A 57,671-nucleotide genomic window follows, 5' to 3' on the forward strand; every position below is an offset into this window, starting at 1 on the left:
AGGAGCCCGGTGCCCGAATTGGGCACGCCGGGATCTGTGCGGGGGGTGTTCAGTAATGGGCATTCCTACCGCGATTCTGGGGGAGCGATGCGCGGTGCGCGACGGACGGCGCGGCGTGTCGCGCGCGGCCGTCGCCGCTTCGTGTCGTCGACGGGATCGATGCAGTCGATGCGGTCGATGCGGTCGATGCGGTCGATGCGGTCGATGCGGTCGATGCGGTCGATGCGGTCGATGCAGTCGATGCAGTCGATGCAGTCGATGCAGTCGATGCAGTCGATGCAGTCGATGCAGTCGATGCAGTCGATGCAGTCGATATGCCGATCGTAATTCTCGCGACCATCGCGAACGGAATAAGTTGCGATGACGTCGATTCCGTCCATCGCCGCAGCCGTCGCGGCTGCCCGGGCTGTCGCGATGCAGCTCGGGCGTCGCCGATCTTCGCGCAAGCGACATGCCGGCCGTCGCGCCGCGCGACGCGCTCCGCATCGCACTTTCCCCGCGCGCATGAAGGTCTCCCGTCGCGCCCGCAATTGTTTCTATACTTCGTACGATTGCGTCGTAAAAGAACGGAGCGCGTGGCCGACGCGCTCGAACGTCAACCCGATGCGGGCCGCGACGAAGATGCCGAACCAATGCGGCGCCGCCCCCAACCGGACTCTCATCGATGAAAACCGCGATTCGAAAGCTGACGGCGTCGCTACTTTTTGCCGCCGCGACCGCCTGCTTTGCCGCCGGCGCGCCGCATGCGCCCGAGCATCTGCCGCCCGGCATCGCGTGGCGGCAAGGCGACGTCGACGCCGCGTTCGCCGAGGCGAAGCGCACGAACAAGCCGCTGTTTCTTTACTGGGGCGCCGTCTGGTGCCCGTCATGCAATCAGGTGAAGTCGACGATCTTCAGCCAGCAGGCGTTCAAGTCGCGCTCGTCGTTCTTCGTGCCGGTCTATCTCGACGGCGACACGGAGAACGCGCAGAAGATCGGCGACCGCTTCAAGGTGCGCGGCTATCCGACGATGATCCTGTTCCGGCCGGACGGCGCCGAAGTCACGCGGCTGCCGGGCGAAGTCGATCTCGACCGCTACATGCAGGCGCTGTCGATCGGCCTGAACGCCGCGCATCCGTTCAAGCAGACGCTCGCGGCCGCGCTGAAGGACGGCGCGCGCGTGACGCCCGACGACTGGCGCGTGCTCGCCGATTACTCGTGGGATACCGACGGCGATCTGCCGGTGCCGAACGAGCGCGTCGCGACGACGCTGCAGACGCTCGCGAGCCATGCGCGCGCGGATCATGCGAACGCCGAAGCGCCGCGGCTCGAATTGAAGGCGGTCGTGTCGGCGGCGGTCGGCGATCCGCCGCAGCAAGGCGACATCGACAAGACAGCGGGCGCCGCCGCCGTGCGCGACGCGCTGCGCGATCCGAAGCGCGCGCGCGCCGATTACGACGTGCTCGTCGCGGCGCCGGCCGACGTCGTCAAGTATCTGGCCGGCGGCGACGCGGCGGCGCGCGCGACGCTCGCGAAGCAGTTCGATGCGGCGCTCGCGCGGCTGTCGGCCGACACGTCGCTCGCCGCGATCGACCGGACGATGGCGCTGCACGGCCGCGTGCGCGTCGCGCGGCTCGACGCGAAGCCGGGCGCGCCGCTGCCGGCCCCGCTTGCGGAGGCGGTGCGCCGGCAGACCGCGTCGGCGGTCGCCGAATCGACGAACGTCTATGCGCGGCAGGCGGTCGTGAGCGAAGCGGCCGACACGCTGACCGACGCCGGCCAGTTCGACGCGGCTGACGCGCTGCTGAAGGCGGAGCTCGCGCGCTCGCCGACGCCGTATTACTTCATGTCGGGGCTCGCGGCGAACGCGAAGGCGCGCGGCGATCGATCGGCCGCGCTCGACTGGTACCGGAAGGCGTATGAGGCGGCGAGCGGTCCGGCGACGCGGCTGCGCTGGGGCGCGGCGTATTTCGCGAACGCGGTCGACCTCGCGCCGGACGACGCCGCGCGAATCCGGCAGATTGCAAACGACGTGCTGACGCAGGCGGGCCAGACGCGCAACGCATTCTACGGCGCGAACCGGCGCGCGCTGACGCGGGTCGTCACGCAGCTCGCGCATTGGCGGCAGGGCGGCGCGCACGACGCGACCGTGCGGGCGGTCGTCAAGCAGTTCGAAGGCGTGTGCGGGAAACTGCCGGCGGGCGATCCGCAGGTCGGGACCTGCGAGAGCCTGATCAAGACGGCGAAGGCGTGACGGCGTCAGGCGACGTCCTGCGTGCATTCGCAAGCGCGCGGGGCCGGGAAGCGCGCTCGCGAGCGGGCGCTTCGTGCGAGCGCGCATCGCCGCCGGGCGCACAGGTTGTCGTCGCCCGTCCGGTCCCGCTCGTCGTGCGAACCGGCGGCGCGCGCCCGCACCAGTCGAAGCAAAACGAAGCCTCCGCTCCGAAGCCGTTTGCGCGACAGGCCGGCAAACCTTCGAACGGCAAACCTTCGGAGTCGAAAACGAAACAAACGAGCGGTTTTTGAAAGAGTGACGCGCCGGACTGCCTAAGATTGGCGACCTACGATCAACCCAGAGCCAATCGATGGAAATGACGAACACGTTGCTGAGCGCGTTCGGTGCGCAGATCGGGCTGTCCGATCTGAAATTCGATGCGACCGGCGTGTGCCAGTTGAGGATAGACGGTCTGAAGCTGGCGCTCTACGACAACCGCGCGCTGAACTGCCTGACGCTGCTCGGCGAATTGCCGATGCCCGTGGCCGACACGCTGCAGCACGACGTCTGGATTCGCTTCGTGCTCGCCGGCCAATTCGGCGCGTTGCACGAACACGTGCCGATCGTCGGCCTGAATCCGCAGACGGATGCGCTGGTGGCGATGCGGCATTTGCCGCCCGAGAACCTGTCGCTCGAGCGCCTGACGGACGCGTTCGCCGGGCTCGTCGAATGGCTGGCGGCCTGGAGCTGCGAATCTTCCGCAATCGAGCAGTCGGCATCCGCCGCACCGCACGATGCGCGCCACTCAACTCGCCGATACGATCCACTTGCCCATGCTTGATCTCCGCTCAGTCTCGTCCGTTCCCACTCAAGCCGGCGTCGGCCAGGTTGCGGCGGCAGAGCGCAACGCCGGCCGTCTCGACGTCGCTGGCACGCCGCGCACCGTCGCACGCGGCGGCGAAGGCGACATCGCCGTGCCGCATCCGTCGGACCGGTCGGGCGCCGCCGGCGCGCGCGACGCAACGCTCACCGAAGACGTCGCGTCGCGCCAGATCGTCAACGCGTTTCGTCAGTTCATCACCGGCAAGTCGCACGGCCGGATGATCGAAAGCGGCGAAATCTGGAAGGACGTGCCCGCGCAAAACGCGCGAGACCATGTGCGCGATCTGTCGAAGGCCAATCTTCGCGGGCTCTATCGCGAACTCGGTGCGCTGAGCGGCCAGGAAAAGCAGTTCGTCGAGCGCTTTCTCGCGACGCCTTTCTTCGCGACGCACAGCACCGCAGCACCGGTGAAGAGCGGCAACGACACGGTCAGCCTCTTCTCGCGGCAGAAGCTGATCGACCGCCACATCATCTTCAATCAGGCGAATTCGCCGCAAGAAGACATCAAGCTGCTCGGCAACGACGATTTCGTGTTCTTCTCGCTGGAAGCCGGCGCCGACCCGAAAAAGCCCAGCAGCCGGTTCGGCGGCACGACGTACCGCTTCGATTTCGACGATCCGCATTTCCGCGACACCGCGTGGCTCAGCCTCGTCGAAATGCGCTTCGCGCGCACGCCGAATCTCGATCGGCACATCGAAGGCTTGAGTCCCGACGAGTACAGCCGCTTGTCCAAGCGCACGTTGCAACCGTTCCAGACGGTGTTTGCCGGCGGCGACATGAAGGCGGGCATCGCGCTGTCCATCGTGCGCGACATGCGCGAGAACCTGTCGCCGGACGCGCAGGCGCGCGTGCTCGGCAACGTCGGCGAAGCGCACGTCAACAAGCTCGTCAACGGCCTTTATCGCCCGGAGATCAAGGTGGCGCGACACTTCTTCTCGAACCAGTACATGGAAGTCGCAGTCAAGAAGGACGACAAGTTTTGACGCCGACGCGGCGGCGCGGATGACGGCCGCCGCCGCTGCCGCGGCGCACGCCAGTCGCCCGGAACGACAGGTGTGAACCGTGGCGTCGCAGGCGGGGCCGCAGGTGCGACGCGTCGGCGTCGGCGTCGATGGCGGCACGGCTCCTTTCCCATCGAAAAGTCCGCCGAAAACTCGCTTACTTGATGGCACTGTTTGCCGGAAGCCGCTCATTCGCAGCAGTTTTGTGACGCCTCGTACACGTAATCGCGTTCGACGCGGCAAACCCGCGTCTTGTACATGCTGTACCAGGCGTCGCGGCCGAGCCGTTGCGCGGCCACGTGCGCGACGTTCTCCTTCCACGCTGCGATCGCCTCAAGGCTCTCCCAATAGGACACCGTAATGCCGAAGTCTTCGCCGGCGGACTCGACGCCGAGATATCCCGGCTGTTTTGCCGCGAGCTCGAACATCGCGTCGGCCATCTTTTGATGGCCATTGTCCTCTTCGGTGCGCACTGACGTGAAAATTACCGCGTAATATGGCGCAGTGCCAGTCTTCGCGATGGACATGCCTCCTCCTGTCCACGTGACGTCGATTGTCGCAGCGCTATGCGCGGCGGAACACATCGGCGAGCGAAAGTGCGGGCCACCTGACCCATGTTGTCAAGCTTCCCTGAGCTGGGCGACCATGTCTTCGACGATGCGGCAGAATTCGTCCGGCTGCTCAAGCATCATCATGTGGCCGACATCCTTCTGCACGACGTAATCGCGCGCGGCTGACTGCGCCCAGTCCGGTAAATCCCATCCGGACGCAGAGCGTTCGCCCGCGAGTAGAAACAGCGGGGTCCCATGTTCGACGACCGAGCGGATCCGCGGCAGATAGCTGGCGTCGCCCGTCTCCGCCACTACCGCGCGCGCCATTGCCCGAATGGTTCCGCGCGGTTGATTCGCTAGAGCGCCACGCGCCCATTCGACGCGTTGCGGCATGATCGCGACATCGCCGTTTGTCAGCCATTCTTTTGGATCAGCGACGAGCCGCTCGTGCTCGGCGTGCCAGTCCTCGTCGGAGAGGGCGGCGATCTTGCGGCACCAGAACGCATCGGCGAGAGTGAAGTTCCCTTCGACGTTGATGATGCCGCGCACACGCTCGGGTGCCGCTACCGCAACGAGCATCGCGATGGCGCCACCGACGCTGTGCCCAAGCAGCATGCACGGCTCGTCGACCTGTTCGTTCAAGTAGCGCACGACGTGCGCGGTCTGGCTCGCAAGAGTGATCTCGGGCTCGCACACGTCCTTCAATTGACCGTAGCCGATCAGGTCCGGTGTATGGATTGCTACGGTGCGGATGCGCTCGCGGGGCGCGTAGAAATTCAATGAACCCATCAGGCCGTGAATCATGACCAACGGCGTGGCTTTTTTCATGTCTCTCACACTTCCATGGTTTGACTGCAGACTCCGCGTCGACGTCCTTTCGCGCTGCGACGCTTGCGCGCCATCCGATGTCGCGCCACCCGATTGACGGCACCGAAAGATCACGATGAAGAAAAGGGTGACCGGGTGGTGGGCTCGCACCGGCTTGTCGGACCGTCATGATCGCTTCCGTTGATAGTTACTTACTCACACATCCCGATCGATTCGGTGAGAACGCCAATTCAGCGGTATTGCGATCTCGTAGAATGACGCAATACGCGAGCACGATCGGTTCGCCATCCGGCAAGCGCACGCGCAAAAACGACTTCAGATGCGCCGCGAGCGCTGCAAGCGGCACTGGCGATGCAAGCATCGTCGCGCACGGCGATGACGGTCCATGTCGTTCCAGCCATGCGCGCGCCGATTCAAAGTGACTTGGGGGGATGTAGACGAGGTGCGGCGAAACGGCCTGCACGTCCGCTCCGCCGTCCATCAGGCACGCGACATGATCCGACCGGACCGACAATGCATCGGGCAAACTGCCGTTCTGCAACGGGTCGACGAGCACATATAGGTGCGCCCCTAACGAATCGGCCTCGCCGAACACGGTTTGCGTATCCATCAGCCCCCCGTCGACACGAACGCCGATCGCCCCGCCGCGCGTTTCATCATGCACGGCACGCACACTGCATCCGGCTGCGTCGGCATCGGATACGGCATGCTGGCCGGGCCTGAGAAGCTGTGCATGCTGCCCTTGATGTCGATCTTGCCCGGCGCGTGGATCTGAATGTCACCGTCCTTCAGGCGGATATACGCCTGCCCCGACGTAATCAGTATCTCCTTGTCCGCCGCGATCTCGATCCGCTCCGTCGCCGACACGATCCGCACCGTCTTCCGGCCGATCAGGTCGATCGTCTCGCGATGCGACTCGATCTGAATCGCGTCCTTCGCGAACAGCTTGATCCCGTCCTGCGCGAACACGCTCACCTTCTCGCCCGCGCTCGTCACGAACGACTTCCCGGTCGCGACGAACGCGCTTTGACCCGCGACGACGTTCACGTGCCGATCCGCCGACGCGTGCAGCGACTGAAGCGTCGTGAGGCCCATCCCGCTCGCGCTGCCGAGCAGCATTGCCGGCACCTTGAAGCCGTTCGCGCTGCCCGTCCCGCCGCCCGGCGTGCGGCCGCCGCTCAAGCCCGGCTCCACCGGCTGCCGCGTCGCGCCGGTCAGTTCCGTGAGCGCGTCGTGACCCGCTTTCAGACTCTCCGCGCGATGCTGCTCGCTTAGCGACGATTGCTGCGCGATCAGCGCGTCGGGATTCAGATCGTCGCGCGTGGTCGCGGCGTCGATTGTCCACGTGTAGTCGCGGCCGAGCTTCGCTTCGCCAAGCGCGCGCAACGGAATGAGCGTGTTCGCCCCAAGCGGCGTGTCGAGCTTCAGCAGCCGCTCGCGCTGCAACAGCCCACGATGAATCGCCTCGAAGATCGGCGCAAACGCCGTCTCCTGCGGCCCGCGCGGCCCCAACGTCATGGTTCAAATCCTTTTTTCTCAGGTTCGCCGGAATGGGGCGCGTCGCGCCCCTTGTTGTCAGGCGATTGAGCGCGGTATCGGAACCGGCGAACCGCCTTCTTTGGCGAATAAGGATACCGAATCCACTGAAGAAAACGGGAAATCGGCCGGCTTACGGCGCGCCGGCCAAGTCCATCTAATCAAAATTGGCAGTGTTCTGCGGACGATCATCCGGCCTTCACGCTGGAAAGACTGATACGTTGGTTTTTTCTGATTTCAGCTACGCAGTAATCGCCCTTGTTGTTGGTCGACCTGCCTCAGCAACGAAAGCAAGTGCTCGTCGCCACTCGAACTGACCGCAGTCTTCGCCGAGTTGCGCGATATTCACGGCCTCAACATCGCGACGATCTGCAAGCGCCTCAACATCACCGACCAGACGATCCGCGACGTCGGCCTGCTCGAACAGGCGCCCGTACAAACTTCCTGTTCCGCCTGCATGACGGCGCGATCAAAAGCGCGCAGATCGTCGAATTCCTCAAAGCGCGGCGCGCGCAACTCAGACGCAAGCTGATGATCGTGCGGGACGGCGCAGCGCAGCACAAGAGCCGCGTCGTGCGCGAATACCTCGACAGCATGGATGGCGCCGTACAGATGGCACTGCTGCCCGGTTACGCGCCCGATCTGAATCCAGTCGAATACCTCTCGGCTTGGCTCAAGCGGCACGCCTTAGTCAACTTCTATCCCAACAACCTGGCCGAACCGAAGCACACCGCTCGATGCAAACTCAAGAGCGGCCAGAAGCGCAAATCGATCATCGCTGCTTGCTGGAAGCAAGCTGAGCTTTGGTGATGTCATGGCTTACGTAATTCTCAATAGACGCGGCAACAAGGTGCTCGAGCGCGCCTTGTTCCTCTCCACCTGCGCTGCCTTACGAGGCCCCGTCTCGCAGACTTATTAACGCACGCAAGATCCAACAGGATGAGCGCCACAACCAAGCACCCATCGCGCTGGCGCGTCGGTACTGCGATGTCCTGTTCGCCATGCTGCGCGACGGCACCATTTACCAACCAAAGTCAGCCTCTGGCGCCCGATGAAAGACATAGGGACACCCCGCGTTTGGTACGATGCACGCTTTCCCACCTGTTCGCGTCACCGCGTGAATCGCCGAATCGTGTCGTCCTTCCTCGACCGCTGCGCGGCCAGGCTCGCCGCCGCGAAGCCGCACGCCGCCGCCGTCCTCCGTCGCCTGCGCCATCCGACGCGACGCGGCGTCGCGCTCGCCATCGCCGCCGTGCCGGCGCTGTTCCTGCTCTACGTGCTCGCGCTGATCCCGTTCACGCCGAGCATTGGCGACATCCGCAAGGCGCGCGTCGACGCGCCCGCGCAGATCCTGTCCGCCGACGGCAAGCTGCTCGCCGAATTCAAGCCGTCGAACCGCGAATGGGTGCCGCTCGCGGGCATCTCGCCGAAGATGGTCGATGCGCTGATCTCGACTGAAGACCACCGCTTCTACGAGCACCACGGCCTCGACTGGCGCCGCACGGCGGGCGCCGCGCTGCGCACGTTCTCGGGCGAGCGGCAGGGCGGCTCGACGATCACGCAGCAGCTCGCGCGCAATCTGTATCCGGACGAGATCGGCCGCGCGCCGACGCTCACGCGCAAGCTGAAGGAAGCGATCACCGCGCTGAAGATCGAGGCGGTCTACAGCAAGGCGCAGATTCTCGAGACGTATCTGAACACGGTCCCGTTCCTGTACAACGCGTACGGTGTCGAGATGGCCGCGCGCACGTACTTCGACAAATCGGCCGATCAGCTCGACGCGCTCGACGCCGCGACGCTCGTCGGCATGCTGAAGGGCAACAGCTACTACAACCCGGTGCTGAACCCGGAGCGCGCGCTCGCGCGGCGCAACACGGTGCTCGCGCAGATGGTGAAGTATGGGAAGTTGTCGCCGGCCGCGTATGCGTCGCTGCAGAAGAAGCCGCTGCGGATCGACTTCGAGCGGCAGAAGGAGCCGCCCGGCCCCGCGCCGCATTTCGCGCAGCAACTGCGCAAGTGGCTGATCGCGTGGGCCGACCGCAACGACTACAACGTCTACTCGGACGGCCTCGTCGTGCGCACGACGATCGATTCGCGGCTGCAGGCGTATGCGACGCAGGCGCTCGCGCGACAGACGAATCAGCTGCAAGGGATCGCGAACGGGATGTGGAACGCCGGCAGCGGCTGCGCGCCGGGCAATCCGCTGTTCCGCGCGTTCGTGCGCGAGACGCCGGCATTCCGCGCGGCGCTCGACGGCGGCGCGACCGAAGACGCGGCGCTCAAGCATCTGCTCGCCGATCGCGGGTTCACGCGCGCGCTGTGCAAGGCGAAGGCCGACGTGCAGGCGGGCTTTCTCGCGATCGATCCGCGCAACGGACAGATCAAGGCGTGGGTCGGCAGCCGCGACTTCACGACCGAGCCGTTCGATCACGTGCAGCAGGCGCGCCGGCAGCCGGGCTCGACGTTCAAGCCGTTCGTCTACGGCGCGGCGTTCGCGGGCGGCGCGACGCCCGACGACACGTTCGTCGATCAGCCGGTCGAGATCCCGCTGAAGGGCGGCGAGATCTGGCGGCCCGACGACGACGCATCGCCGACCGGCAAGCCGATGACGCTGCGCGACGCGATCGCGTATTCGCGCAACCGGATCACCGCGCAACTGATGATGAAGGTCGGCCCGCAGAAGGTCGCGCGGCTCGCGCGCGCGATGGGCGTGCGCGACAGCGAGCTCGACGCGGTGCCGTCGCTCGCGCTCGGCACGAGCCCCGTGACGCTGAAGGAGATGGTGTCCGCATACGCGACGATCGCGAACGTCGGCGAATACGTCGAGCCGCGGATGGTCACGCGCATCGAGGATCGCAATGGCGAAGCGCTCGCCGAGTTCGCGAGCGCGTCGCCCGAGCGTGCGCTCGATGCGGCGCCCGCGCGCACGCTGATCGACGTGATGCGCGGCGTCGTCGAGCGCGGCACCGGCGCGGCGATCCGCTCGCGTTATGGCATTCGCGCGGATGTCGCGGGAAAGACCGGCACGACGCAGGGCGACACAGACGGCTGGTTCATCCTGATGCAGCCGCAGCTCGTCGCGGGCGCATGGGTCGGCTTCGACGATGGTCGCGTGACGCTCGGCAGCGTTTGGGGGCAGGGCGCGAGGAGTGCGCTGCCGATCGTCGGCGATTTCTATCAGCGGGCGATCCGCGCGCGGATCATCGACACGCGCGAGCGCTTCGCGACCGAGGCGCCGCCGAGCGCGTTCGACACGTTCCGCGACAAGCTCAACGACTGGTATCGCTATCTGTTCGAGAAAGCCGAACCGCAGAAGGCCGCGCCGCCGAAGGCGCCGCGCGCGCCGGTGGAAGAGGCGATGCCGGCTTCCGAGGTCGAGGCGGCGTCCGAGGCGGCCGCGGCGGCGGCGTTCGCGTCCGAAGCGTCGTCGGCGGCGGCGGCGTCGGCCGCGAGCGGCGTGCCGTTCGCCGCGCCGGGCGGCGCTTCAGCGGTCACGCCGGAGATGCCGCCGTTGTTGCCGTCGACGCCGCCGCTGTCTCCGCCCGCCGCGCAGCCGGGCAACGGCTTGCCGAACGACAACGCGCCGATGTCGCCGACGCCGACGCCCGATGCGCCGGCCGCGAGCGGAGCGGCCGGCGTCAATTAGCGGCGGAGAGCGGCGACGCGGCGTGACGGGCTGTTCGACTTCGCGCGCGTCGCGCATCGCGCCTTTCCGCTCGATACGGAAACCGCGTGGGGCGCGGGTGGGTCGTGAAGGGCGGTCGGGATAGGCTCGTGTGTCGCAGCCGTAGCCGTAGCCGTAGCCGCAGTCGCAGTCGCAGTCGCCAGTCGCCAGTCGTTGTAGCTGCGGCTGCCGCACTGTCGGGGCGCGCTGAACTTCGCCTTGCTTCCCGGCGTGCTCGGCCTCCGCTCCGGCGAGCCGCGCCGCCGTGTCGCGAAGCCGCGCGGCTATTTCGGCAACTGCTTCGGATCGTAGTGATTCCGCGCATTCCACAGCATCCATCCGTCGGTCTCGACGGTGTCGGCGGCGTCGACCTGCGCGCGGATCTCCGCCGCCTCGAAATCGCGGCGGTCGAACGCGTAGTCGCGGAACGCCTGCCGCCACGGCCGGAACCGCACGCCGGGCAGCCCGGTTCGCGAGCGCGCCTCGGCAAGCGAGCGGCGCACGATCTGCCCCGGATCGGCGGTCGGCTGCGTGCAGCCCGGCAATCCCCACGTGAAGCCGGACGGATAGAGCATCGGCGAGATGTAGTCGAGCGGGCCGCCGAGCGTTTCGATCTGCTGACCGATTGCGGTGTCGTCTTCGTTCCAGCAGACGTAGCCGAAGATGTCGGCGGCGACGAACACGTTGTACGGCGCGAGCCCCGGTCGTGCGCCGCTTGCAGGAAGCCCGTGATCGCCGCGGTGCGGTTCGCACGCGTGTTCGGCACGCCGAAGCGCAGCCCGCGCGCGTCCGGGAAGCGCACGTAGTCGAACTGGATTTCATCGAAGCCGAGCTTCGCCGCTTCTTCGGCGACATCGAGATTGTGCATCCACGCTTCGCGCAACGACGGATCGATCCAGCGCAGCTTTTCCCGGCGACAAACGATTCAACACACGCCGCGGCCGGCGCATTGGCGCACCGATGACGATTCGCACTCGCTTACGCCCATGCGCGATCGGCAGTGCCGGCATCACGCGGGACGGCTCCCGAAAAGCCTCACCTTTGGCGATACCGAACGCCGACGCGATGGCCGGCTCGTCGGTCGCATCGCGGTGCCGCCGCGCGGTTCGCGTCGAATCGGTTCTGATACGGCAAGCATGCTGCTATGGTTTGAGCATCGGCGGTTGATCGTAGTCAAGAACGCCAGCTTTGGCGGGACGGAGTCGCCCGATGCGAACGGCGCCGCCAGCGGCGAAGCGGGAGGGGAATGAAAGGCGCTGACGGTGCGCGGCGTGGCCGCCGTCGCGAATAGACGCGCGGCATCGACGCGCGGCGGACAGACGCCCGGCACGCATGCGCCGCCGGTTACGCGGCACACTGGTCATAGACGTTCTGCGGATGCCGCGCCTCGGCAAAGAAGAACCAGCGCTCCGCGACGAGCCCCGCGTACTGGATCGCGAATGCGCCGCACGCGAGCCTGAACGACGCGACGGCCGGCGCCGCGGCACCGCCGATCGCCAGCAGCGCAAACGGCACCGCAAATGCGCAGATCAGAAACGTCCACTTCATGCGCTGCAGCGTCAGCGGCGTCTTCCCGTGGAAGAACTCGCGCAGGTTGAACGCGCCGGCCGTGAAGCCGCGCGATCGCTGCACGACCCGCCGCGCGTGGATGCCGGTCGCGCTTTGCACCGTCGATCGCGGCCGCAGCCGCGCGTTGCGCACCAATGCCGCGATGCGCGTCGCGCAACCCGCAAGCGTCAGCGCGCACGCGCATCCGGCGAGCGCCGGCACGAGCGGCGGCGCGAACCACGCGGCGCCGGCGGTCGCGAGCGTGAAGCCGGACGCGCAGCCGAGCAGCGCGAAGTTGGTCATCGTCAGCGGCGTCGCCCATTCCTGAAGGAAGCGCAGACAGATGTAGATCATGCCGGTGCAGACGAACAGTACGCCGCTCGCGAGCGTCGCGAGCATGCCGAGCGCGAGCGAATACGGCAATGCGAGCGCGTGCGCGCCGCCGTAAGCCGTCGCGCACGCGAGAAACGCCGGCAGCGCGATGCATTCGCGCGCCAGCCATGACGTGCGCCACATCGCGACCGCGCGCCATGCGCGCTCCGGACGCCCGAGATGGAAGAACGACGCGAACAGGCCGAGCGAGCCGAGCAGCACGGCGAGCGCTGCGCCCGCGACGAAGAACGCCTGCGGCGGCGACGCGATCAGCCCGGGCCGCGCCGCGAGCTCGACGCCGAACAGCGCGATCACGAGCCCCTGGCTCGCGCCGCTCAGCGTCGTCAGGAATATGACCGAAAAAGCGGGTTTCATTCGTATTGCTCCGGATTCGATGTCGGTAGCGCCGGCGCGCGGCGCGTTCAGACGCGCTTCGCGAGCGCGGCGAGTTGCACTTGTGCGTGCGCCAGGTCGTCGCCGGCCGATGCGAGCGCCGGTTCCGCGCCGGCCGATCGGCACGAGCACGCGTCGCCGCTGCTGCAAGCCGTCGTCGTGCGTCGGGGCAGATAGTGATTCGCGGGCCGCGTTCCCCATTCCGGCATCAGCTGATAGCCGCCGCGCTCGCGAATCGCTTGCGATGCGACCGACTCCGGATCGTGAATGTCGCCGAAGAGGCGCGCCGAAGTCGGGCACGCGAGCACGCACGCGGGCTTGCGATCGCGCTCGGGCAGCGCGTCGTCATGAATGCGGTCCGCGCAGAGCGTGCATTTCGTCATCTCCTTGCGCGCCTCGTCGAGCTCGCGCGCGCCGTACGGACACGCCCACGCGCAGTACTTGCAGCCGATGCACTTGTCGTAATCGACGAGCACGAGCCCGTCCTCCTTGCGCTTGTAGCTCGCGCCCGTCGGGCATACGGGCACGCACGGCGGATCTTCGCAATGCAGGCACGACTTCGGGAAATGGATGGTGTCGGCGAGCGGGAATTCTCCCGCCTCGAACGTCTGCACGCGGTTGAAGAACGTGCCGGACGGATCGGCGTCGTAAGGCCGCGTATCCGACAGCGCGCCCGCCGAGCCCGACGTATTCCATTCCTTGCAGCTCGTCACGCACGCGTGGCATCCCACGCACACGTTCAGATCGATTACGAGCGCCATTTGCGTCATCGCATGCTCCTCGTCAACGGCGTTTCGCCGGATTGCGCAGCCGGGCGGCGAATTCGCCTCGGCCTGCGAAATAGCTCTGCACGATGCGCCGAACCGCGCCCGTCACGCCGGGCAGCGCCGGCATCGGCGCGAACTGCGGCAGCGTATGGTCGGCATCCGCTTCGGCCGGATAGATGCGCACGCGCACGTCGTACCACGCGGCCTGGCCGGTGATCGGATCGGAGTTCGAAATGCGCGGCGCGTGGGCGGTGTCGCCGGGCAGCTCGTCGGTGATCACGTGATTCAGCAGGAAGCCGTGCTGAGATTCGTTCGCGCTCGGCCCGAGATTCCACGCGCCCGCCGCCTTGCCGATCGCGTTCCAGGTCCACACGGTGCCCGGCTCGACGACCTCGCTGTAGCGCGCGCGGCAGCGCACCTTGCCCCATTGCGACTCGATGTAGATCCAGCCGCCGTCCGCGATCCCCGCATCGCGCGCGATCTTCGGGTTCACGAACAGATCGTTCTCCCCATGAATCTGCCGCAGCCACGCGTTCTGCGAATCCCACGAGTGGTACATCGCCATCGGCCGCTGCGTGACGGCGGCGAGCGGATAGCGCTGCAAATCGGTCGCACCGAGCTCGAGCGGCTCGTACCAGAACGGCAGCGGATCGAAATAGCGCGCGATGCGCGTGCGCAGATGATCGGGCGGCTGCCGGCCGCTCGTCTTGCCCTGCGCGGCGAGACGGAATCTCTGCATCACGTCCGAATACAGATGGATGACGATCGGCTCGCCGAACTTCCGGAAGCCTTGCTCGACCGCCCATTTCAGATACGGGCCGTTGCAGCCGCGCATGTATTGCCGCGCCGCCGGCAGCGTGTAGTGAAAGACACAGTCGTGCTTCGCGTATTCGTCCCATTGACGCGGATTCGGTTCGCCGACGAGCGCGTCGCCGCCGTCCTCGCCGCGCCAGCCCATCAGGAAGCCGACGCCCGAATCGGGTGCGGTCTGATAGTTGACGATGAAGTCCGGATAGTCGCGGAATCTGCGTGCGCCGTCCGGCGTCGTGAACGCCGGCAGCTTCAGCCGGCTCGCGAGCTCGATCAGCACGTCCTGGAACGGCTTGCATTCGCCGGTCGGCGGCACCACCGGTATGCGCACCGAATCCGCCGGTCCGTCGAATTCGGAGATCGGCCGGTCGAGCATCGACATCGCATCGTGCCGTTCGAGATACGTCGTGTCGGGCAGGATCAGATCGGCGAACGCGGTCATTTCGGACTGGAACGCGTCGCACACGACGATGAACGGAATCTTGTATTCGCCGTGCGCGTGCTTGTCCGCGAGCATCTTGCGGACCTCGACCGTGTTCATCGACGAATTCCACGCCATGTTGGCCATGAAGATCATCAGCGTGTCGATCGGATAGGGATCGCCGCGCCACGCGTTCGTGATCACGCTGTGCATCAGCCCGTGGACCGCGAGCGGGTATTCCCACGAAAACGCCTTGTCGATCCGCACCGGGCCGCCTTGCTCGTCGACGAACAGATCCTCGGGCGCGGCCGGCCAGCCGAGCGGGCCCGCCGCGAGCGGCGTGTCCGGGCGCACCGCGCCGGGGCCGCTCGGCGGCTTCGCCGAAGGCGGCACCGCGCGCGGATACGGCGATTTGTGGCGGAAGCCGCCTGGCCGGTCGATCGTCCCGAGCAGCGACATCAGCACCGCGAGCGCGCGGATCGACTGGAAGCCGTTCGAGTGCGCGGCGAGTCCGCGCATCGCATGGAACGCGATCGGATTGCCTGTGACGGTGTCGTGCGTTTCGCCCCAAGCGTCGGTCCAGCGGATCGGCAGCGTGATTTTGTGGTCGCGCGCGACATCGGCCATTTCGTGCGCGAGCCGGCGGATCGTGCCGGCCGATATGCCCGTGATCCGTTCGGCCCATTCCGGCGTGCATGCGGCGACGCGCTCGCGCAGCAGCGCGAACGACGGCGCGACGGGCGTGCCGTCGGCGAGCGTGTAGCGGCCGTCGAGCGCGGGCGTCGCGCCGCGCGTGTGATGCGGCACGGGCCGGCCGCCGCCGAGATCCCACCACAGGTGATCCTGCGGAAACAGCGGATTGCGCTCGGGCGTGGCCGCATCGCGCACGAAGAGCCCGAACGTATCGGCATCGGCGCGCATGTCGAGCAGCTCGGCCGCGTTCGTGTAGCGCGTGACGAAGTCGCGGTCGTAGCGGTCCGTCTCGATCAGCTCGCGAATCAGCGCCATGAACAGTGCGCCGTCGGTGCCGGGACGAATCGGCACCCATTCGTCGGCGATCGCCGCGTAGCCGGTGCGGATCGGATTGATCGCGACGAACCGGCCGCCCGCGCGCTTGAACTTCGAGATCGCGATTTTCAGCGGATTCGAATGATGGTCCTCGGCGGTGCCGATCATGAAAAACAGCTTCGCGCGATCGAGATCGGGGCCGCCGAATTCCCAGAACGATCCGCCGATCGTGTAGATCATGCCGGCCGCCATGTTCGCCGAGCAGAAGCCGCCGTGCGCCGCGTAATTGGGCGTGCCGTACTGCTTCGCGAAGAGGCCCGTCAGGGCCTGCATCTGGTCGCGGCCGGTGAAGAGCGCGAATCGCTTCGGATCGGTCGCGCGCAGATGCGCGAGCCGCCTTTCGAGCACGGCGAACGCGACGTCCCAAGACACCGGCTCGAACTGCGCGCTGCCGCGCTCGGCGCCCGCCTTGCGCATCAGCGGCTGCGTGAGCCGCGCGGGCGAGTACTGCTTCATGATCCCCGACGCGCCTTTCGCGCAGATCACGCCCTGGTTGAGCGGGTGATCGGGGTTGCCGTCGATATAGCGGACTTCACCGTTTCGCAGATGCACGCGGATTCCGCAGCGGCACGCGCACATGTAGCAGGTCGTCGTCTTGACTTCGAGTGGCTCGTCTCCGGCTCGCACACGATCGTCCATGTTCGCTCTTTGTCGAAGATCCCGTTGAAGCGAGCGCGACGGATGTCGGCTCGCGCTTTGCATGCTAGGTGTGGCGCTCTGGTATGACAAATCGCGATTTCAAACTGAAGTCATCGGCGAGGCTGATGGATCGTCGATTTGCGACGGACGTGCGGACGCGCGCGATGCGACCGGCTTCCGTCGATTGCGGTGCGGCCCGTTTTCACGATACGTGCAAATGAACAGACTTCGGCCATGTCATATCGAGGCCCCGCGCGCGCTCGTGCGCGGCGACGGCGCTTGCGGTGCCGGGCGCGATGCCGAGCCTCGCGGCGCAACGGTAGCGCGCCGACGGCGGTTCTTCCGACCGGCGAGCCGGTCGCGGCTGCTGCGAGGAGCGGCGCATGCGCGCCGCGGAATTTCGCTCGGCGCATCGTCGAATCGAGTCGCGAACGAAATCGATAGAGGCAAAACGTCGACACGCGCGCCGATTGGCGCCGGGTGCATCCGGCGCGCGGCGAGCGTGGCCGCCGATTGACACACGTCAATGTCGGACGGACCTGCGTCGCTACGCTGAAAACCAGCGGTATTGATTCGACCGGCATCAGGTCATTGAGGGGCGTCCGGTGTGTGCAGGACGTCGTCTGCGGTGTCGGCTGCGCATTGTGCGCGGCTGCGAATTCCAGGAGAGAGCAATGAGCAATTTGACGCGTTACGACCCGTTTTCGCTGGAACCGATGTCCGATTTGTTCCAGGGCTTGTTCCGTCCGCTGCGCGGCATGATTGACGTCGAAGAAGAGAAGCTCGCATCGATGAAGATCGACGTGACCGAAAACGACCAGTCCTACCTTGTCAAAGCCGAGCTGCCGGGCGTCGACAAGAACGATATCAACGTGCAGATCGAAGGCAACGCCGTGTCGATCAACGCGAAGGTCGAGCGGAACAAGGAGCTGAAGGAAGGCGAGCGCGTGATTCGGCGCGAACGCTATTCTGGCGAGTTCAGCCGGTCCTTCTCGCTCGCGAGCGAAATCGACCGCGACGCCGCGACCGCGCAGTATCAGGACGGCGTGCTGTCGCTGACGCTGCCGAAGAAGGCGACGGCGGAAAAGAAGAAGCTGACGATAAGCTGAATGCGCGTGCGCGCCGCGGTTCACGCGGCGCTTCGCGTTGCTTTGCGATGCAGGCCGGCGAGCCTTCGGCGGTGCGTCGGCGGTTCTTTTGTCTTGCCTGATGTGACGACGCGGCGCTCGTCGCGCGCCGTGCCGCGCCGCGTTTCTTGCGCCGCGCGCCGTGCAAAGCGCGGCGGTGTTACGTGCGACACGGTGCTCGTTGCGTACGACGCGTCGTACGCAACACGGCACGTACGACGCGCGATACGTCGGTCGCGACGCGCGATACACGGCGACCGCGCACAGCGATCCCGCCCGCATCGGCGCAGCGGGATCGCGCGACGTTCAGGCGTGCGCGCCGCCCGCGTGCGCGACCGGCCTGCCGACCGTCTGCGCGAGGATCGGCAATTCGTCTTCGTTCAGGCTGAGCGCGTCGGAGAGCAGCCGATGGTTGATCCAGCCGCGCACGACGCAGCCGAGTCCCGCCGACGCGCAATACAGCGCGACGTTCTGCGCGATCGCGCCCGCCGCCACCGCGGAGAACGTCTCGCGCAGCGGTTTCGGCATCGACAGCAGCCGCGACGATCGCACGACGTAGACGAGGTCGAGCGGCGCGGCGCCGACGAAGTCCTGATAGCCGGTCAGGTTGCGCGCGTCGATCGAGCGCTTCAGCAGCAGCCGGTGCAGCACTGGATCGTAGCGGTAGACGCCGTCGGGCAGCGCGACGTAGATGTCGATCTCGTTGAGCGCGTGCGCGGACGGCGCGGTGCGGCCGCCCGTCGCCGGACGGTTGACGCCGCCGGCCGCCCACAGCAGTTCGCCGAGCGTCGTCGGCGCGAGCGTCGCGGACGAGAATTCGCGCGTGCTCGCCCGCAGTGACAGCGCGGCCATCAGCGGCAGGCCCGCGCCGAGATCGGGCTGCGGCAGATCGATGATCGCGGGCGCCTCCTCTTCCGCGGGCGCGGGCAATGCCACGGCGATCGGTTGATAGGTCAGCAGTTCGGGGTCGCTCATGTCCGTCTCCAAGACAGTGGAAAACCGCGCCGCACCCGTTCGCGAGTGCGTTCGCTCATCAACGATAGCGAGTGTGTCGCACGTCGAACTGATCCCGATCAAGCGTCGCACGCCGGCGCGCGCATGCCGGCGAAGTTGACGTGCGTCAGAAGGGAAGACGGACGCGCGTGCGACGCTATGTTGCACATTTGTGCGGACGCTGCGTCCCGTCGTGCGCTGCGTTGCCGGAAGGCCGGCGGCCGCGCGCTGCGGCGCGCGCATCCCATCATGCATACGAACGGAGGTCAATCGTGAATGCCGCCGAGATCTGCACCCGCGCCGTCGCCGTGTGTCGCCGCACCGACACCGTGCTCGACGCCGCGCACCTGATGCGCGACCGCCACGTCGGCGACCTGATCGTCGTCGACGACGCGGGCCGCGCGCAAGAGCCGGTCGGCATGCTGACCGACCGCGACATCGTGCTGTCGCTGATCGCGAAGGAGGTCGATCCTGCCGCGCTGTTCGTCGGCGAGATCATGTCCGCGCCGGTGGCCGTCGTTCACGAGCAGGACAGCTTATGGGCGATCGCGCATCGGATGCGGCTGACGGGCGCGCGTCGAATGCCGGTCGTGAACGCCGAGGGCGCGCTCGTCGGGATGGTGTCCCTGGACGACGTGTTGGCGTGCGCGGCGTCGCTGTTCGACGAGATCGCGTCGGTTTCGCGGCGGCAGATTCACTTCGAGGAGAAGGCGCGAAGCTGACGTGCGCTCGCGCGCAGCGTGTGGTGTGCGGCGTCGCGGCTGCGGGTTCGCGCTATCGGTCTCACGCCATCGATTGTGTGCAGGCGGCACTGGGCCGTCGTGCCTTTGTGCCGTTGTTCTTTTGTCCCGTCGAGTTGGCGAGCCGCGTTCGTGCAATCGGTTTCATGTCCGTGGCCCACGGCGGCACGTTGCCGATCGATCCGGCCTTCCGCGTGCGATTGTTGCCATGCGCTTCTCGTCGCGCCGCGCGGCCGCATCGCGGTTGAAGTGCTAACGCCGCGCCCGCCGCGCGGCCGCCGTCTCCTTGCGCGCCTGTGCGAAGTGCAAGACCGCATCCGTCACGGTCGGAAAGAAGTGATCGGCGCCGATTTTGTCGAAGAGCCCGTACGCGCGCAGCCGATCCTTGACCGGTCCCTTCATCTCCGCGAAATACAGCGTGATCCGCCGCGCGGCGAGTTCGTCGCGCAGTGTCGCGAGCATGTCGGCGGCGGTGACGTCGACGTCCGTGATCGGCTCGGCCGCGATCACGACGCAGCGCACCGGCGCGTCGGCGTCGGCGATCGCATCGTGCACGTGATCGCGAAAGATCGTCGCATTCGCATGAAACAGCGGTGCGTCCCAGCGGAACGCGACGAGACCGGGCATCCGCCGCGCGTCCGGATGTCGCGATACGTCGTGATAGCCGTGCACGCCTTCGACGCGGCCAAGCACCGTATCGTATGGATGCCACGCGCGCCAGACGAACGACAGCAGCGACAGCCCGACCGCGAGCAGGATGCCCGGCACGACGCCGAGCAGCACGACGCCCGCGAAGCACAGGATCGACACCGCGCATTCGCCGCGGCGCATATAGAAGAGGCGAACGACCGCGCGCACGTCGACGAGGCCGCTCGCCGAATAGATGACGACCGCCGCGAGCGCTGCGAGCGGCACGCGGGCGAGCAGTGTCGGCGCGACGAGCAGCAGCGCGATGCAGCCTGCTGCGACGACGCTCGTCAACTGCGTGCGCGCGCCGGCCGCGAGCGCGACGGGCGTGCGCGACGAACTGCTGCTGACCGCGCAGCCGCGCAGCGTGCCGGCGAGCAGGTTCGCCGCGCCGAGCGCGATCAGTTCCTGATTGCGGTCGGTTTCGCGGCCGTCGTCCCGCGCGAACACGCGCGACAGCACGCTGATGTCGGCGACCGACACCATGGCGATCGCGAGCGCGCCGGCGATGAGCCGGCTCGCGTCGCCGAGCGATATGGCCGGGAGGCCGGGCAGCGGCATGCTGCCGGCGAGCGGGCCGACGAGTGCGACATGCGCGTTCGCGACATGCGCGTTCGCGACATGCGCGTTCGCGACATGCGCGTTTGCGACATGCGCGTCCGGCACCGTGTCGAGCCACGCGGCGGCAATCGACGCGGCGGCCACCGCGATCAGAATGCCGGGCCACGCCGGCGCAGCGCGCCGCAGCAGCATGATGCCGGCGAGACAGCCGGCGCCGAGCGCAAGCGATGCGGCGTCGATCCGGCCTTGCGCGACGGTCGCGGCGACGCTCGCCACTTCGTCGACGAACGTGCCGCCGCGCGGCGCGGCGCCGAACAGGCTCGGAAGCTGGCTCGCGATCAGCGTCAGCGCGAGGCCGTTCAGATAGCCGTACTGAATCGGTTTGGACAACAGATCGGTGACGAAGCCGAGCTTCAGCAGGCCGGCGAGCACGCAGAAACCGCCCGACATTAGCGCGAGCGCGGCCGACAGCGCGATCGCATGCGCGGGATCGCCATGTGCGAGCGGCGCGATCGCACCGGCGATCAGCGCGGCGAGTGCGGAATCGGGGCCGAGCACGAGGATCCGGCTCGGCCCGAAGATCGCGTAACCGACGAGCGCGGCGATCGTCGCGTTCAATCCGGCGATGACGGGCAGGCCGGCCGCCTGCGCGTAGCTCATGCCGACCGGCACGAGCACCGCGGTCAGCGCGACGCCCGCGAACAGGTCGCGCGCGAGCCACGCGCGCTGGTACGTGCGCAGCGTCGCAACGCCCGGCAGCCACCGGCGCCACGCCGCGCCGTCGTCGCCGCCGCCGCCGCCGCCGCCGCCGCCGCCGCCGCGCCGCGCGGCGTTCCGGTCGCGCGCGGCGCGTTCCCGCTCGATCAAGACACGACGTCCATCAGCGGACGCCGCGGCGCATGCGGAACGACCGGGCCGCGTCCGATGCGCAGCAGCAGTTGCGGATGGGCATCGACGTGCAGCAGCGGGCGCAGTCTTTCGCGCAGCATGTCGATTTCGATCGGCTGATTCAGATACGACGCGGTCAGCCCCGCGGCCGTCGCGACGAGCAGCACGCGCTCGAGCGCCTGGCCCGTCGCGACCCATGCGTCGCGATCGTCGCTTGCGGTCGAGATGCCGACGACGAGCGGCGAGCCGTCGACGAGCTTGTGATGCATCGCCGCCATTCCGCCGCCGAGATCGAACGTGCGGATCACCGACGCGACGACGGGCGTCGCGAAGTCGAGCAGCGCGGGCACGCCGGCCGCGAACGCCGGCATTCCGTCGTCGCGGCGGCGCGGATGCACCCAATTCGCGAGCTCGCGCCGAAAGCGCAGATCGGCGAACTGGAGGTGGTCGGCTTCGGCGATCAGTTCGGCGATCTCCTCGCGCGCGGCGGGTGCGTCGACGCAGGCGATCTCGGCGCCTTCGGCCGCGCCGGCATCGACGAGCGCGCGCTGGATCTCGCACGAAACCGCTTCGTCCGCGAACGGTGCGCGGGTCGTCACGCGCTCGACGATCGCGTCGAACAGCGGCACGAGGCTTTCGTCGTGATAGCCGCGGGGATCGAGCCGCACGAGCGCAATCACGTCGGGATCCGAGCTCGACGGGAACATGTCGATCGAATACGCGAACCCGAAATGGCTCAGCGCGACGCGCAGATTGAAGAGCGCCGCGCCGCAACTGACGAGCAGCTCGCGGTCGTATGGGTCGACGACGGGCAGCGCGCGCAGCCGGTCCGCGCACAGCATCACCGACGCGTCGCCGAGGATGAAGCGCCACGGCTGCGTGTTGTGGCTCGACGGCGCGAGGATCGCGTAGCGGATCGCGAGGCGAAGCTGGTCCTCGACGCTCGCCGACGGATCGAACGGGGGGATGTCGTCATGCGGCGGCGTCTGGAGCTTGGGCGTTTCCATGTTGCTGTTCTCCTGTCGGGAGGCGCGGTCGTGCGCGGGCGGATGTGACGCGCCGGAGTTCGAGGGCGGTGCGGACTGCGTAGGATCGATTCCAGTCTATGGAGCGGCTGCCGGGCGGGGCTTGACCCAGATCAACGGCGGATGGGCGGGGGGCGAGCGGGTATTCCGTTGTAGGGCTAGCGGACGCGTGTCTTTCTGTCCGAATGGACGCCCGTTGCAATCGGAGGACCGGTGCGCTCGCCTCTCATCGAGACCTGTCTGTTTTAATCGAAGTGATAAATATAGAAAGCGCGCCTGTAATGCTTCATATGTGATTGAGGGATTCAATCGAACTTTGATGGGGAGTCAGGTATTTCGGTTGATATGACTCGATATTTCAATTATCTTGCGGCGCACGTATTTCATTTTAGACCATCGAGGTGCGGGCGTGAAGCTTGTCCCGTTTGTCGTTCTCGTTTGTTTTATTCTGTTTAATTAATATATAAATAATAGCGGAAATAAATTTTTCTGGATATTAGATGGAAGAGAAAAAATTCTAGCATTCAGAATCGCGTGATGCAAGTTTCCAGAAAGAGAAGGTCGCTAATACGCACTTCAATTGCATTCCCGGCGGCGATGCTGCTGCCTTCGGTTTGGAGCTGGGCGCAGACGAGAGGACATGGACCAGCCGACGAACTCCCTATGATTTCCGTTACCGCGCCTCGTGAAACCAGTCTGCCGATTCCTTCGGTTGGAGGGCCAGTGGGCGGATATAGTTGGACGACTGGATTCGACAATATACGAGGTGGAATATATCAAATCGGAAAATTCAATCTGGTCAATGGCAGGAAAATTCTATCTGCAGCTGAAGCTGGAAAGTCGCTCGACGTGCTCTCCGAATTTGCGTATGGAATAGAGCTGGCGAGTAATAATCTAGTCAAGGCACAAATTGCAACCTATGGAATTTTTACTCAATGGTTGGCGAACAATGGGTGGCAGGGTGTCGTCGGTGCCGATCAGTATGGACTGTCAAATACACAGCTGAGTGGCTTGACGACAGCGTTCGGTTTGTTCAGTGATTATTATTTTAGCCACCTGCCTGCGCCGCCTATTTCAGAATTCAAATTTTACGCTACACCATTCTTTACTCTCGCCGCCTATGATTATTGGATTCGCGGAAACGGATCTCCCCGGGTGGTCGATCTCAAATCTTTACGGTTGGGCATCGGGGCCAACGAGATTGGCCCCATTCGATCCATTATCGTCAATGATGGCATGGGACCTGGTGCTTATCCCATCGATGCTGAGTTCAGTACGAATCTGCTGAGCGATAAAGAATATATCGTCGGTTCCGCGCTTGGTCGAGTGAGCGGGCATGTCGTTGGTCAGCTCGTTTTGACGGCTGATGGAGATTTTCCATTTGCCGGGGAGTATACGTTGAATCCGGATAAATTCGCTTTTGATGCATCGAACTCAAGGCCGTATATACAGGAGGTGTTGACTACCTTGGTCAGAAAGATGGGTGAAATAACTGGTCATGCAGATTTCATGATTTATTTTAAAGGGTCTCAACCTTTGAATGTTTCGGGGGCTCGTCGGAACATTAAAGCCATGGATGAACACGGGGTGGTTCGCCGGCCGTCCATGGGAGGGTTGCCCAGTCTTGGGATGCGGGACATAGTAAATGGAAATGTTTCCGGGATATAGGTAATGGGCGTTGACATATTCTATCGGGGGTATTCTGTTTAAAATTGTAAAGATGCTCTCGATTGAACGCATCGCTGACTGGATGTGTGTAGTGGCGTGATATTTGAATTATGTTATGGTGGGTGAATTGTTTTAATGAGTGGTAAATTTAATTGGATTTAAATCGATCTCGGAAGGCAGGGGTGGTGATGGGCTCCGCTGTTACTCTTGTTCTGGCGATTGTCGGGTTGGTGATTGCCATGATGTACGTGAGAGTCTATGACGGAGGCGATGGAATTTGCCCCGATATGACGCGACAGGAGATTAAATCTAAAATCGTGAAGTTCGCATATCGAAATAACAAGAATCCAAAAATTGACTTCGATGAAGATTTTTCATATCTGAGCGATGTCGCGAAATGGAGGGTTCCATACAGGGTCAACGGGCACCGGTACGTTGCCAAGATGACCTGCAAAGGTTGGATCGTGGACAACGTCGGCCCGTTTGACTGAGCTGTTGGGCAAGCGTCCGCATCGCACTAGATCGATTCGGCCGAATGCGCTGTATCGCTGTGGCGCGCTTGGTCAGATCGCACGATCCAGTACGACGCATTGCCAATGTGAAATGGGCTGCCGCGGCAGTGCAATTGATCAGACCCAGGCGGTTTATTCGATAGTGGCGAGCGTCTCCGACGCAGGGCCTTTTCGACATCAACTCGTTGTCGCGGCATCAATTGAGGCCGTATCGAGCACGTCGAGCACCGCCCGCCAATACCCGGTCGACCGAATCGTCTCCAGCGGCACATCGGTATCGAAGCCGATCGTGCGCGCGCGCTCGTCGGCGTCGAGCGGATCGGCCGTCGCGAGCTGCGTCGCGAGCACAGCCGCGCCCGCGTCGGAACGATCGCTTTGCGCGGCGGCGCGCGCATCGACGCGCCGTTCGAGACACGCGCGGCTCGCGCGGAAATCGAGAATGAAGACGGGCACCTGCTGCTCCCGCGCGAGCGCGACGAAGCTCGCGCGGCGCGCGCGGGCGAGAAACGTCGCATCGACGAGCGCCGTGTAGCCGGCGCGCAGCACGTCGCGCGCGAGCGCGCGCAGGCGTTCGTATTGCGCGTCGATCTGCTGCGGCGTGTACGCGCTCGCGGGCAGCGGCCGCGCGTCGACCGCCGTGAACGGCCGCGCGCGCTTGCGCTCGCTGTCGCTCGACAGCCGGATCGCGCCCGAGACGTCGGCGAGCGCGCGGCTCGCGACCGACTTGCCCGAGCCCGAATAACCGTGGCACAGCAGCAGGCACGGGCGGCGCGCGCGAGCCGCGTGCGCGGCGACGTCGATGTACGTGCGCGCCCGTTCGAGGTGCGCGTTGCGCGCCGTATGGTCGCTGCCCGCGCGCATCGTCGCGACGAGCGTCCGCACGAGCGCGCGATACGCGACATACAGCGGCAGCGCGGCGAGACCCGCGAAGTCGCCCGTCTCGTCGAGCCAGCGGTTCAGCAGCCGGTGCGCGAGATCGGCGCGATCGTGTGCGCGCAGATCCATCAGCAGAAACGACAAATCGTTGATCACGTCGATCCAGCGCAGCGCGTCGTCGAAATCGATGCAGTCGAACATCAGCGCGTCGCGACCGCGCTTCACGACGTTGTTCAGATGCAAGTCGCCGTGGCACGCGCGGACGTAGCCGTCGGCTCGCCGCGCGTCGAGATGCGGGGCGAGTTCGTCGCAGCGCCGCCCGCACCACGCGCGCAGCGCCGCCGGCAACGCCGCGCCGAGCGCGCGTTCGAGCGGCGCGAACACGTCGTCGATCTGCTTGCGTAGCTCGCGTGCGCTGCCGTACGCGTGTCGCGGGACGTCGCGCGGCGCGTGCAGGTGGTACGCGGCGAGGCGCGTCGCGGCGGCGTCGATGTCCGCCGCGCCGAGTTCGCCGTGCGCGAGCCGTTGCGAGAACAGCATCCGCTCGTCGAAGCGGCGCATCTTGACGACATGATCGACGGCGACGCCCGCGCTGCCGACGCGAAGGCCGCGCGCGCGCCGCACGATCGGATGGACCGCGACATAGATCGGCGCGGCGAGCGGGCGGTTCAGCGCGAGTTCGGCTTCGCACGCGCGGCGGCGCGCGGCGAGGTCGCTGAAATTCGCGAAGCCGAAGTCGAACGGCTGCAGGCGCTTGTATGCGAAACGTCCGACGAGATAGACGACGGAGATGTGCGTTTCGATGCGCACGATGCGACCGGCCGGATGCGGATACGTCGACGCGCGGCGCAGCGTCGCGTCGACTTCGCGCGACAGGCGGCGGGCCGCGCGCTCGCGCACCGCGCGCCGCTGCGGGCCGTTGCCGCGGATGGCGGTAGCGCGCGCGAGGAGGCGCGTGCCGCGCGATTCGTCGGCGGATTTCGCGAGCTTCGACGGGCGCGAACGGCGCATCTGTCACCTCCGGGGATCGTGGCCGCGCGGGATGCGGGCGCCGTCGGCCGTGCGGCTGCCGACGGCCGTCGAGGCCGCCGCGCCGCGGATGCGCCCGCTGTCATTCGACCCGATTGAGGCAGGCGTCGGCTTGACGTGGGTCAAGCAAGCGGGCGTGGGGGCGGCCGTTCGAGGCTTGTGTCGGCGGGGGCGACCATGGCGGGCATGCGTCTGTCGTGCGGCGCTCGACGTTGGACGGCGCTTGCGTGGCTTCGTTGCGCGATGTGCGATGAGTCCGGCGATGCGGGACGGGATAGGGCGTTGTTTGCGTGAAAGCGTGCTCGCCGGCCGCCCGGCTTGAGCGGTCGCATGCTTGGACTCGCCGGGCGGCCGGCGGCGCGCCGACGATTTACGCCGACGATTCGCGAAGACCGATCGCGCAACCCAGTCGTTCACCGCGCCACGCGCCATTTCACCCAACCTTCCAAGCGCAAAGCGACCCCGCCCCTAAGCGCCTTCTTCGCAGCTTCCCCCCGCCTCGCGCGCCACATCCGCCCGCCGGATCGCGACGCTCTTCAGCTTCGCGCGCCACGCGCCGAACAGCAGCGCATTGATCTCTTCGAGCGAGTAATGACCCGCGAGCGTCAGCGTATTCGCGACCCCCGCGTCGACATACGGCTGCAGCGCCGCGCGCATCGCGAGGCGGTCGCTCGGCGCGATGTCGGCGTCGGTCGCGAAATAGTCGGGCAGCGCGACACGCTCGCCGCGCAGCGACCGGAACAGCCGATGCGCGTGGTTCTCCGCACGCATCCCAGGCGCGCCTGTCGCGCCAGGGCTTGCGCGCACCGTCCGGTGCTCGATCCACGCGCGCGCGGGCTCGATGCCGGGCGAGCAGTTGTCGCCGAACGCGAGGCTCACGCCGACGGCGGGCGCGAACGACGTCAGATGGCTGTTGCGCAACCCGTCGCGCTCGATCGCGTGGCAGACCGCGTGCGGCAGCGGCGGCCCCGCGTGCAGCGCGTCGAGATGCGCATGCCGGTCGCACAACGGAAACGCGCCGCGCTCGGCGGCGAGCTCGGCCGACGCCGCATACGCGTGATTGCGCAGATCGGACGCGATGTAGCGCGTCATCTCGCGCGCGGCCGGCGAGTCGTAGCGCAGCCGCATCATCGCGAGCATGTCGGCGAGCCCCGTCACGCCGACGCCGATCCGCCGCTTCTGATACGACTCGCGCGCGTGCGCGGCGAGTGGCCAGCGCGTGACGTCGAGCGCGTTGTCGAGGAAGCGCACTTCGATGCGCACGGCCGCGTCGAACGCGGCGAAGTCGAAGCGCGGCTCGCCGCCGGCGCCGAACGGATTGCGCACGAACCGCGACAGGTCGACCGCGCCTAGCATGCAGCTACCGTACGGCGGCAGCGGCTGCGCGCCGCACGGGCTCGTCGCGTCGATCCGCTCGCGGCCGCGCAGCGGGTCGGCCGCGTCGATCGAGTCGGCGAACACGAGGCCGGGCCCTTCGCCGTCGCGTGTCGTGGCGACGATCTCGCGCCACAGATGGCGCGCGGGCGTCGTCGCATACGTCCACGCGCCGTCGGCCGCGGGCAGCGCGCCGCTCGCCGCGTCGTGCGGCGGCGCCGCATGCCGCAGCGTCCACGGCAGATCCTGCTCGACCGCCTGCATGAACGCATCGGTGACGGCCACCGCGAGCTCGAGCGTCTCCCAGCGCGCGCGCCCGCGCTTCGCGGCGACGAATGCAAGCAGATCCGGATGGTCGCAGCGCAGCACCGCGAGCTGCGCGCGGCGGCGTTCGTCGCGCTCGCCCGCTTGCGCGCCGATGCGATCGAACCGGTCCAACGCCGCGCACACGCCGGGCGATGCCGACTGGTCGGCTTCGGGCCGCGCACGCGCGGGCGGGGTCTCCGAGAAGTCGTAGCCGACGTCGCCGCCCATCGCGAGCGTCAGGCGCGCTTCGTCGATCGCGTGGTCGAGGTTGGGATGAAAGCGCGTAAGCGCGGCGGGCGCGCGGATCGGATGGACAAAGCAGCTCGCCATCGTCTGATCCTGCGCCGCGCCCGCGCGCGCCATGATGCGGCCCGCGCCGAGCGCGCCGTTCAGCAGGTTCCGGTAGAAGCGCCGCGCAGCGCCCGAGCGCGTCGCGACCGGTTCCACGAGCGCGAGCGCGCGCGCGACCCGCGCGCATGCCTGAGCGCGTGACGTCTCGTCCGGTAGTGCATAGCGGTCGGCGAATACGGCGTCGCAGATCGGTTGGTCGTCCATGTTGCCGATCATGCGGACGAACGAATCGGCGTGGCGAGCGATGCGCGTCCGTTTTTTGATCGTCCGCAAGCGGCGTGCGCGCGGGCCGCGCATGGCGGCTCAAAGCGCGGTGCGGCGCGGAGGTCTCGCGTGCTGCGCTTCGGCGCGCGTCCAGAACGCCTCGAGCGCCGGGTAGATCGATTGCCGCCAGTGCGGGCCGAGGAAGAGGTCGTAGTGATCGCAGTCCGGCGCGGTGATTCGTTCGCGCGCAGCGTCGGGCAGCGCGTCGCACAATTGATGCGCGGCATGCGTCTGGCCGGCGCCGGAAATGTCGTCGCGGCCGCCTTCGATCGTGCAGAGCGCGGTGCGCGTAAGCCGTTGCGGCGCGACGCGGCGGCGGCCGATCGACCAGCGGCCGTCCGCTAGCAGGCGCTCGTGAAAGATCACGCGGATCGTGTCGAGGAAATAGCGCTCGGTCATGTCGAGCACCGCGCCGTATTCGTTCATCTCGCGCAGGCAGCGCGCAGCGCCGACGAAGTCGCCCGTCATCCACGCAGCCCAGTAGCGGCTTTCGAGCGCGACGCGCCGCTGCGGATGCGCGACCACGATCGCCGCGTGCTGGACGAAGCCGGGATAGACGCGCCGTCCGGCGCCCGCATACGGCGGCGGCACGACGTCGATCGCCGCGCGGCGGAACCAGTCGAGATCGTGTTCGAGCGCGAAGCGGTCGACGAGCGTCGGGTGTGCGCGCGTGTCGATCGGGCCGCCCAGCAGCGCGACGCTCGCGACGTGGACGCCGCGTGCGGCGAGCAGCGCAGCGGCCGCGAGCGCGGGTACCGTCGCTTGACAGACCGCCATCACGTGCAGCCCGTTCGCATTCGCGCCGGCGATGAAGCGCTCGAGCGTGCGCACGTAGTCGTCGAGGCCGAATGCGCCGGCATCGGGCGGGACGTCGCGTGCGTTGCGCCAATCGGTTACGTAGACGTCGCGCGTCGCGAGCAGCGTCTCGACGGTTTCGCGCAGCATCACCGCGTGGTGCCCGGCGAGCGGCGTGCATAGAAAGACCGCGGGGCGTGCGGCCGCGTCGCCGTCGAGCCGGCGCGCGAACTTGCGCAGCGCGCAGAACGGCGTGTCGTCGACGATGCGCTCGTCGATCGCGACGGCCGCGCCGTCGATCACGACCGCCGCGATCGCGAACGGCGGCGGCATGGGGACCGCGTCGGCCGCGCGCGTCATCGGGCCCCACGTGGGCCAGCCGGCCGGGCGCGCGGTCGCGTCCGCGCGCTGCGCGGCGCCCGTCCACGGCTGACACGCCCGGACGAATTCACGTTGCGCTTCAAGCCACGCGTACAGCATCGAATCTCCTTACCGGCGTTGCGGGAACGGGTTGCCGAAGTCGCGGCGCGCACAAGTCGCGAGAGGCGGGATGCGCGGCTGCGGCCGACCAGCGCACGGGGCCGGCGGCAGGCGGCGGACGGCGGACGGTCGGCAGGCGCTCCAGGCACTGAAGCGGGCGCCGCTGCGAAGCTTGCTGTCGACGGCGGCCATGCGCGATCCGTTTGCTGCAGCGCAACGAAGCCGCATCCATCGCGCATCGGATTGGGACAGAATAGGCCGGCGGACGCCTCATCGCCAGATTAAAAGCCGCATTTGCAGTGCTTTTGACGATCGTCAAGCAGGTGGCGAATGGAAGCGGGCGGCGGTCGATCGTGCGGCGCCGGGGCGACATCGTGACGACGGGGGCGCGCATCGGTTCCGAGCGATCGCGGCCGCCGTTGCGGCGCGGCGTTGCGCGGTGCAATCGCTCGACGGCGAAACGCGTCGTTGCGCAATCGTCCGACGCAAGACGTTGCGGCGGCCCGAGCGTGGTGGCATCGTGATGCTTCGGCGTTTCGGCGTTTCGGCGTTTCGGCGTTTCGGCGTTTCGCCGCACCGCCGCACCGCCGCACCGCCGCACCGCCGCACCGTTGCGGCGGCGCGCGCCGATTGACTCAGGTCAACGGCGGCCGGCCGGCGTGGCATACGCTACGCGACATTCGGCCGGCGGCCGAGTTGCGTCGTAGCGAATCGCGTGAAAACGGAAACGGATCGCTGTCGCCTGAGCGTCGGCGCGACCGCTTGCCGGGCGCAACACAGGCAACACAGGCAACACACGCAACACACGCAACACACGCGACGCAAGCAACAAACGAAGCAGCGCGCATCGCTCCACCGCCACGGCGGCGTGGACCCGATGCGGCAAACGCAGAAATCGGAGGATGGGATGGCAGCGTTCGACGAGCATCAACTCCAGGTTCTGAGCGATCTGTTGAACGCGTGCAAGCAGGCGCTGCAGGCGGACGTGCGCACGTGCGAGCAGCATCGCGCCGACGAGCCGTACGCGAATCTCGCGGGCCAGGCGCCCGACGAAGGCGACGAGGCGAACGCGGATCTGTTCGTCGACGTCGACCACGCGCTGATCGGCATGAAGCTCGCCGAGTTGCGCGACGTCGACGCCGCGCTGCAGCGGATCGCGCGGCGCAGCTACGGCTCCTGCGCGGACTGCGGGCAGCCGATCGAATACGAGCGTCTGCTCGCGCGCCCGACCGCGTTGCGCTGCGCGTCATGCCAGCACGCCCACGAGCGGCAATTCGCGACGCAGCCGAGGTCGTCGCTGTGAGCGGCGCGGTCCGGCCGCGTGCCGCGCTCGCCGCGCGCTTCTCCACGACGGGAGGCGTCGATGCGTGACGTCGACTATCTGCTCGTCGGCGGCGGAATCGCAAGCGTCACCGCCGCGCGGTTGCTGCGCGGCGAGGACGCGTCGGCGAGCATCGCGATCCTGTGCGGCGAACCCGTCCTGCCGTATCAGCGCCCGCCGCTCAGCCAGGAATTCCTGATCGGCGCCGAGCAGGCCGCGACCATCACGCTGCACGACGCGGTGTTCTATGCGTCGCAGTGCATCGATATCGTGCTCGGCGCGCGCGCCGAGCGTCTCGATCTCGCGAAACGGATCGTGCGTGCGTCGAACGGCGCCGCGTTTCGCTATCGCAAGCTGCTGATCGCGACGGGCGCGACCGCGAAGATGCCCGCGCTGCCCGGCGTCGAGCTCGATGGTGTGCACGTGCTGCACACGATCGCGCAAGCGGAGACGCTGAAGGACGCGGCTGCGCACGCACGCCGCGCGACAGTGCTGGGCGGCGGCTTTCTCGGCGTCGAGATCGCCGCGACGTTGCAGACGCTCGGCTTGCAGGTGACGCTTGTCGAGCACGAACCGGAACTGATGCCGACGCTGCGCGCGCCGGCGCTCGCGAGCCATTTCGACGCGCTGTGCAAGGCGCGCGGCATCGACGTGCTGACGCGCCGCGAGGTGCGCCGCGTGCTCGGCGCGCAGCGCGTCGAGGCGGTCGAGACAAGCGACGGTGAGACGCGGCTGTGCGATCTGTTCGTCGCGGCGGTCGGCGTGACGCCGAACTGCGGCTGGCTCGAAGGCAGCGGCCTCGCGCTCGGCGACGGGGTCGAAGTCGACGCGTTCTTGCAGACGACCGATCCGAACGTGTTCGCGGCCGGCGACGTCGCGCATTTCGACGATCCGATCTTCGGCGTGCGGCGGCGGATCGAGCACTGGGACAACGCGATGCGGCAGGGCAAGATCGTCGCGCGCAACATGCTCGGCCACCGGCTGCCGTATCGCGACGTATCGATTTTCTACGGCAGCGTATTCGGGCTGTCGTACAACCTGCTCGGCTATCAGGCCGGCGTGACCGAGACGATCGAGCGCGGCTCGTTCGACGATCGCTCGTACGCGCTTCTCTATCTCGCCGACGACGTGCTGCGCGCCGCGTTCACGATCGACCGGCCGGCCGCCGAGATCGCCGCGCTGAACGACGCGATCAGGCTGCGCGTGAACGTCGCCGCGCAGAAGGCGAAATTGAGCGATCCGAACTTTCCGCTCGACAAGCTGCCGGTGCAGACGATGCTGATCCTGCAAGGCGGCGGCGCGCTCGGCGCGTTCGAATGCGGCGCGGTCAAGGCGCTCGAGCAGCACGGCGTGCGGCCCGACGTGATCTCGGCCGTGTCGATCGGCGCGTTCAACGGCGCGATCGTCGCGAGCCATCCGAAGGGCGCGGTCAAGGCGCTCGAGGCGTTCTGGCGCGACTTGTCGATCGCGCTGCCGTCGCTGTACGGCTCGCCGTGGCACCAGGCGTGGCTGTCCGCGTACGTGCTGTCGTTCGGGGTGCCGAATTTCCTGAAACCGCAATGGTCGCAGTTCGGTTTCGGCATCGATCGGCTGCGTGCGAAATGGACGAGCTTCTTCGACGCGACGCCGATCGAGAAGCTCGTCACGCGCTACGTCGATTTCGATTCGCTCGGCACGAGCCCGACGCGTCTGCTGATCAGCGCGGTCGACGTCGAGACGGGCGAGCCGCGCATCTTCGACAGCTACGTCGATCGCCTGAGCCCCGCGCATCTGCTCGCGAGCGGCAGCTTGCCGCCCGGTATGCCATGGACCGTCGTCGACGGCCGGCCATACTGGGACGGCGGCGTCATCAGCAATTCGCCGCTCGATCTCGTGATCGAGCGCTGCGGGCAGATCGGCGGACATGTGTTCATCATCGATCTGTTCTCGGGCACGAAGACGCTGCCGACGAACCTTGTCGAAGTGATGCTGCGACGCGAGGAAATCACGTACATGGACCGCGTGCGCAACGATCTGCGCTTCGAGGAATACGCGAGCGACTTCGGCGATCTCGTCGACGGCATTCTCGCGCACGTCGACGAGCAGACGGCGAACGAGATCCGCCAGCAGCCGCTGTACATCCGGCTGATGGGCAACCGCGCGGCGCTCGATATCGCTCGGATCACGTTGAATCGCGACGGGCAGTTGTCGTTCATCGAGGATTACGATTTTTCGTCGGACGCGATCGCGCAGTTGCAGAAGCAGGGCTACGACGCGGCGCTCGCCGCGCTCGCGAACGGCCGTGCGAATCATCGGCGCAAGCAACGCGGCGCGTGATGCGCGCCGCGCGCCGCGTTGGATCGCGCGGCGTCACGTTGCGCGACGCCGCGCGTCGTGCTTGCCGCGCGCACCGCACTCACGCGGCAAGCTCTTCCCCGATGCTGTCCCAGCGCTGCGCGCTCGCGGCAGGCACGTGGCTCATCGCATGTTCGGCGAGCGCGGTGATCGTGAGGCTCGGGTTGACGCCGAGATTCGCTCCGAGCATCGAACCGTCGCAGATGTACATGTTGCGATAGCCGAACACGCGGCTGCGGCCGTCGCACACGCCGTCGCGCCGGCTGCGCGCCATCGCCGCGCCGCCCATGCAGTGCGCGGTCATCGGCACGTTCAGCAGGATCTCCGTCAGCGACGTCATCGGCACGCCGCCGAATGCGCGCGCGGCCTTCTCCGCGAAGTCGTTCGCGGCCGGGATGTACGCGGGGATCTTGTCGCCGGCCGTCGCGAGCTGCTTCGAGAACGGCCAGAACCAGCGGCGCTTCAGACGCATCGTCAGGTGTCCTTCGAGCGTCTGCATGCAGAGGAAGATCATCGTATCGTGCGCGAAGCCGCGCGGATCGATCATCCGTATCGCGGTCAGCGGCCGCGTCACCAGCAGCTTCGCGAGCGCGCCGAGCCACATGAGCGGGCGCAGCCCCGCGGGCGCGCCGCGCGTGAGCACGGTCGTCAGCAGTCCCATCGTGTCGGAGCCCGAAGGATAGCGCGTCGCTTCGATGTGCGTGTGCTCGTCGATGTAGATGCCCGAGCCGATCGCGACGCCCTTCGACAGGTCGACGGTCGATTTCGGGAAGCGCACGCCGATCAGCGATTCGGCGTTCGTGCGCACGCGCTCGCCGAGCGCGCCCGACAGATGCGGCAGCGAGCGCTTCTCCTTCAGGCGCATCAGCAGATCCTGCGTGCCGAGCGATGAAGCGGCGAACACGACGCCGCGGCACGTGACGCGGCTTTTCGTGCCGCGCGCGCCGGCCGCGAGCGATATCGCTTCGACCGCGTAGCCCGCCGCGCCGTCGGCGCGCGCGTCGAGCGGGCGCACGTCGACGACCTTCGTTTCCGCGCGCACCTGCGCGCCGCGGCGCTCGGCGAGATACAGATAATTGCGGTCGAGCGTGTTCTTCGCGCCGTGCCGGCAGCCGACCATGCAGCCGCCGCAGCCGATGCACGACGTGCGTTCCGGGCCTTCGCCGCCGAAGTACGGATCGGCGTAGCGCGTACCGGGTGCGTCGGCGTCGTCGCCGAAGAACACGCCGACGTCCGTCGGATAAAAGCTCTTCTCGACGCCGATCAGCTTCGCCATCTCCTTCAGCCGGAAATCGGCCGCGTCCATTCGCCGGTTCGTGACGACGCCGAGCATCCGCTTCGCGGTCGCGTAGTGCCCGGGCATCACGCGCTCCCAATCCGCGAGGCCCGCCCAGCTTCCTTCGCGCCACACTTTGTCGGGCGGCACGAGCAGCGTGTTCGCGTAGGTGATCGACCCGCCGCCGACCGCATTGCCGTTCAGCACGACGACGTGCTTGAAGAAGCGCATGCCGAAAAAGCCGCGCAACCCGAGCGCGGGCCGCCATTGCCAGCGCGACAGATTCCACGTGGTCGCGGGCAGGCTGTCGGGCGTCCAGCGCCGGCCCTGCTCGATCACGAGCACGCGATAGCCTTTCTCGGACAGGCGCAGCGCCGACACGCTGCCGCCGAAGCCGGAGCCGACCACGACGTAGTCGTAATCGTAGGACTGCTGTTTCATTCGGTTTACCTTTTTTGATTGTTCGAGCCGGCCGGCGTGCGCGGCGGCGCGCGAGCGGTTCGTCTCCCTGTTTTCGCGTTTTCGCGTTTGCGCGATGCAGCGACAATGCGCGCCGTACCGCGCGCGCATCGTCGCCCCCGCGATGTTCGTCAGCCGCGCTGAACGCTCTAGTTTCGAGCGCTTGCGGTCGAGTATCAATTCGAAACACGACGCAGGCCTTATCGCATTGAATTCGTGTTCGTTTGCGCTGAGATTCAAACAAGCGGAGTCGAAGCGGTTCGATCGCGCACTTGCCGGCCGAGCCGCATTGATCGAGTTTTCCCGCACGACGCAGAATCAGCCACTACCAGACGAACGACGACGACCGCCATGCCCATCTCGAGGAAAATGCCTTGCGCTGCTTACGGCCTGATCGCGCTTGCCGCGCTGATCGGCACCTGGAGCAACAATCTGCAGTATCTGCCGCTCGGCGCGGCGCTGTTCCTGTGGCTCGTGCTCGATGCGCGGCGCGTGGATCTACATCGTGCTGAGCATCGCGGTCGCGATCAGCGTCGCGTTTCCGGTGTTCCTGATCCATCGGGAACGCGCGCTCGCGGCCGCGAACCGGCCCGTGCCGGAGACGCGCAGCCTGCGCGCCGGCGACGTCGCGGGCCTCGTGCTGATCGCGCTGTTCGCGATCGGCTACGGCGTCGCCGCGTTGCAGCGCGTCTAGCGCAAGACGTGCGCCAACACCGGCGCTAGACGCGCTTCTCACGCCGCTACACCGTCGGCCGCCGCGATGATCGCGCGATGCGTGTGCGCGATCTGCTCGCGCAGCCAGCGAAGGCCGGGCTGTGCATCCTGTTGCCGATGCCAGATGAGGCTCACCTGTATCGGCGGAATGTCGATCGGCAGCGGCGCGATCTGCAGCGCATAGACGTCGGCGAAGCTTTCCGCGAGCCGACGCGGAATCGTGCCGAGCAAGTCCGATTTCGCGACGAGCGCGGGAATCGTCAGATAGTGCGGCACCTGCAAATGCACGACGCGGCGCACGCGCGCGGAGCCGAGCACGATCTCGAGCGGCGAGCCGCGCCGGTCGCGCGGCTGGATCGACACGTGGCCGCTCTCTTCATAGCCGCGCAGCGCGAGCCCGCCCGCGAACGCCGGATGACCGGCGCGCCCGATGACGACGAGCAGCTCCTCGTGCAGCGGCTCGTAGCAGAGCTCGGGATTGTCGAAATGCAGATAGTCGACCGCGAGATCGAGCGTGCCCGTCGTCAGCTGGGCGGGAATCGAGCCTGCATCGTCGCTCTGCACCGACAGCATCACGTTCGGCGCGCGCGCCTTGATGTGCGCGAGCAGATCGGGCAGCAGCACGGTTTGTCCGTAGTCGTTCATCGACAGCCGGAACAGATGATGCGTGTCGAGCTCGAAATCGGTCTGCGGGCCGAGCCCGATCTGCAGCAGGTACAGCGCTTGGCGCACCGGTTCGTACAGCGCGCGCGCCTGCGCGGTCGGCGTCATCCCGCGCGCGGTGCGCGTGAAGAGCGGCTCGCCGAGCTGCTGGCGCAGCCGCGTCAGCGCATTGCTGACGGCCGGCTGGCTCATATGCAGCCGCACCGCGGCGCGCGACAGGTTCTGCTCCTGCATCAGCGCGTCGAAGACGAGCAGCAGGTTCAAGTCCAGTTGTCGCAGATTCTGGATCATTCGTCGGCGCTCCGGAATGTGCGCGCGCCGAGGCAGGAACGCTCGCCGGACGTGCGGCGGCGCGGGCGCATCGTGCGCCGTCGCGTCGGCGCGGGCGATCTCCGTTCGCAATCGAATGCATCGTTCGACATATCGGCGCGGCGCATGATCGAAATCAGATTGATGAATAAATCAAATCACGATTCTCCATTGGAGAAATCGCCGAGGCTACTCTAATCTGCGGTCGAGCCGGCGCGCTTCGGACGCGCCGCGCGCGCCGGACGACAGGAGACCGCGATGACCCAGGACGTGAATGCGTTCCGCGCGCATTACCGCGCGAACGTTCACCCGCGCTACAACGCATGGCTGCACGGCGGTTTCGTGCTCGCATACGGGATCGCGGCGATCGCGTTCTTTCTGAAGGACGTCGCGCACGTGAGCGCGTTTCAATGGGCGACGGTGCCGTTCACGTTCCTGCTGTTCAACTGGCTCGAATTCACGGTTCATCGACACGTCGGTCACTTCAAGCGCCGCTTCGGCGCGATGTTCTATCGGCGTCACACGGGCGATCACCACAGCTTCTTCTCGAGCGAGCGGATGACGTACCGCGACGCGCGCGACTGGCGCGTGATCCTGTTCCCGGCCTGGCTGATCGTCGTGTTCAGTGTCGGCCTGTTCGCCGTGCATGCGGTATCGAGCCGCATCGATGCAAACGTTGCGGGTCTGTTCGCGAGCACGATGCTCGGCGGTTATCTGCTCTACGAATTTCTTCACGCGTGCGAGCATCTGCCCGATACGCATCCGCTCGCGACGTGGCCATGGATTCGGCAGATGCGCACGCTGCACCGGATCCACCATCGCAACGAGCTGATGCGGACATGCAACTTCGACGTCATCCTGCCGTTGATGGATTGGCTGCACGGCACGTTGCGCTGGAACGCAGAGCCGCAGGCCGAATGCTCGACGTTCATGCGGCACGAGATCGACATTGCACGCCGCTCCGCCGACGTGCTCGCCTATGCGAGCAGCGCGGCGTGCTGGCCGGAATGGCATCCGTCGTCGCTGCGCGTCGACGGCCCGGCGGGCCCGCTCGCGGCCGGCAGCCGCTTCGAAGAGGACGTGCGCGCCGCGGGGCGCGTCGACCATCTGCGCTGGGACGTCCTGCGCGACGAGGCCGGCGCGATCTGGCAGGCGCGCGCCGTCAACGCGAAAGGCAATCTTCGCATCCTGCTGACCTACGAATGCCGCGACGGCGCGCAGGGCGCGCGCTTCATTCGCACGCTGCAATATCACTCGCCGAATCCGCTGCTGCGGCTCGCGAACGCGCTCGTGATGCGCAAGCGTGTCGAATGCGAGTCCGCGCAGTCGCTGACGCTCCTGAAGCGGCGGCTCGAAGACGAAGACGCGTGCGACGCCCGACGTTGAGCGCGCCGCGCCCGTTCGTTCGCGGATTTTCATCGGCGCGTCGCGCATCGGCACGCCGCCGTGCGCGTCGTGCGCGCCCAATGCGCCGCGCACGCCGACGCCCGTCGCGCGATCACGCCCAGGACTGCCGCCTCAGCGCCTTCCCGATGCCACGTCGAATGCTGCCTTCGAGCACATGCCGGACGATCGGCGCGACGAGCGGCACCTTGCCTTCGAACGTGATCACGTAATGAAAGTACGTGCGGCGCTCGTCGATCGGATGAAAACGCATCACGCCGAGATGGTCGCGCAGCGGGCTGCCGCGCGTGATCCGGTATTCGATCAGTTCGTTTTCCTGATAAGCGGTCACCGTCTCGACGAACGACGGCGCGCCGGGCACGCGCATCTCGCGCGCGGAGCCGACGCCGTTGCGCGCCGGCTTGCCGTCGCTGATCCGGCGGATCTTGGCGGGCGAGAAGATCGACGCGAGATTCTCGTGCTCGCTGAAGAAGCGGAAAACCTGCTGAACCGGAGCGTCGAACTCTTCGGCGATTTCTATGCGTTGCTGTTTCATGTGGATGTCGCGTGTCGAGGATGGAGGGGCGGCCGGCATGCGGCCGTGCTGCGCAACGTTCTGACGGGTGTCGGTCGATGCTGCGGCGCACCACGAGTGCCGGTCTCGTCGCGCACGTGATGACGATGACATTGATCAATGGCAGCGTCAATCGGGGCGATTGCGTGTGTCGGCGCGGGGCCGTATCGCGGGGCGGCGCGCGCGTGCGTTCGTGCGGCCTCGGAAACCCGCGCATGCGAATGTCGCGGCGTGAGAGATCGAATCCGAAGCCGGGAGCCGCATGGCGCAGCGAACCGCATCGGCGGCGGTGCCGACGCGGCGTTCACGCAGCGCCGCCGAGGCGCCCGTTCCGGACCCATCGGCCGAACGTGAACGCGAGCGGACCGGCGTGCAGATACGCGGCGAACAGCCAGTACGGCACGCGTGCGAATTGCTGCAGCTTGTAGTCGAACAGGCCGAGCCATGACACGAGTCCTTCGGCCAGCGGCCCGGTCGCGGCGACGATGACGGACAGCACGGCGATCCGCATCCGATAGTCGGTCGTGGTGGCGATCCGCACGATCCAGAGCGCGACGAGCGTGATCGACAGCATGAACGGATGCGTGTTGCCGAACAGCCCGGTCGCTCCATAAACGAGGTGCGTGACGGTGACGAGCGACACGAGCTTCGGCAGCGGCGGCGGCGTCGTGCCGCTCGTCAACGGATGCGTCGCAGCGAGGATCGCAGCGCTGCCTGCGACGAAGATTGGCCACACGATCAGCGATTGACCGTCGAGCCGCGGCGCCCAGTTGTACCAGAGGATGCCGTTCCGCACGTGATAGAAGTGATCGCCGACGCTGAAGATTCCGAGGCCTGCGATCAATGCGCCGATGATGATGCGCTGCGCGACCGATGATTGCGCGGCCGGTTGCCGAATGACTGAAGTCTCCATGTTTTTTTCTCCCTGTTGGTGAGGCTGAAACGCCGCCGCTGATGCCGAGCGGCGTACGATCCGGTTCGAACGCGCACTCGCGAGCGCAAGCACAATCGCAAGCTCGGCGCGGTCGATGCGAGACGGCGCATCAGTCGTACGACACTTCGCAGTCGACGTATTCGATGTACCCGCGCCCGCTGTGCGCGCGGCCTTTGACGCTGCCTTCGAAGCGATAGCTGGCGACGTAGCCGCGCCCGTGGCCGAAGCGCCACGGACTGTCGATCGTGCCGCACAGATCGAGCCACGGCCGGCCGGCGTCGTCGCGCGCGGTCCACGACAGACGATGCGGCAGCCGCATGCGCTTGCCGTCCGGCGACGTCGCGAGTTCCTGCCGATACGCGTCAATGACGAACGCGACACCGCGCTCGTGAATCTCGGCCGTGCCGTCGAGCGCGCGCAGGTGAATGCCCTTGAACGCCTGTTCGCCGAGCACGCGGACTTCGGTCAGCAGCAACTGGACGCCGTCGTCGAGATTGACGATCTGGTACGTGAAGAAATCGAGCGGCAGCTTCCAGCGCTCGCTCAGCGGCTGCGCGAACCACGCTTGAGGTGTCGTCATCCGCGCGTATTCGAACGTGCACAGCGTGTCGATCGGCGTCGTGCGATCGCCGTGGCGGATTGTCCCCGAGCACTTCGCGAGCAGGCTCAGATGGTCGTATGCGACGTTGTGGACGAACCACGAGACGATGTCGGTGCAGTCGATCGCGACGTCCATGCCGAAGTGCGCATAGTCGGCTTTCACCGTGTAGCGCGGGTACGCGCCCGCGATCGTCAGGTCGTCGCCGAACGCGACGACCGTGTCCGCGCGCTGCACGACACATTCGCGGCCGATCGAATACGCGCGATAGTGATGCGCGTCGTCCGCCGCCGTCGACGACAGGACCGTCGCGACATCGCGCGGATCGCCGTCGACCAGGTAGTCGTTGTCGAACGCGAGGCTGCCCGTCGCGCCGAGCAGCGTCATCACATTGCAGTACCGGTGCGGCTCCGGCAGGTTCGGAAAGAAGATGCCGTAATGCGTGAGCCCGTAGCGCTTCTCGCGCACGTGCGGCACGAGCATGTCCGGTGCGCCGAACGGACGCGTCGACGCGTCGGCCGCGCGATCGATTTTCGGCAGTAGCGCGGCGACGACGATCCGCGCGAGCGCGGACATGAGCCGGCTGGTGCGCGCGGCGGAGTTGGACGGAACGTTTCCGGGGGCGATGACTGAGTTCATGGCGAGAGCGAGGTCGAGGGGCGAGGCGGGAAGCCGGGGCGATTCGGGATGCGAACGGTATCGCGTGCTCGGGCGGTTTCCGTGTCGTTGATGAATTGGAATATCGCGATGCCGTGCCGCGTGCGCGATCGACGCGCGACGCGCGACGTATGAAGCAGTGCTTGCGCGATCGGTATTGACATCGATCGATGTAACGTTCTGGGGAGTCTAGGACGAAACGCGCAACTGTGGAAATTGATAATGGTGATAAGCCATATTCGAGTCGCGATGCGTGATGGCCGATCGGGCGAGCGCAAATAACTCGTGACGCGAGTGGGGGGATCGCGGGCGCGAACCCGTCGATTATCGATGGGCGAATGCGCGGCGGCGTCGAATGCGTTTCGATCCAGCCGTGCTTGCGCGACGCACAAAAGAAAACCACGCGAGCGCGCCGGCAGCATGAGCGGTGCGACACAGCGCGAAATCGCATCCGCAGCATGCGATTTCCTCGATCGACGTCATGCGAACGAGCGTGCTGAAAGGTGTCATAACATTCCGCCGTCCGTTTGAAAATCGGGGCGACTCCGAGTCCGAAGAGGCTTTCACCACGCGCGATAACTTTGTTACGCTCTGCGGCGAAGCGTGCGACAAAATCAAACGTGGAGACAATTGAATGAGCCAGTACGGGCCATTGCGATTGCATGTGCCGGAGCCTACCGGGCGTCCGGGATGCAAGACCGATTTTTCCTATTTGCACCTATCGCCACCCGGCAAGGTGCGCAAACCCCCCATCGATGTCGCCCCCGCCGACACGAGCGACCTGGCCTATGGCCTCGTCCGCGTGCTCGACGACGACGGACGAGCCGTCGGGCCATGGGCGCCCGGTCTCGATCCCGACATCCTGCGCAACGGCATCCGCGCGATGCTGAAGACGCGCGTCTTCGACGCGCGCATGCAGATCGCGCAGCGCCAGAAGAAGATCTCGTTCTACATGCAATGCCTCGGCGAGGAAGCGATCGCGGTCGCGCACACGCTCGCGCTCGAGCGCGGCGACATGTGCTTCCCGACCTATCGTCAGCAAGGCATCCTGATGGTGCGCGACTATCCGCTCGTCGACATGATGTGCCAGCTGATGTCGAACGAGCGCGATCCGCTGAAGGGCCGCCAGCTGCCGGTGATGTATTCGACGCGCGAAGCCGGATTCTTCTCGATCTCGGGCAATCTCGCGACGCAGTTCATCCAGGCGGTCGGCTGGGCGATGGCGTCGGCGATCAAGGGCGACACGCGGATCGCGTCCGCGTGGATCGGCGACGGCGCGACGGCCGAAGCCGATTTCCACACCGCGCTCACGTTCGCGCACGTGTACCGCGCGCCCGTGATCCTCAATGTCGTCAACAACCAATGGGCGATCTCGACGTTCCAGGCGATCGCGGGCGGCGAAGGCGCGACGTTCGCGGGACGCGGCGTCGGCTGCGGAATCGCTTCGCTGCGCGTCGACGGCAACGACTTCCTCGCGGTGTACGCCGCGTCCCGCTGGGCGGCCGAGCGCGCGCGCCGCAATCTCGGGCCGACGCTGATCGAGTGGGTCACGTATCGCGCGGGCCCGCACTCGACGTCCGATGATCCCTCCAAATACCGCCCCGGCGACGACTGGACGTACTTCCCGCTCGGCGATCCGCTCGATCGCCTGAAGCGCCACATGATCGGCATCGGCGTGTGGTCCGAGCAGGAGCACGAAGACACGAAGGCGGCGTTCGAAGCGGAAGTGCTCGCCGCGCAGAAGGAAGCAGAGCGCTACGGCACGCTCGCCGACGAGCGCGTGCCGAACGTCGCGAGTATTTTCGAGGACGTCTACAAGGAGATGCCGGAGCACTTGCGCCGGCAGCGCCAACAGCTCGGGGTATGAAGCGATGACGACAGCAAGCAAAGACGGTCCGGCGGCTTCGCCGATGACCATGATCCAGGCTTTGCGCTCGGCAATGGACGTGATGCTCGAGCGCGACGGCAACGTGGTGGTGTTCGGACAGGACGTCGGCTATTTCGGCGGCGTGTTCCGCTGCACCGAGGGCCTGCAGACGAAGTACGGGAAGTCGCGCGTGTTCGACGCGCCGATCAACGAAGGCGGGATCGTCGGCGCGGCGGTCGGGATGGGCGCGTACGGGCTGCGGCCCGTCTGCGAGATCCAGTTCGCCGACTACTTCTATCCGGCGTCCGACCAGATCGTGTCGGAGGCGGCGCGGCTGCGCTACCGGTCGGCGGCCGAGTTCATCGCGCCGTTGACGATCCGCATGCCGTGCGGCGGCGGCATCTACGGCGGCCAGACGCACAGCCAGAGCCCCGAGGCGATGTTCACGCAGGTGTGCGGGCTGCGCACCGTGATGCCGTCGAATCCGTACGACGCGAAGGGCCTCTTGATCGCGGCGATCGAGAACGACGATCCGGTGATCTTCCTCGAGCCGAAGCGGCTCTACAACGGCCCGTTCGACGGCCATCACGAACGGCCCGTGACGCCGTGGAGCAAGCATCCGGCGAGCCTCGTGCCCGACGGCTATTACACGGTGCCGCTCGAATCGGCGGCGATCGTGCGTCCGGGCGGCGACGTGACGGTGCTGACCTACGGGACGACCGTGCACGTGTCGATCGCCGCCGCCGACGAGACCGGCATCGACGCCGAAGTGATCGACCTGCGCAGCCTGTGGCCGCTCGATCTCGACGCGATCGTCGAATCGGTGCGCAAGACGGGGCGCTGCGTCGTCGTGCACGAAGCGACGCGCACCTGCGGCTTCGGCGCGGAGCTGATCTCGCTCGTGCAGGAGCACTGCTTCCATTGGCTCGAAGCGCCCGTCGAGCGCGTGACGGGCTGGGACACGCCCTATCCGCATGCGCAGGAATGGGCGTATTTCCCGGGCCCGAACCGGGTCGGCGACGCGCTGCGGCGCGTGATGGAGAATTGACATGGGCATCCACGTCATCAAGATGCCGGATATCGGCGAAGGCATCGCGGAAGTCGAGCTCGGGCTGTGGCACGTGAAGATCGGCGATCGCGTGAAGGAAGACCAGGCGATCGCCGACGTGATGACCGACAAGGCGTCGGTCGAGATTCCGTCGCCCGTCACGGGCGTCGTCGTCGCGCTCGGCGGCAAGGAAGGCGATGTCCTCGCGGTCGGCAGCGAGCTCGTGCGGCTCGAGATCGAAGGCGACGGCAATCACGGGGGCGATCGCTGCGGCAATGCTGCGAACGGTGACGCGCGCGACGCGGCGAGCGCACAGCCGGAGCGCGTCGCCGAGGCGGCGCACGCGCATGCGAACGCCGGCGCGCAATCGGCGCGCGCCGCCTCGCGCGAGGCATCGGATGCGAACGACGATCGCGCCGAACGTATGGAACGTGACGAACGTACGGAACGTGACGAACGTACGGAACGTGACGAACGTACGGAACGCGACGAACGTACGGAACGCGACGAACGTACGGAACGCGACGATCGCGCCGCTTCGCGCGCCGCGACGCCGGCGACGTCCGCCGCCGCCGATACACGGCACGCCGCCCGCGAGCAAGCCTCGCCGCCGCCCGCGCGCCGGCCGGGCGAGCGCCCGCTCGCGTCGCCCGCGGTGCGCAAGCGCGCGTGGGATCTCGGCATCGAGCTGCGCTACGTGCACGGCACGGGCGAAGCGGGCCGCATCCTGCACGAGGATCTCGATGCATACCTGCAAGGCCGCGGCATCGTCGCGCCGGGCGCGCGCGGCGGCCACGCGGCGTACGTCGAGCGGCACGACGAGGAAGCGGTGCCCGTGATCGGGCTGCGCCGCAAGATCGCGCAGCGGATGCAGGATGCGAAGCGCCGCATTCCGCATTTCAGCTACGTCGAGGAGATCGACGTCACCGAGCTCGAAGCGTTGCGCGCCGAGCTGAACCGCAAGTACGGCGAAGCGCGCGGCCGCCTGACGGTGCTGCCGTTCCTCGCGCGCGCGATGGTGATCGCGCTGCGCAACTTCCCGCAGATCAACGCGCGCTACGACGACGAAGCCGGCGTCGTCACGCGTCACGGCGCGGTGCATCTCGGCATCGCGACGCAGAGCAAGGCGGGCTTGATGGTGCCCGTCGTGCGCCACGCGGAGGCGCGCGATCCGTGGGCGATCGCGGCCGAGATCGCGCGGCTTGCGGACGCGGTGCGCGCGGGCCGCGCGGAGCGCGACGAGCTGTCGGGCTCGACGATCACGATCACGAGCCTGGGCGCGCTGGGCGGAATCGCATCGACGCCCGTCATCAATTCGCCCGAAGTCGGCATCGTCGGCGTAAACCGGATCGTCGAGCGGCCGATGTTTCGCGACGGCGCGGTCGCAGCGCGCAAGCTGATGAACCTGTCGTCGTCGTTCGACCATCGCGTGATCGACGGCATGGACGCGGCCGAGTTCATTCAGGCCGTGCGCGCGCTGCTCGAGCAACCCGCCCTTCTTTTCGTGGAATGAGCCGATGAGCGACCACAAGACAACGACCCTGCTCGTGATCGGCGGCGGGCCGGGCGGCTACGTCGCCGCGATTCGCGCGGGGCAGCTCGGCGTGCGCACGATGCTCGTCGAGCGCGACAGGCTGGGCGGCGCCTGCCTGAACATCGGTTGCATCCCGTCGAAGGCGCTGATCCACGCGGCGGACGAATTCGACAAAGTGCGCGGCTTCGCCGGCGATTCGCCGCTCGGCATCCGCACGGAGGCGCCCGCGATCGACATCGCGCGCACCGTCGCGTGGAAGGACGGCATCGTCGGGAAGCTGACGGGCGGCGTCGGCGCGCTGCTGAAGAAGAACGGCGTCGAAGCCGTGCACGGCGATGCGCGGATCGTCGACGGCAAAACCGTCGACGTCGACACGGGCGACGGCGCGCGCGTGCGGATCCGGTGCGAGCATCTGCTGCTCGCGGCGGGCTCCGAGCCCGTCGAGCTGCCGGCGATGCCGTTCGGCGGCAACGTGATCTCGTCGACCGAGGCATTGTCGCCGCGCACGCTGCCGAAGCGGCTCGTCGTCGTCGGGGCGGGCTACATCGGCCTCGAGCTCGGCATTGCGTACCGGAAGCTCGGCGTCGACGTGACCGTCGTCGAGGCGCGCGAGCGCATCCTGCCGATCTACGACGCCGAGCTGACGAAGCCCGTCGCGGCGTCGCTCAAGCGCCTCGGCGTGCGCGTGCATCTCGGCCACAAGGTGCTCGGGCTGAGCGCGCGCGGCGACGCGGTGCGCGTGCAGGACGATGCGCACAAGGAAACCGAGCTCGCCGCCGACCAGGTGCTCGTGACGGTCGGCCGCCGTCCGCGCACGCAAGGCTGGGGGCTCGAGACGCTGCTGCTCGACCGCGCGGGCGCCGCGCTGAAGATCGACGACATGTGCCGCACGTCGATGCGCAACGTGTGGGCGATCGGCGACCTGACGGGCGAGCCGATGCTCGCGCATCGCGCGATGGCGCAAGGCGAGGTGGTCGCGGAGCTGGTCGCCGGCAAGCGGCGCCGTTTCACGCCGGCCGTGATCCCGGCGATCTGCTTCACCGATCCCGAGGTCGTGTCGGTCGGGCTCGCGCCCGATGAGGCCGAACGCGAGCCCGGCGATTGCCTGAGCGCATCGTTTCCGTTCGCCGCGAACGGCCGCGCGCTGACGCTCGAGGGCGCGGAAGGATTCGTGCGCGTCGTCGCGCGCCGCGACGATCACCTGATCGTCGGCTGGCAGGCGGTCGGCGTCGGCGTGTCCGAGCTCGCCGCCGCGTTTTCGCAATCGATCGAAATGGGCGCACGCCTCGAGGACGTCGGTGGTACGATTCACGCGCACCCGACGCTCGGAGAAGCGGTGATGGAAGCCGCGCTGCGCGCGCTCGGCCACGCGTTGCACATCTGAAGCACGCATTCGCGATCGCGCGTGACGCGCGATCGCATTCGACATCAACGACGCCGGGACGCGTCGCGATCCCGGCCATCAGGCACAGAGGCGAGCGAGGGCGAATGGCGATCTTCAACATCCACTACGACGAAAACTAAGCGGTACGGCGATGTGCCGGACGCGTTCGCGCGTCGCGGGCTGCGCCGGCCGACGCGTTTCGTTCGCCATTCCGGCGCGCGCCGCCGGTGCGCGGCGTCGTGCCTCGCGCCGGCGGCTTGCCGCTTGAGCGAACGCAGCCGCTGCCGCGCGCTTCGCGCGCGTTTTCGCCTTCGGTGCGCCGTGCCGGCGTACCGGTTCCAGCCCAGATAACGAGGCCTCACCGCGCACGCCGGCGTTCGACTCGTCCGCGCATCGCGCGGGCGCGCCCTCCCTTTTTTCCTTGCTCGACTCCGCTTGACGACGGCAGTGCCGCTGCCGCGCGACTGATCACCACCGATGGCCGCCGGTGGCCGTGATGCAGGAGCAATTCTTTTCTTCCCCGACTCCGCACGGCGCGTTCACGTCACCGTTCGCAATTTGACCTGTCGCCGTGAGCCGCCCGGTCGTCGTGCGCTTTCCGGTCGTCGGGCCAAACCGCCATCGCCTTCCTACCCCAACCACTGGATCGGCGTCATGGCTCGACAATCCACCTCTGTTTCTTTCGATCTTTCTTCATCCGACCTCGCGCGGACCCGGCACGGCATCGTCGACGGCAAGCGCATTTCGCTCGGCGTGCAAGGCGACGCGCAGCGCGGCTACGTGCTCGAGCGGCGCTGCAGGAGCCCCGGCGAGCCGGTGTCGACGCAGCGCATCGGCCTGCTCGATCCGGCGGCCGTCGCGGCGTTCGTCGAGCACGACCCGTATGCGGCGCAACTCGGGCTCGACTATCGGGCGGTGCTCGACGTGCACGCCGCGTCGGACGCGGCGGACCGGCAAGATGCGCGACCTGTGCGGGGTGCGCGGCATGCGCACGATGCGCACGATGCGCACGGCGCGGCCGATGCATCCCGCCCATCCGTGCCCGTTTCCGCCGCGCCGGTTGCACAGCCGGAGTTCGCGGCCGAATGCGAGCACGACGGCGCGCTGCTCGCGCTGATGCGCCGCGTTTGCGCGTCGTGCGGTGCGACGCAGTGTTTCTATCACTGGTTCGTCGTCGACGAAGAAACGGGCGAGTTCGCGACTCACGATCTGCTGATCGGCGGCGCGCCCGCATGGGCGCAGCGCTACGTTCACCAGCACTGGTATCTGAACGACCCGGCGGTCGCGCATGCGCGCGACAACACGCAGCCGCTGCGCGGCTCGTCGCTCGCCGCATTGCCGGCCGGTCACTGGCTGAACCACTACGCACAGACGCAAGGGCTCGGCAGCAACGTGTTTTTTCCCGCGCATCGGCGCGATGTCGCGACGTTCGGACTGCTGCACGTCGGCACGCCGCTGTCTGCGCCGCAGGGCGAGGACGCGCTATGGCGCAATCGGCGCGTGCTGCGCGGGCTCGCGAACGAGCTGCTCGAATGGCGCGTCGTGCGGCGGCGGCGCGAGCTCGCGCAGGAGCTGTCGCTCGCCGCGCAGGACGTGCTCGCGCTGCGGCTCGTCGCGCGCGGCGGCGGCGCGCGTCACGTGGCCGAGGAGCTGCGGCTCGACGAGCGCGCGGTCTATCAGCTGTTCACCGCGATCAATCGCAAGATGGACAGCAAGCACATCAAGAGCAGCGCGACGAAGGCGAAACGGTTGGGACTGCTTGCCGAGGGCTATATCTCGAAATGAGCGGAATCGCGCCCGTCATATGCCGTAAACAATCTAAGGCATTACGCGGGCGTTTTCCGTTAGCCTGTATCGCACGCATCGGACGCAACACGCGATGCGTCGCCGGACGAACGCCGCGCACGCGCGCGGCGCGCCGTCCGGACGCGCTGTCAGGTTTTCCGCCGTATTCATCGATTCAAGATGCAAGTTGAACGCGTGACGAAGTGCGTCCGACGCAGGCCGAGATCGCGCCGGACGCCGAGAAACAGAAACGAGCAGGTTCGAACGAGAGGCAATCGGACGACGAGGGGCCGGTAGTCGTCGACGAACGATCGCGCGCATCGACGCACACATGCGCGGGGCATCGTTCGCCCATCTGCCGGCGCGCAATGCCGCCTGAGTCACGAAGGGAAGGCGCCCGCGAAGACGCTTCGCAGCGAGGATTCGGTCAGATGGCGACATATATCGAATTGGCATGGCGGTTGCGGCGGATCATGCGCGGCGCGGGACGGCGCGCGCTGTCGATCGCCACGGCGGGGTCGGATGACGCCGGGCATGCGGTCGATGCCCGCATTGCATCCGCCGGTCCGCTGTATATCGGCAGCGGCTGGTTCCTCATCGGCAGCATCGCATCGCGTCCCGGCGCATCCGAATTCGTATTGTTCGACGGCCGCTCGGCATCGACAGCCCGATATCCGAAGGAGGAGACGTAATGGCGAGCCCATGGACCGACCGCGTGTTGCGCACCGCAATCGACACACACGCCGCATTCGAGCTGCCGACGCTCGAGCGCGAACGGCGCGACGTGCGCGCCGAGCCCGTCGCATCGACGCCGGGCGGCCGCGCATCGGCGTCGAACGGCGGCGCATCGCCCGCGCCCGACACGCTCACGCAGCACTTCAAGTCCGCGATGCGCAGGTTGACGTCGACGGTGTCGATCGTCGCGACGCGCGACGCCGCCGCGCGCTTCGGGATGGCGGCGACCGCGGTGAGCGCGGTCAGCACCGAGCCGCCCGCGATTCTCGTGTGCATCAACCGCACGGCGACGCTTCATGTGCCGCTGATGCGCGCGCGCCGCTTCTCGGTGAATCTGCTGCACGAGCGCCAGCTCGAATTGATCGCGCCGTTCAGCGGCAAGCTCGATCACGACGCGCGCTTCACGCACGGCGAATGGCGCGATGCATCCGGCGTGCCGGTGCTCGCCGGCGCGCAGGCGACGCTGCTGTGCGACATCGACGGCGATTTCAGCTACGGCAGCCACTCGATCGTGATCGGCCGGGTCGATTCGGTGCTGGTCGCGGGGCCCGTCGCGCCGCTGCTGTGGCAGGACGGCGGGCCGTGCGCGGCGCGCGCGCTGAGCGCGTGCGCGCACGATGCGCGATGACGCGGCGTCGGCGAGGGAATTCCTGCACAAATGCGAAACGCTCATATAGACTGCAAAGCGAATCATCCGATGGTTCCATGGCGGCAGCGCGGCGCGTCGACACGTGCCGGATCGTTGCGCTGCAAAGTCCTCGATCGCTCCGAGGCTCGCGTGCGGTGCGAGCGCAAGCGAAATCGTCGCGTGCATCCGAGGGCCGGCGACACATTGCTTGCCGCACGCCGCGCTATCGCGTTCGCGAATGCGCGTGCTTGCCCGCGTAGCGTGACCGAGGGTGCGACGCCGTATCGACATAAAACGAATCGCGCTGTCCGCGACGTGCCCGCGCCGCGGGCGGCCGCCATAACAGGAGCGGACATGTTTGCACCCGAAACGCATCGACGCGACGGATCCCCACGTCTAATCAATCCGGCGATGATCGCCGTGCTCGCCGGCGCGCTCATCATGAGCGCCGCGATGGGCGTGCGGCAAACCTTCGGCCTCTTCATCGGGCCGTTCTCGTTCGATCACGGCCTGCCCGTCACGACGATCGCATTCGCGATTGCGCTGCACAATCTCGTCTGGGGTGTCGCGCAGCCGTTCGCCGGCGCGGCCGCCGACCGCTACGGCTCCGGACCGCTCGTCGCGATCGGCGCGGTCGTGTTCGCGCTCGGCCTCGCGATCGCAGCCGTCGTGCCGTCCGGCGCGATGCTCGTGCTCGGGATGGGCGTGCTCGTCGGCATCGGGATCAGTTGCACGAGCTTCGGCGTCGTGCTGACCGCGGTCGGCCGCGGCGCGCCGCCCGAGAAGCGCAGCATGGCGATGGGCATCGCGAGCGCGGGCGGCTCGCTCGGCCAGGTGGCGCTCGTGCCGGTCGCGCAGTGGTTCACGTCGCATTCGGGGACGATGGTGTCGCTCCTCGTGCTCGCCGGCTGCCTGATTGCGATCGCGCCGCTCGGCGTGCTGCTCGATCGCCATGCGGGCGCGAGTCACGCGAGCGCGCACGAGACGGCGGCCGTCTCGTTGAAGGACGCGCTGTCGCACGCGGCGCGGCATCGCGGCTATTGCCTGCTGACGATCGGCTTCTTCACGTGCGGGTTCCAGCTCGCGTTCATCGCGACCCATCTGCCGAACTACCTGCTGCTTTGCCACATGCCGGTCGGGCTGGGCGCGACGGCGCTCGCGCTGATCGGCCTCTTCAACATGGCGGGAAGCTGGGCGTGCGGCTGGCTCGGCGGACGCTATCGGCAGCATCACGTGCTCGGCTGGCTGTACCTGATTCGCGGCGCGACGATCGCGGTGTTCTTCCTCGCGCCGAAGACGGATGCGTCGGTCGTCGTTTTCGCGGCGATCATGGGGCTCACGTGGCTCGGCACCGTGCCGCTGACGAGCGGGCTCGTCGCGAAGGTGTTCGGCACGCGGCATCTCGGCACGCTGTTCGGCGTCTGCTTTCTCAGTCATCAGATCGGCTCATTCCTCGGCTCGTGGCTCGGCGGCTACGTGTTCGACGTAACGGGGTCGTACTCGCTGATCTGGGGCGCGACGGCGCTCGCGGGGCTGTTCGCCGCGCTGCTGCATTTTCCGATCGACGACGCGCCCGCGCATGGCGGTGCGGTCGCGGCGCGGGCGTAGCGCGGGCGTAGCGCGGCGCGGCGGCGTGCGGGCGCGTGACAGCGCGTGCGTGGTGCGAGGTGCGGGGCGGTCCGCCGTCGCGCAATCGATGTGAACAAGAAGCCGGCCTGCGCCGCCGCACGGCTCGCGTGCGCGACGTAGCGAACACAAATGCAAATGGAGCAAACGACACGGCGATTCGACATGACAACCGTATTGACGACCTTCCCGACGATGCATGTACCCGCGCCACTGCCGCTCGACGAACGCGATGCGCACGTCTGGTACGCGTACACCGCCGCATGCGACACGGCCGCGCTGCGCGAGCGCTATCGCGCGCTGCTGAGCGCAGACGAGCGCGCGCGCCTCGAACGCTTCGCGTTCGACCACCTGAAGATCGAGTACCTGGTGACGCGCGCGCTGTGCCGCACGGTGCTGTCCGCGTATGTCGACGACGTCTCGCCCGCGCAGTGGCGGTTCCGCGCGAACGCGCACGGCCGGCCGGAGATCGACGCGGGCGATGCGCGGCCGCCGTTGCGCTTCAATCTGTCGAACGCGCGCAGCGTCGTCGCGTGCGTCGTCACGCGAACGGCCGATGCGGGGATCGACATCGAGGAGGTTGCGCGCGGCAACGATCTCGACGGCATCGCCGCGTCGCATTTCTCGGCGAGCGAGCGCGCGGCGTTCTTCGCGCTGCCGGCCGAGCAGCGACGCGAGCGCTTCTTCGAGCTGTGGACGCTGAAGGAGGCGTACATCAAGGCGCGCGGCGTCGGGCTGTCGATCGATCTCGGACAGTTCTCGTTCGCGCTGCCGGCGCGGCCGATCCGCATCGCATTCGATCGGCACGCCGACGACGATGCGAGCCATTGGCAGTTCACGTTGCTCGATATCGGCTCGCAGCACCGGATGGCGGTCGGGATTCGCGACGCCCGCGCGGCGACGCATCCATTCGATATCCGCGTGCGCGAGATCGTGCCGGATCCGGCCGCGAGCCTGCGCTGCGCGGACGCGCTCGACTGAGCGCGCCGGCGCGCTGACAAGGAGGGCGATCGCTTCGTGCACGGAGCGGTCTCGTGAATTTTATTAGTATCGCGAACAGACGGGCGACGTTCGCCCGACGTTCGAGACAGGCGTCGTCGCTCGACGAAGACCGGGTTCGACGGATGACGGCGCCGCGAGGCCGCACGCCATGACATGCGGCCTTACCGGGCGCGCGGCGACGGCGGCGTCTGTGCCGCGGCGTTCGCGCGCGCTGTTTGAACGTTTCGATAGAGCCTTCCCATGACCAGAAAACACATCCATTTCGGCGTCCTGATCCAGGGGGCGGGTGCGAACATGAACGCGTGGAAGCATCCGAGCGTGCCCCCGGACGCGAGCATCAACTTCGACTTCTACGTCGATCGCGCGCGCCGGGCCGAAGCGGCCGGCATTGCGTTCGCGTTCATCGCGGATTCGGCGTACGTGACGCCGAAGTCGGCGCCGCACTTCCTCAACCGCATCGAGCCGATCTCGCTGCTGTCCGCGCTTGCGGCCGTCACGTCGAAGATCGGTCTCGTCGGCACGGTGTCGTCGTCATACAGCGAGCCGTACACCGTCGCGCGGCAGTTCGCTTCGCTCGACCTGATCAGCGGCGGGCGCGCGGGCTGGAACGTCGTGACGTCGTCGATCGAGGGCACGGGGAAGAATTACGGCCGCCCGCATCCGGATCACGCGCAGCGCTATGCGATCGCCGAAGAGCATCTCGACGTGGTCCAGGGCCTCTGGGACAGCTGGGACGACGACGCGCTCGTCCGCGATCGCGCGACCGGCCGCTTCTTCGATCCGGACAAGCTGCATCGTCTCGATCACCGGGGCCGTTTCTTTTCGGTCGAGGGGCCGCTCAACATCCGGCGCTCGCCGCAAGGGCAGCCGGTGATCTTCCAGGCGGGCTCGTCGGAAGACGGGATCGGCTTCGCGGGCCGCTATGCGGATGCGGTGTTCTCGAACGGCGGCACGTTCGACGACGCGCGCACGTTCTATCGCCGCGTGAAGGCGGCCGCCGCCGCCGCGGGCCGGAATCCGGATCACGTGAAGGTGTTTCCGGGCATCGGCCCGATCGTCGGCGCGACGCAGGACGAAGCCGACGACAAGTACCGGCAGGTGCGCGATCTGCTGTCTCCGCGCGAGGCGCTCGCGTATCTCGGCCACTTCTTCCAGCAGCACGACTTCAGCGTCTATCCGCTCGACGGCCCGTTTCCCGACGTCGGCAACCTCGGCAGCGACGGCTTCCAGTCGACCACCGACAACATCAAGCGGCTCGCGCGCGAGCGCAATCTGACGCTGCGCGAGGTTGCGTACGAAGTCGCGACGCGGCGCTCGAACATCGGCACGTCGGAGGCGTTCATCGGCACGCCGGACAAGGTCGCGGACGAGATGATCCGCTGGGTCGACGAACGCGCGGCGGACGGTTTCATGCTCGGCCTGCCGGTGACGGGCTTCGGGCTCGACGACTTCGTCGATGACGTGCTGCCCGAGCTGACCGCGCGCGGCTACTTCGATCCGGCGCGGCGCGGCGCGACGCTGCGCGACCATCTCGGGCTGCCTTACAGGGAGAGTCGCTACGCTCATGACGCACAGGTTGCGGCAATTTAGCTAAACTGGCCGGCGGCGCGGCTTGCAACCCGCCGCCAGCCAGGGCGCCCGGCCGGGCACAGCGCACCGATCGCCCGCAACCTATCCGATGCGCCGCCGCCACGAGCGGCGGCGAACTCATGGAGACGCTCATGAAAGTAGGATTCATCGGCATCGGCGTGATGGGGCAGCCGATGGCGCTCAATCTCGCGCGCGCCGGAACCGGACTCGTCGTGTGGAATCGCACGCCCGAACGTTGCGAAGCGTTGCGCGCGGCCGGCGCGCAGGTCGCCGATTCGGCGGCCGACGTTTATCGCCAGGCGCGCATCGTGATCCTGATGATGGCGACCGACGCCGCGCTCGACGCGGTGCTCGGCCGCGGCACGCCTGCGTTCGCTGAAAACGTCGCGCGGCACACGATCGTCCATATGGGGACGGTGTCGGCCGAGTATTCGCGCGGCCTCGAAGCCGATATCCGCGCGGCGGGCGGCCGCTACGTCGAGGCGCCCGTGTCGGGCTCGCGCAAGCCGGCCGAGGCCGGGCAGCTCGTCGCGATGCTGGCGGGCGAGCCGGCGGTGGTCGACGAGGTGCGGCCGCTGCTCAAGCCGATGTGTCATGAGATCGTCGTGACCGGGCCGGTGCCGACCGGCCTGCTGATGAAGCTCGCCGTCAACACGTTCCTGATCTCGATGGTGACGGGGCTCGCCGAGGCGGCGCATGCGGCGCGCGGCTTCGGGCTCGACATGAAGCAGTTCCAGGCGGTGCTCGATGCGGGGCCGATGGCGAGCAGCGTGTCGCGCGTGAAGATCGACAAGCTCGTCAACGAAGACTTCGACGTCCAGGCGTCGATCACTGACGTGCTGAAGAACAGCCGGCTCGCGACCGAGGCCGCGCACGGCGCGCATCTCGCGTCGCCGCTGCTCGAAGTCTGCTGCGATCTGTATCGCGAGACCCTGGAGCTCGGGCACGGGCAGGCGGACATGGCGGCCGTCGTGCGCGCGATCGAGGCGCGCAGCGCGGCGCAGAGCGCGGGGGGTTGACGAACGCGCGTTCGTCCGGAATCGACTATTCGATCGCCGCGTTCTTCATCTTGCCGCAGGCGCGTGGCCGGCGCTGCGGCATGCGCGCTGTGGCGTGCGCATCCGGGGCGCTGGGAAGTCGGCGTGATGCGCGGGAGCGCGCCCGCTCGTCAGTTCTGGCCGCGTGCGATCGCCGCCGCCGGCGCGACGAACGTCGTGCGGCTCGAAAGAGACGGCGACATCGCTTTTCATTTCGACATAGTCGGCTGAGCGGCATATCGTGGGTTCGACGAAGGCCGAGGCGGGCGACCATCGTGCCGATCGCTTCGACGCGTTGCACGTGCTCGGGATCGCGCGTTTCGTGCGCGGCCGGGACGACGCGTTGCGCGCCGTCGCGACATCAGCGCGGCCGGGCGACGCGCGGCACGCGCACTCCATTCAATGCCGCGCGGCCTCCTCTTCGTGCGCGCGCATCAGCGCGAGCCTGTTGTGCGCCGCGCGTCGCGCGATGGGGCTCGCGGAATGCGCCGCATGCGTGCACACTGGAGCGGCGGCCGGCCGGGGCGGCGTCGTGTAGCCGGCCGGGCCGGCCGTGCGCCGTGCAATACGGCGACGACGATCCCGCTCGCGACGATCGGGGCGAGCGCGCAGCCTGTGTACGCCGCGTCCGTCGCACCCGCGTCGAGAGCCCGGGACGTCCGCCGCAGCGCGCTCGATGGCGCGGCTCGTCGCCGCATGCGTCGCCTGCGCGCGGTTCGCGCGCAGGCGCGCCGCACCGACAACAACCCGAACAAAGAGGACAGCACATGGTCGACGCACGAGCCGTTTCAACCCGGGGAGCCGTCGAGCGGCGGAGAGCGGCGGCGCGCAAGCGCATCGTGCGTGTCGTGCGGGGCATCGTCTGCGCGTCGTGCGCGGCGGCGGCCGTGTCGGCGCGCGCGCAGACGCCTTCCCCGCTCGCGGAGTGGCAATACTCGGCCGGCGTGCCGCTCGACAAGCTGTTCAATCCGCAGCAGCCGGCATGGCAGATCGCGGTCGGCGCGGCCGGGACGCTGCAGCCGCGCTACGAAGGCTCGAGCCAGTACCGGCCGATGGCCGGCCCGACGTTCGACGTCCGCTATCGCGATCTGTGGTTCGCATCGACGGGCGAGGGGATCGGCGTCAATGTGCTGCGCGGGCCGAACTGGCGCGCGACGATCTCCGCGGGCTACGACCTCGGACGCCGCGAGGCCGACGACCGCGGCCATCTGACCGGCATCGGCAACATCAATCCGGCGGCGTTGATCAAGCTGTCGGCAGATTACGTGATCTCGCGCGACTTCCCGCTCGTGCTGCGCGCGGACGTTCGGCGCAGCATCGGCGGCGCGAACGGCTGGGTCGCCGACCTCGCCGCATACATGCCGCTGCCCGGCAGCTCGGAGAAATTCTATTGGTTCGCGGGTCCGGCCATCACGTTCGCCGATTCGCGCTACATGAACGGCTGGTTCGGCGTGAACGCCGCGCAGGCGGCGCGCTCCGGCCATCCGCGCTACGAGCCGAGCGCGGGCGTGAAGTCGGTCGGCGGCGGTGTGACGCTCGTCTGGTTCGTCACGAAGCACTGGTTCGTGACGGCCGACGGCGCGGTTGACCAGCTCGTCGGCAGCGCCGCGCGCAGCCCGCTCACGCAGCGCTCGACGAACGCGGTCGTCGACGTGTCGATTAATTACCAGTTCTAGGGCGGCGGGGCGGCGTCGTGAGGATCGGCGTCTTCGAGCCCGGCAGCGTGACGATCGCCTGATACGTACCGCCCGACAGATAGACCGAATCCTGCCCCGACGCCGACACCGCGTTCTGATATGCGGCGCCCGCGAGCGTCGGGCTCTGCGCGGCGATGTTCGTGCCCGGCGGCACGACGTAGATGTC

The 57,671-nt window shown here is 67.4% G+C and carries 44 protein-coding genes and 7 pseudogenes (1 of these 51 running past the window's edge); 31 read left to right on the plus strand and 20 right to left on the minus strand.

Features of this window, described 5'->3' with window-relative positions:
• The 4 genes from WS69_RS35185 to WS69_RS27915 form a co-directional block, all read left to right on the plus strand.
• A partial coding sequence (locus WS69_RS35185; protein WP_231747240.1) for a hypothetical protein occupies window positions 1–327 on the plus strand: 327 nt, incomplete at its 5' end.
• Window positions 328–664: 337 nt separating this feature from the next.
• Complete coding sequence (locus WS69_RS27900) at window positions 665–2,233, plus strand: thioredoxin family protein (protein WP_059473878.1); 1,569 nt, start codon at window positions 665–667, stop codon at window positions 2,231–2,233.
• Window positions 2,234–2,564: 331 nt separating this feature from the next.
• Window positions 2,565–3,035 (plus strand): type III secretion system chaperone, encoded by a 471-nt coding sequence (locus WS69_RS27910; RefSeq protein ID WP_231747241.1) that lies wholly within the window; start codon window positions 2,565–2,567, stop codon window positions 3,033–3,035.
• A complete protein-coding gene (locus WS69_RS27915) occupies window positions 3,028–4,059 on the plus strand; it encodes a hypothetical protein (RefSeq protein ID WP_059473881.1) in 1,032 nt (343 codons plus the stop codon). The genes WS69_RS27910 and WS69_RS27915 overlap by 8 nt, the downstream gene beginning before the upstream one ends.
• A gap of 206 nt (window positions 4,060–4,265) precedes the next feature.
• Here the strand turns inward: WS69_RS27915 and WS69_RS27920 are convergent, their stop codons facing one another.
• The 4 genes and pseudogenes from WS69_RS27920 to WS69_RS27930 all read right to left on the minus strand — a co-directional run.
• Complete coding sequence (locus WS69_RS27920; protein ID WP_059473882.1) at window positions 4,266–4,604, minus strand: antibiotic biosynthesis monooxygenase family protein; 339 nt, start codon at window positions 4,602–4,604, stop codon at window positions 4,266–4,268.
• Between the two features lie 93 nt (window positions 4,605–4,697).
• Window positions 4,698–5,456, minus strand: a complete 759-nt coding sequence (locus WS69_RS27925) for an alpha/beta fold hydrolase (protein ID WP_059473883.1) — start codon at window positions 5,454–5,456, stop codon at window positions 4,698–4,700.
• 262 nt (window positions 5,457–5,718) lie between these two features.
• Window positions 5,719–6,066 (minus strand): annotated as a pseudogene (locus WS69_RS32590) (DUF4123 domain-containing protein); the annotation flags it as partial.
• Window positions 6,066–6,752 (minus strand): annotated as a pseudogene (locus WS69_RS27930) (DUF2345 domain-containing protein); the annotation flags it as partial. The pseudogenes WS69_RS32590 and WS69_RS27930, both read right to left, overlap by 1 nt.
• A gap of 517 nt (window positions 6,753–7,269) precedes the next feature.
• Here WS69_RS27930 and WS69_RS35760 point away from each other — a divergent pair.
• The 4 genes and pseudogenes from WS69_RS35760 to WS69_RS27940 all read left to right on the plus strand — a co-directional run.
• A pseudogene (locus WS69_RS35760) lies at window positions 7,270–7,429 on the plus strand (pyridoxal phosphate biosynthetic protein PdxJ); the annotation flags it as partial.
• Window positions 7,422–7,802 (plus strand): annotated as a pseudogene (locus WS69_RS27935) (transposase); the annotation flags it as partial. The pseudogenes WS69_RS35760 and WS69_RS27935, both read left to right, overlap by 8 nt.
• A 22-nt stretch (window positions 7,803–7,824) precedes the next feature.
• Window positions 7,825–8,047: pseudogene (locus WS69_RS32595) on the plus strand (IS110 family transposase); the annotation flags it as partial.
• A gap of 62 nt (window positions 8,048–8,109) precedes the next feature.
• The gene (locus tag WS69_RS27940; protein ID WP_059473885.1) at window positions 8,110–10,638 is read left to right on the plus strand and encodes a penicillin-binding protein 1A; all 2,529 of its coding nucleotides are present in this window, start codon (window positions 8,110–8,112) and stop codon (window positions 10,636–10,638) included.
• Window positions 10,639–10,940: 302 nt separating this feature from the next.
• On the opposite strand, the pseudogene WS69_RS27945 reads toward WS69_RS27940, so the two are convergent.
• Window positions 10,941–11,569, minus strand: a pseudogene (locus WS69_RS27945) (putative glycoside hydrolase); the annotation flags it as partial.
• Here WS69_RS27945 and WS69_RS33865 point away from each other — a divergent pair.
• Window positions 11,517–11,906, plus strand: a complete 390-nt coding sequence (locus WS69_RS33865) for a hypothetical protein (RefSeq protein WP_156438440.1) — start codon at window positions 11,517–11,519, stop codon at window positions 11,904–11,906. The pseudogene WS69_RS27945 and the gene WS69_RS33865 sit on opposite strands and share 53 nt — an antisense overlap.
• A gap of 94 nt (window positions 11,907–12,000) precedes the next feature.
• Here the strand turns inward: WS69_RS33865 and WS69_RS27950 are convergent, their stop codons facing one another.
• From WS69_RS27950 to WS69_RS27960, 3 genes are read right to left on the minus strand one after another with little or no spacing between them, the layout of a single operon-like run.
• Entirely contained in the window at window positions 12,001–12,951 is a 951-nt protein-coding gene (locus tag WS69_RS27950) for a dimethyl sulfoxide reductase anchor subunit family protein (protein WP_059473886.1), read from the minus strand.
• Window positions 12,952–12,998: 47 nt separating this feature from the next.
• A complete protein-coding gene (locus WS69_RS27955; protein WP_059473887.1) occupies window positions 12,999–13,739 on the minus strand; it encodes a 4Fe-4S dicluster domain-containing protein in 741 nt (246 codons plus the stop codon).
• A gap of 13 nt (window positions 13,740–13,752) precedes the next feature.
• Window positions 13,753–16,674, minus strand: coding sequence for a molybdopterin oxidoreductase family protein (locus WS69_RS27960; RefSeq protein WP_059473888.1), 2,922 nt, complete (start codon window positions 16,672–16,674; stop codon window positions 13,753–13,755).
• A gap of 674 nt (window positions 16,675–17,348) precedes the next feature.
• On the opposite strand from WS69_RS27960, the gene WS69_RS27970 reads away from it, so the two are divergent.
• A complete protein-coding gene (locus tag WS69_RS27970) occupies window positions 17,349–17,783 on the plus strand; it encodes an Hsp20/alpha crystallin family protein (protein WP_059473890.1) in 435 nt (144 codons plus the stop codon).
• 324 nt (window positions 17,784–18,107) lie between these two features.
• On the opposite strand, the gene WS69_RS27975 is transcribed toward WS69_RS27970, so the two are convergent.
• The gene (locus WS69_RS27975) at window positions 18,108–18,776 is read right to left on the minus strand and encodes a SagB/ThcOx family dehydrogenase (protein ID WP_059473891.1); all 669 of its coding nucleotides are present in this window, start codon (window positions 18,774–18,776) and stop codon (window positions 18,108–18,110) included.
• A gap of 290 nt (window positions 18,777–19,066) precedes the next feature.
• On the opposite strand from WS69_RS27975, the gene WS69_RS27980 reads away from it, so the two are divergent.
• The gene (locus WS69_RS27980; RefSeq protein ID WP_059473892.1) at window positions 19,067–19,516 is read left to right on the plus strand and encodes a CBS domain-containing protein; all 450 of its coding nucleotides are present in this window, start codon (window positions 19,067–19,069) and stop codon (window positions 19,514–19,516) included.
• A 270-nt stretch (window positions 19,517–19,786) separates the two neighbouring features.
• Here the strand turns inward: WS69_RS27980 and WS69_RS27985 are convergent, their stop codons facing one another.
• Together WS69_RS27985 and WS69_RS27990 are read right to left on the minus strand one after the other, a co-directional pair.
• Window positions 19,787–21,649, minus strand: coding sequence for a SulP family inorganic anion transporter (locus WS69_RS27985; protein WP_059473893.1), 1,863 nt, complete (start codon window positions 21,647–21,649; stop codon window positions 19,787–19,789).
• Entirely contained in the window at window positions 21,646–22,677 is a 1,032-nt protein-coding gene (locus WS69_RS27990; RefSeq protein ID WP_059473894.1) for an Acg family FMN-binding oxidoreductase, read from the minus strand. Before WS69_RS27990 ends, WS69_RS27985 begins: the two co-directional genes overlap by 4 nt.
• A 681-nt stretch (window positions 22,678–23,358) precedes the next feature.
• On the opposite strand from WS69_RS27990, the gene WS69_RS32600 reads away from it, so the two are divergent.
• Together WS69_RS32600 and WS69_RS32605 are read left to right on the plus strand one after the other, a co-directional pair.
• Window positions 23,359–24,363, plus strand: a complete 1,005-nt coding sequence (locus WS69_RS32600; RefSeq protein ID WP_231747243.1) for a lipid II-degrading bacteriocin — start codon at window positions 23,359–23,361, stop codon at window positions 24,361–24,363.
• Window positions 24,364–24,551: 188 nt separating this feature from the next.
• Entirely contained in the window at window positions 24,552–24,854 is a 303-nt protein-coding gene (locus WS69_RS32605; RefSeq protein ID WP_231747245.1) for a hypothetical protein, read from the plus strand.
• Between the two features lie 198 nt (window positions 24,855–25,052).
• On the opposite strand, the gene WS69_RS28000 is transcribed toward WS69_RS32605, so the two are convergent.
• From WS69_RS28000 to phaZ, 3 genes are all read right to left on the minus strand, one after another.
• Entirely contained in the window at window positions 25,053–26,762 is a 1,710-nt protein-coding gene (locus WS69_RS28000; RefSeq protein ID WP_059473895.1) for a bifunctional aminoglycoside phosphotransferase/ATP-binding protein, read from the minus strand.
• Between the two features lie 486 nt (window positions 26,763–27,248).
• Window positions 27,249–29,084, minus strand: a complete 1,836-nt coding sequence (locus tag WS69_RS28005) for a ribonucleotide reductase N-terminal alpha domain-containing protein (protein WP_059473920.1) — start codon at window positions 29,082–29,084, stop codon at window positions 27,249–27,251.
• 30 nt (window positions 29,085–29,114) lie between these two features.
• The gene (phaZ, locus tag WS69_RS28010) at window positions 29,115–30,350 is read right to left on the minus strand and encodes a polyhydroxyalkanoate depolymerase (RefSeq protein ID WP_059473896.1); all 1,236 of its coding nucleotides are present in this window, start codon (window positions 30,348–30,350) and stop codon (window positions 29,115–29,117) included.
• A gap of 190 nt (window positions 30,351–30,540) precedes the next feature.
• On the opposite strand from phaZ, the gene WS69_RS33870 reads away from it, so the two are divergent.
• The 3 genes from WS69_RS33870 (at window position 30,541) to WS69_RS28025 (ending at window position 33,987) form a co-directional block, all read left to right on the plus strand.
• Window positions 30,541–30,984 (plus strand): hypothetical protein, encoded by a 444-nt coding sequence (locus tag WS69_RS33870; RefSeq protein ID WP_156438442.1) that lies wholly within the window; start codon window positions 30,541–30,543, stop codon window positions 30,982–30,984.
• 273 nt (window positions 30,985–31,257) lie between these two features.
• Window positions 31,258–31,653 carry a TraR/DksA family transcriptional regulator gene (locus WS69_RS28020; protein ID WP_059473898.1) on the plus strand — a complete coding sequence of 132 codons (396 nt, stop codon included), beginning with the start codon at window positions 31,258–31,260 and terminating at the stop codon, window positions 31,651–31,653.
• A gap of 60 nt (window positions 31,654–31,713) precedes the next feature.
• On the plus strand, window positions 31,714–33,987 hold the full coding sequence (locus tag WS69_RS28025) for an FAD-dependent oxidoreductase (RefSeq protein WP_059473899.1): 2,274 nt from the start codon (window positions 31,714–31,716) through the stop codon (window positions 33,985–33,987).
• Window positions 33,988–34,066: 79 nt separating this feature from the next.
• Here the strand turns inward: WS69_RS28025 and WS69_RS28030 are convergent, their stop codons facing one another.
• Window positions 34,067–35,722 carry a GMC oxidoreductase gene (locus WS69_RS28030; protein ID WP_059473921.1) on the minus strand — a complete coding sequence of 552 codons (1,656 nt, stop codon included), beginning with the start codon at window positions 35,720–35,722 and terminating at the stop codon, window positions 34,067–34,069.
• A 499-nt stretch (window positions 35,723–36,221) separates the two neighbouring features.
• Between WS69_RS28030 and WS69_RS28035 the strand changes: the two genes are divergently transcribed.
• Entirely contained in the window at window positions 36,222–36,434 is a 213-nt protein-coding gene (locus tag WS69_RS28035) for a DUF2834 domain-containing protein (RefSeq protein ID WP_231747244.1), read from the plus strand.
• Between the two features lie 38 nt (window positions 36,435–36,472).
• On the opposite strand, the gene bsrA is transcribed toward WS69_RS28035, so the two are convergent.
• On the minus strand, window positions 36,473–37,408 hold the full coding sequence (gene bsrA / locus WS69_RS28040) for a LysR family transcriptional regulator BsrA (RefSeq protein ID WP_059473900.1): 936 nt from the start codon (window positions 37,406–37,408) through the stop codon (window positions 36,473–36,475).
• Between the two features lie 276 nt (window positions 37,409–37,684).
• On the opposite strand from bsrA, the gene WS69_RS28045 reads away from it, so the two are divergent.
• Entirely contained in the window at window positions 37,685–38,812 is a 1,128-nt protein-coding gene (locus WS69_RS28045; protein ID WP_059473901.1) for a sterol desaturase/SRPBCC family protein, read from the plus strand.
• A 112-nt stretch (window positions 38,813–38,924) separates the two neighbouring features.
• Here WS69_RS28045 and WS69_RS28050 read toward each other — a convergent pair whose 3' ends face one another.
• The 3 genes from WS69_RS28050 to WS69_RS28060 all read right to left on the minus strand — a co-directional run bounded on the left by WS69_RS28050 (window position 38,925) and on the right by WS69_RS28060 (window position 41,491).
• Window positions 38,925–39,365 (minus strand): SRPBCC family protein, encoded by a 441-nt coding sequence (locus WS69_RS28050; protein ID WP_059473902.1) that lies wholly within the window; start codon window positions 39,363–39,365, stop codon window positions 38,925–38,927.
• Between the two features lie 322 nt (window positions 39,366–39,687).
• Window positions 39,688–40,296, minus strand: coding sequence for a hypothetical protein (locus tag WS69_RS28055; protein WP_059473903.1), 609 nt, complete (start codon window positions 40,294–40,296; stop codon window positions 39,688–39,690).
• Window positions 40,297–40,426: 130 nt separating this feature from the next.
• On the minus strand, window positions 40,427–41,491 hold the full coding sequence (locus WS69_RS28060) for a DUF6670 family protein (protein ID WP_226382898.1): 1,065 nt from the start codon (window positions 41,489–41,491) through the stop codon (window positions 40,427–40,429).
• Between the two features lie 715 nt (window positions 41,492–42,206).
• On the opposite strand from WS69_RS28060, the gene WS69_RS28065 reads away from it, so the two are divergent.
• From WS69_RS28065 to WS69_RS28130, 13 genes are all read left to right on the plus strand, one after another.
• Entirely contained in the window at window positions 42,207–43,439 is a 1,233-nt protein-coding gene (locus WS69_RS28065; RefSeq protein ID WP_059473905.1) for a 3-methyl-2-oxobutanoate dehydrogenase (2-methylpropanoyl-transferring) subunit alpha, read from the plus strand.
• Window positions 43,440–43,443: 4 nt separating this feature from the next.
• Window positions 43,444–44,487 carry an alpha-ketoacid dehydrogenase subunit beta gene (locus WS69_RS28070; RefSeq protein WP_059473906.1) on the plus strand — a complete coding sequence of 348 codons (1,044 nt, stop codon included), beginning with the start codon at window positions 43,444–43,446 and terminating at the stop codon, window positions 44,485–44,487.
• Between the two features lies 1 nt (window position 44,488).
• Complete coding sequence (locus tag WS69_RS28075) at window positions 44,489–46,000, plus strand: dihydrolipoamide acetyltransferase family protein (protein WP_059473907.1); 1,512 nt, start codon at window positions 44,489–44,491, stop codon at window positions 45,998–46,000.
• A gap of 4 nt (window positions 46,001–46,004) precedes the next feature.
• A complete protein-coding gene (gene lpdA, locus WS69_RS28080; RefSeq protein WP_059473908.1) occupies window positions 46,005–47,405 on the plus strand; it encodes a dihydrolipoyl dehydrogenase in 1,401 nt (466 codons plus the stop codon).
• Between the two features lie 654 nt (window positions 47,406–48,059).
• Entirely contained in the window at window positions 48,060–49,190 is a 1,131-nt protein-coding gene (locus WS69_RS28085; RefSeq protein ID WP_059473909.1) for an autoinducer binding domain-containing protein, read from the plus strand.
• 431 nt (window positions 49,191–49,621) lie between these two features.
• Window positions 49,622–49,882, plus strand: coding sequence for a hypothetical protein (locus tag WS69_RS28090; RefSeq protein WP_059473910.1), 261 nt, complete (start codon window positions 49,622–49,624; stop codon window positions 49,880–49,882).
• Window positions 49,882–50,553: a flavin reductase family protein gene (locus tag WS69_RS28095; RefSeq protein WP_059473911.1), complete on the plus strand. Its 672-nt coding sequence runs from the start codon at window positions 49,882–49,884 to the stop codon at window positions 50,551–50,553. Before WS69_RS28090 ends, WS69_RS28095 begins: the two co-directional genes overlap by 1 nt.
• Window positions 50,554–50,907: 354 nt before the next feature.
• On the plus strand, window positions 50,908–52,161 hold the full coding sequence (locus tag WS69_RS28100) for an MFS transporter (RefSeq protein WP_059473912.1): 1,254 nt from the start codon (window positions 50,908–50,910) through the stop codon (window positions 52,159–52,161).
• A 183-nt stretch (window positions 52,162–52,344) separates the two neighbouring features.
• Entirely contained in the window at window positions 52,345–53,160 is an 816-nt protein-coding gene (locus tag WS69_RS28105) for a 4'-phosphopantetheinyl transferase family protein (RefSeq protein WP_059473913.1), read from the plus strand.
• A 261-nt stretch (window positions 53,161–53,421) separates the two neighbouring features.
• On the plus strand, window positions 53,422–54,771 hold the full coding sequence (locus WS69_RS28110) for an LLM class flavin-dependent oxidoreductase (protein WP_059473914.1): 1,350 nt from the start codon (window positions 53,422–53,424) through the stop codon (window positions 54,769–54,771).
• A gap of 119 nt (window positions 54,772–54,890) precedes the next feature.
• Window positions 54,891–55,790, plus strand: a complete 900-nt coding sequence (locus WS69_RS28115; protein WP_162499008.1) for an NAD(P)-dependent oxidoreductase — start codon at window positions 54,891–54,893, stop codon at window positions 55,788–55,790.
• A 259-nt stretch (window positions 55,791–56,049) separates the two neighbouring features.
• Window positions 56,050–56,346, plus strand: a complete 297-nt coding sequence (locus tag WS69_RS28125; protein ID WP_059473915.1) for a hypothetical protein — start codon at window positions 56,050–56,052, stop codon at window positions 56,344–56,346.
• A 229-nt stretch (window positions 56,347–56,575) separates the two neighbouring features.
• Entirely contained in the window at window positions 56,576–57,484 is a 909-nt protein-coding gene (locus tag WS69_RS28130) for a MipA/OmpV family protein (RefSeq protein ID WP_059473916.1), read from the plus strand.
• A gap of 7 nt (window positions 57,485–57,491) precedes the next feature.
• Here WS69_RS28130 and WS69_RS28135 read toward each other — a convergent pair.
• A pseudogene (locus WS69_RS28135) lies at window positions 57,492–57,671 on the minus strand (DUF4397 domain-containing protein) (its annotated part continues 435 nt past the right edge of the window); the annotation flags it as partial.

The organism is Burkholderia sp. BDU5 (assembly GCF_001522845.1).
In the GTDB taxonomy this organism is placed as follows: Bacteria; Pseudomonadota; Gammaproteobacteria; order Burkholderiales; family Burkholderiaceae; genus Burkholderia; species Burkholderia mayonis.

What these genes read in the sequence shown, in the direction of transcription:
- WS69_RS28045 (WP_059473901.1), top strand. Translation starts at nt 37,685, where the DNA reads ATGACCCAGGACGTGAATGCGTTCCGCGCGCATTACCGCGCGAACGTT.
- WS69_RS27915 (WP_059473881.1), top strand. Translation starts at nt 3,028, where the DNA reads ATGCTTGATCTCCGCTCAGTCTCGTCCGTTCCCACTCAAGCCGGCGTC.
- WS69_RS28115 (WP_162499008.1), top strand. Translation starts at nt 54,891, where the DNA reads ATGGAGACGCTCATGAAAGTAGGATTCATCGGCATCGGCGTGATGGGG.
- WS69_RS28085 (WP_059473909.1), top strand. Translation starts at nt 48,060, where the DNA reads ATGGCTCGACAATCCACCTCTGTTTCTTTCGATCTTTCTTCATCCGAC.
- WS69_RS28100 (WP_059473912.1), top strand. Translation starts at nt 50,908, where the DNA reads ATGTTTGCACCCGAAACGCATCGACGCGACGGATCCCCACGTCTAATC.
- WS69_RS28055 (WP_059473903.1), bottom strand. Translation starts at nt 40,296, where the DNA reads ATGGAGACTTCAGTCATTCGGCAACCGGCCGCGCAATCATCGGTCGCG.
- WS69_RS27910 (WP_231747241.1), top strand. Translation starts at nt 2,565, where the DNA reads ATGGAAATGACGAACACGTTGCTGAGCGCGTTCGGTGCGCAGATCGGG.
- WS69_RS33870 (WP_156438442.1), top strand. Translation starts at nt 30,541, where the DNA reads ATGCGCGATCCGTTTGCTGCAGCGCAACGAAGCCGCATCCATCGCGCA.
- WS69_RS28105 (WP_059473913.1), top strand. Translation starts at nt 52,345, where the DNA reads ATGACAACCGTATTGACGACCTTCCCGACGATGCATGTACCCGCGCCA.
- WS69_RS28070 (WP_059473906.1), top strand. Translation starts at nt 43,444, where the DNA reads ATGACGACAGCAAGCAAAGACGGTCCGGCGGCTTCGCCGATGACCATG.
- WS69_RS28000 (WP_059473895.1), bottom strand. Translation starts at nt 26,762, where the DNA reads ATGCGCCGTTCGCGCCCGTCGAAGCTCGCGAAATCCGCCGACGAATCG.
- WS69_RS27975 (WP_059473891.1), bottom strand. Translation starts at nt 18,776, where the DNA reads ATGAGCGACCCCGAACTGCTGACCTATCAACCGATCGCCGTGGCATTG.
- WS69_RS27970 (WP_059473890.1), top strand. Translation starts at nt 17,349, where the DNA reads ATGAGCAATTTGACGCGTTACGACCCGTTTTCGCTGGAACCGATGTCC.
- WS69_RS28090 (WP_059473910.1), top strand. Translation starts at nt 49,622, where the DNA reads ATGGCGACATATATCGAATTGGCATGGCGGTTGCGGCGGATCATGCGC.
- WS69_RS28025 (WP_059473899.1), top strand. Translation starts at nt 31,714, where the DNA reads ATGCGTGACGTCGACTATCTGCTCGTCGGCGGCGGAATCGCAAGCGTC.
- WS69_RS28110 (WP_059473914.1), top strand. Translation starts at nt 53,422, where the DNA reads ATGACCAGAAAACACATCCATTTCGGCGTCCTGATCCAGGGGGCGGGT.
- WS69_RS27950 (WP_059473886.1), bottom strand. Translation starts at nt 12,951, where the DNA reads ATGAAACCCGCTTTTTCGGTCATATTCCTGACGACGCTGAGCGGCGCG.
- WS69_RS32600 (WP_231747243.1), top strand. Translation starts at nt 23,359, where the DNA reads ATGATTTCCGTTACCGCGCCTCGTGAAACCAGTCTGCCGATTCCTTCG.
- WS69_RS28030 (WP_059473921.1), bottom strand. Translation starts at nt 35,722, where the DNA reads ATGAAACAGCAGTCCTACGATTACGACTACGTCGTGGTCGGCTCCGGC.
- WS69_RS27900 (WP_059473878.1), top strand. Translation starts at nt 665, where the DNA reads ATGAAAACCGCGATTCGAAAGCTGACGGCGTCGCTACTTTTTGCCGCC.
- WS69_RS28060 (WP_226382898.1), bottom strand. Translation starts at nt 41,491, where the DNA reads ATGTCCGCGCTCGCGCGGATCGTCGTCGCCGCGCTACTGCCGAAAATC.
- lpdA (WP_059473908.1), top strand. Translation starts at nt 46,005, where the DNA reads ATGAGCGACCACAAGACAACGACCCTGCTCGTGATCGGCGGCGGGCCG.
- WS69_RS27925 (WP_059473883.1), bottom strand. Translation starts at nt 5,456, where the DNA reads ATGAAAAAAGCCACGCCGTTGGTCATGATTCACGGCCTGATGGGTTCA.
- WS69_RS28035 (WP_231747244.1), top strand. Translation starts at nt 36,222, where the DNA reads ATGCGCGGCGCGTGGATCTACATCGTGCTGAGCATCGCGGTCGCGATC.
- WS69_RS28130 (WP_059473916.1), top strand. Translation starts at nt 56,576, where the DNA reads ATGGTCGACGCACGAGCCGTTTCAACCCGGGGAGCCGTCGAGCGGCGG.
- WS69_RS32605 (WP_231747245.1), top strand. Translation starts at nt 24,552, where the DNA reads ATGGGCTCCGCTGTTACTCTTGTTCTGGCGATTGTCGGGTTGGTGATT.
- WS69_RS28050 (WP_059473902.1), bottom strand. Translation starts at nt 39,365, where the DNA reads ATGAAACAGCAACGCATAGAAATCGCCGAAGAGTTCGACGCTCCGGTT.
- WS69_RS27955 (WP_059473887.1), bottom strand. Translation starts at nt 13,739, where the DNA reads ATGACGCAAATGGCGCTCGTAATCGATCTGAACGTGTGCGTGGGATGC.
- WS69_RS27960 (WP_059473888.1), bottom strand. Translation starts at nt 16,674, where the DNA reads ATGGACGATCGTGTGCGAGCCGGAGACGAGCCACTCGAAGTCAAGACG.
- bsrA (WP_059473900.1), bottom strand. Translation starts at nt 37,408, where the DNA reads ATGATCCAGAATCTGCGACAACTGGACTTGAACCTGCTGCTCGTCTTC.
- phaZ (WP_059473896.1), bottom strand. Translation starts at nt 30,350, where the DNA reads ATGCTGTACGCGTGGCTTGAAGCGCAACGTGAATTCGTCCGGGCGTGT.
- WS69_RS27990 (WP_059473894.1), bottom strand. Translation starts at nt 22,677, where the DNA reads ATGGAAACGCCCAAGCTCCAGACGCCGCCGCATGACGACATCCCCCCG.
- WS69_RS28020 (WP_059473898.1), top strand. Translation starts at nt 31,258, where the DNA reads ATGGCAGCGTTCGACGAGCATCAACTCCAGGTTCTGAGCGATCTGTTG.
- WS69_RS28075 (WP_059473907.1), top strand. Translation starts at nt 44,489, where the DNA reads ATGGGCATCCACGTCATCAAGATGCCGGATATCGGCGAAGGCATCGCG.
- WS69_RS28065 (WP_059473905.1), top strand. Translation starts at nt 42,207, where the DNA reads ATGAGCCAGTACGGGCCATTGCGATTGCATGTGCCGGAGCCTACCGGG.
- WS69_RS27920 (WP_059473882.1), bottom strand. Translation starts at nt 4,604, where the DNA reads ATGTCCATCGCGAAGACTGGCACTGCGCCATATTACGCGGTAATTTTC.
- WS69_RS28095 (WP_059473911.1), top strand. Translation starts at nt 49,882, where the DNA reads ATGGCGAGCCCATGGACCGACCGCGTGTTGCGCACCGCAATCGACACA.